A 56680-nucleotide genomic window follows, 5' to 3' on the forward strand; every position below is an offset into this window, starting at 1 on the left:
CGCAGCCATGCCCGGAGACTGCACTGCCCAGCATACGATCAACATTGCAGACAACAGCATGAATAGCCCTCGCCATTTCTTATCCCGCGTCACGGACATCCCCCCTTACCAATCATGGTATGGCAAGCTGTCCCGCCTTAGAACCGGCTTATACTCTTTTGGCCGCTCGCATGGCAATCCAACCGGCTGCTATGCTGGCTCCCGTCAATCCCACTGTAAAGACCGCCACATTGCCTACGTCGTCCCAAAGCGCCTGCGGCAGCCAAGGATAGACGCCGAACGAATAATCAATGAAATCATTAAGGAATGTCCAGGCCCCGGCTGCAAGCAGCATGACCGTGCCGTATTTGAAGAAACGGACGAAGAGCAGCGCTTCAACCGCCATGGCCAGATGGGAGGCCACCAGCATCCAATCCTGCCATACCAGTACCTCGCCCTGATAAGCACCCGCGAATATAATACTAACCGCCCATACGCCATACTTAACGCTCGTCACCACAGCTAAAGCTTCTATTAAAGTACGGATCCGGTAATGCTTCGACAAAGCGTTCGGGAACATAAGGAACAGCAGTGCCAGTGTAAAAAACAAGCTCGCCGTCGGGCTATCCGGCACAAAAGGAATCAACCAGTGCGGATAATTGGCCCACGTCTCCCGAAGCTGAGCTTCGTACCATATGTATCCATATATTGTTCCCAGCAGATTACTTATGAACAAAGCCCATAAAATGAACCGGCTCGTCAGAAATTCCCGGCTCCATAACATTGACAGCCTCAACTTTCATGCTCCTTCCATGCAGCATGTTCGCACAGCCACACTTGTCCTTGGAAACCAAAAACCTGATCGACGCTGCGATCAGGTTTTGATTTTATTTCTATTTTACTGTTCGGCTTTTTGTTTCGCAAGCCATTCGGCCAAGTGGTCGATCTCTTCATCGGACAAACCTGCCTTGGTCGCAGTTTCATACATTGGCGGCATCGTCTTATAGCCTTCGTGGATGATGGTCAGAATCTCATCCTTGCTATGCTTGTCGCCGATTCCACGCAATGACGGAGCCGCAGTTCCCTTCAAGTCAGCAGCATGGCAGTTAATGCAGGTTGCTTTCTTGTAGGTCTCCATCGCCGGATCATCTTTATCCACGATGGCCACTTCCTTCTGCCGAATGGCGTTCGAAGTAGGCAAGCCTTGTTCCCGTTTTTCCCTAGCCTCTTCTTCGCGCTGAATATGCTCAGGCTTCGCGCCCGAAGCTTCCAGCTCATTCGTGTAATGCGTCCAAGCCACGTTCGTCAAATAAACGACTGCTGCTAGCGATAGGATCATCAACGATGAAGCGATTGGACGGCGATAGAAGCGGCGCTCCTTCCCGCGATCGAGGAACGGAGCAAGCATTAAGCTGCCGAAAGCTACGCCAGGAATACCGAGCGTTCCGAGCACAACCCAGTCTCCCGATGCGTAAGGATATTTGAGGTACTGGTACAGGAATAGGAAGTACCAGTCCGGCATCGGAATGACCGACGCGCTTGGGTTAGCCGGATAACCGAGCGGAGCGGGCTCCGAAATGGTCAGTACGAGAAACCCTACAAGCACGACGACCCCGACCATCCATTCTTTTAACAAAAAGTTCGGAATAAACGCCTCCGATTTGCCCGGATATGCCGTATAATCGGGAGGAGTGATAAATCCGTTACCCTTGCGTACGCGCGAATCGCCGACAAATACGACTTTTTCTTTCGATTTGTCTACGTGAGCCATGTTAGTGCCTCCCTTCTTAATTTTATAGCGGACCGGAAATACCCTGTCTGCGGATCATAATAAAGTGTCCTACCAGAAGGATAAGCAACACGGCCGGAAGGAAGAACACGTGAATAGCGAAGAACCGAGTAAGCGTCTCAGCCCCTACAATGGTACCGCCTTGTAGCAGTTCTTTAATGACAGGTCCAAGAACCGGTACAGAGTTAGCTATTTCTAATGTAACTTTCGTTGCAAAGTACGCTTTGTTGTCCCATGGCAGCAAATAACCGGTCAGACCGAGTCCGATCATGACGAAGAAGATAAGCATGCCCACGACCCAGTTCATCTCCCGCGGCGCCTTATAGGAACCCGTGAAGAATACCCGGAGCGTGTGAAGGAACATCATCACGATAACCAAGCTCGCCCCCCAGTGGTGCATACCGCGGACGATTTGGCCGAATGCGACCTGAGTCTGCAAGTATTCCACACTGGCGTAAGCATTAATAATGTCAGGAACGTAATACATTGTAAGAAACATTCCCGACAAAATCTGGATTACAGTTATAAAGAACGTCAATCCGCCGAAGCAATACACGAAAGCGGAGAAGTGATGCGCAGGGTTAACGTGTTCGGGAACCTCGTGATCCGCAACATCTCTCCAAATCGGCGTGATATCAAGACGTTCATCAATCCAGTTGTACACATTTTTAAACATCCGAATCTACGCCTCCTTATTTCACGATCGTATTCGGGATAATATCACCCAAATAGACCCAATCATCCTTCAGCATGACCTTGTATTCGTCAAGCGGAGCGGACGCAACAGCGAGTTGCTTGCCCTCTTTCGTGTAATGCGCGCCATGACAAGGACAATGGTACTGCTCAGGAAAATTCGCATTAGTGTTCCAGCCGATCGTGCAGCCCAAATGCTTACAGATCGGTGAAAGCGCATAAATTTTGCCGCTCTCATCCTTGCGGATCCAAGCGACGAGTGATGCTGTGCTCAAATACCAGCCATCCTGCTGCTGCAGTTCAAATGTGAATTCCTGCGGCTCGTTTGTGATCTTGCTTACTTCAACAACCTTAACAAACGAACCCTCGCCTTTCTTGTGCAGAATCGGGTCTACGGCAAAACGTACCATAGGCAGCGCTGCACCCCCTACCATAAAAGCGGTAGCGCCCCCCAGCGTATATGTAAGAAACTGCCGACGGGACATTTCCTTACGTGTAGGCGGTTTATGCGATGATTCATGCTCGTCGTTATGAATGCTCATACTGTCTCCAACCCCCTTTGCAAGCCAATTCTCTCTCCCGTTTCAATGATAAATCTCACATGTTTTGGTAAGACATATTAATAATATATTAGGGTACTGAGAGCGTCAAGAATATCCGTCGTCTTTTTACACCCCCGGCGCTCAACGAACGTATAAAATGTTGATAATTTGTCACAATTGACGATTTAGCCCTGCTGCCACATTTGTTGGATTTTTCTGCCTATGGCAGCACTCGCTTCGGTACCCTCAAGTCCCTCAAATTCGCTAGCGGCAACGATTACATCAGCATTGGGAATATAATCGGCCGACAGCTGGACATCGGCAGACACGACGATGATATAAGTAAAGCCGGATAACTTGACATTATGACAAATTTCATTTACTTGCGACAAAATATTCTGCCTGCCATATTGAAAAGAAGGATATGTAACCACTCTTCCCTTGAATGGAATCTCGATCCAATCCATGACGTCTCTTAACCTCTCTAGCGCTTCGGTCACTTCATGTGGCTGCTCACTCCCAGTAAGGCCGGTGACCGGAATGAGGCAGGTATCGAGATACGGCCGCAGTTCTTCCCAGGATGCTGCCTCGATTTCACTGAATTTCATAAGTATCCCCTTCCTAATTTCCTTTAAACATTATATACAAAGGCTGCCGCCAAATAAAAGCTTCAAAAAAAAGAATGCCGTTAACGGCATTCCTTCATATCCTCCAGCGCTTTCAGCTCTTCTGTCAAAGCTCGAAAGGCTTCCTCGTCACCCTTGGCCAAAGCGGAATCTATTTCACTGTAAATTTGCTCGGAACGGTGTTTGCGCAGAGCTTCATCCCATATCATCTCCGCGGCTAGGCCAAGCATCACTTCGTAAGTAACCTTCATCTGATCCATAGGATGCACCTCCAACTAGATCCTGTATTCTTTTCCCTTCACAACATAGCTGTCGGTCGTCAGTTTCATTCGCTGCAAATCTGCTTCCGTAAGTTCGCGGACAACCCTTGCCGGTGAGCCCAAAGCAAGCGTATAAGGTGGTATGACTGTATTTTCCGTAACTAAAGAACCTGCTCCTATTAAAGCATATTCACCGATAGCTGCTCCGTTTAAGATGATAGCCCCCATGCCGATTAAAGTGCCTTTGCCTATGTGGCAGCCGTGAATGATCGCAGCATGGCCGACAGAGACTTCGTTTTCGACGATTAAGGGCTGCCCGGTATTGACATGGCCTATAACGCCATCCTGGAGATTGGTTCTTTCTCCAATTACGATTTGTGCCAAATCTCCTCGAAGCACCGCATTGAACCAAACGCTGCTCTCTTTGCCGATGGTTACGTCACCGATTAGCTTTGCGCCTTCCGCAACGAATACTGAAGTATCCACTACAGGCTGTTTTCCCTGATAATTCAGTAACAAGTTAACCACTCCTCCGCCTTGAATTGGGAGTGATTGTAACAGCATGATTTGTCATTGTCAATGTGCGGGACAGGCCATTTCATCTCAGGTGCATTTATCGCTTTAGCAGCTGCTGAACGCAGTGCTTCCCAAAAGGGGTTGTCTGAACAAGCCTTTCGCGGGCATCGTCTTCTCCGAGCCGCAGCATACCGAGATGCAGCATCATGCGCAGAATGCGCTCTTCGAAAATAGACTCGGGCGTGTCGTAATAAAATGGTTTGATCAGAAGCTTCATTTGCGCAAGCAACGAAACTGTCGTTACCCATTCGCTGGAGCAGCGCTCTATCCAATAGACCAGAGAGAGCAAGTTAGGGATAGGCCCTTTATAAAGTCTTAACCAAAAGCTAACAAACTGTATCATCGATTCCTGCTTATTCTCCGCAAGGAACGCACTGCCGTTAGCGGTGAGGACCAATAAGCCGCCTTCCTCCCTTATCCATTTCATGTGGTAGGCGTAATCATAAAGCAGCGCCAGCCGGTTCGGATAATCCTTGAACCTTCGCCCATATCCGAACCTCCAGCCCTTGCCCACCTGCGGCTCCGCCACGTGAAGCTTCTCCATGAGCTGCATCTGGTTTCTACGGTACATGACGCCCTCGGAATTCAACGGAATTTCGTGATGATACACGTAATCCAGCAGTTCTCTCAAATCTTTCGGGAGCAAATCGTATTCCTCCCTATAAACCGCCGGTTCCGTATCCGCCAGTTTGACGGCTGATTTAAACCGTGACTCCAGCGATGTTCTGAAACGCCGCTTCAAGTCCTCGGGCACCTCGTACAAGTACTTCGTGCTTGCGGTTGAACCGTTAAACAGCCATCCACGCTGCCTGAATCTAGTGATGACATCCCTGGGGCTCTCGCGGTCTTTGGCGTCCTGCGTGAAACGGGACTGCTGAGCACAGGCGATCAATTCTTCCAAGCTGAACTGGCGTCTCCCGTCAAATAGCAGCCGATTCAGAAAGCGCAAATCTTCCAAACTCAATTGATCGAGATGCTGCTCGATAAACTCTCTGCTCCCGACCGTCTGCAGAATCGACTGAATCAGATCTCGTTTGGAGTTTCCGTTGCAGTCGCATTGGTAATGATCCGCTATTCTGCTAAGCTGTCCGATATCGGCAAAAGTGAGCATATCCGCCAAGTCCATATTTTACCGCCTCGCTGTTTTACTACCATTATGGGAAAATTTGCGGCTTTTATTCCGGATTTACAAAAAAAATAACCCGCTATATCGCCGGGTTATTTCGAATCCTTCAAGTTTTCTTCTAAATGCTTCGTGCAGTTATATAGCTGCATGTCCCAATCCTGTTCCTTCTTCTCCAGGATCGTAAGCGACAGGTTGCCAATACGCTCCGTGTATTTATTATCAAATAAAGCAATATATAACTGGGCCAAAAGCGCCCCATGGGAAATGATAAGAATTCGCTTATCCGGATAACGCTCGCCTAGCTCTTCCATAAATTCGAGGGCGCGCCGCCGGATGTTGTCTTCCTTCTCCTGTCCAAGGTCCAGCACGTGCCAATCGTTCCCCCATAGCGTCTCCCTCTCCTCCGAGGTTAAGCCTTCAATTTGGCCGAAGGCCCGCTCCATTAATCTGGAATCAGGGTCGTATAACGGGATTTCCAAAATCTCAGCAATGATTGCGCCAGTCTCCTGGGCGCGCGATAATCCGCTCGTAATAATAAAGTCCCATGGCCGCTCGCCTCTCTCGCGTTTAAGCCTCTCAGCGAGCATAAGGGCCTGTCTCCGCCCCTCATCATTGAGCGGGATATCGCTTTGACCTTGAATTTTCCCAGCCGCATTCCAATCTGTTAGTCCATGACGAATTAATCCGACAATCATGTTGAACCTCCGCATACTTTGCTTCGTTTGAACAGTAATATAATATAATCTTGCCTCTAAAAACAAGCGCTTCTTCACGCTGATAGGTGAAGAAGCGCTTAAACTGCTATTGAAATTATCTCTTTACCCGGCGTATGCCACGGTAAGAGATCAACGCCAGAACCATGCCTGCCATCGATAGGACCATCCAGTACTGCGGATAGGCAGGACCCATTTGCATGACAAAGGGCTCTACGATCCCGCGCGATACGTTCGATAGGTCAAATATGGGCAGCTCCGCCGAGGAGCCCATATCCTCCGTGATTACAACAGGCTTAAGCACGCCCGTAGCCGGTTTGATCGATTCGTTGCTCTGGCCGTATCCGCCGATCAGGAATACGAGGAAGCTGCACAAGAATACTGCCAGGAAACAGGCGGACCAAATTGACACTCGTCGTCTGATCCGATTGGTAACTTTGCTATGCTCGCCGCCAGGAGCAAGCCAAGGCGACTCCGCATAGATGCGATCCATGACTTTGCGGTTCACCCGCTCTGCTTCATCTGCTGACAACTCCAGCGGCAGTTCATGGACCATTTCCATGCTCTCCTGCCATACGGAATATTCAGCCGCACAGTATTCGCAGCCCAAAATATGCCATTCCAGCATTTTACGCTGGGGATCATGATCCGGCAAGTCGGGTATTAATCCGAACAACTCTTGGGCCTCTCTACAATTCATCTGCTTTTCATCCCTTCATACGGCTCGTAAATCTGTTCATAAAAGTAGGGTTCAAGCTGACTTTTCACGCTGCTGCGTGCACGGAATAACAGAGATTTCACTGCGCTTACGCTTTGGCCCAGCACACTCGCGATCTCTTGATAATCCAATTGATCATACTCGCGAAGTATGAGCGCCGACCTCTGCTTCTCCGGAAGGTTATTAATCGCTTCGCGCACCAATTCAACCTTCTCGCTCCGCAATATCGCTTGCTCCGGTGCAAGCTCGTTAGGCGCTACCGGCACAACGCCGCTCTCTTCCAGCGGCACGCTTCCAGCACGCTGCTTGCGCAGCTCGCTAAGCACGGTATTTCTAGCGATCGTGTACAACCAGGTTGAGAATGATGCATCCACTTCACGGAAGGAGTTCAGACTCCGAAATGCTTTATAGAACGTTTCCGAGCATAAATCTTCTGCGAGCAGCTCCATATGAGCGCTCTTCAACATGTGATAGATAAAGGCCAATATTTTGCGCTGATATCTCCGCATCAATTCCGAGTACAGCTCTGTATTGCCTTCCTTAATTTCACGAATCATTTGGGAATCCGTCATTTGAGTGCGATCCTCCTCGCCCATCCATGTGCTTCTTCCCGTTCGATTCTCTCTTCATTATTACCGAACAGGATCCAAAAAGTTGCGGTTTCAAGCCATATAATTTCAAAAACCAAATTATTTCTGAATTAGCAGGCGTCTATACAATCCTTGAATATTATACCATAGATTTTTGATTTGAAAAATAACTGCTATGTAACCGCCGACTATATCCTAAACGTAATCAGCAGACAAAAGGTTGCATAAATTTAACAATCCTTTAAAAGGCAAAAAAAAAGACCACTTCGTAAAGTGGCCACTGCTCAATTTAGAGCAACAGTTATTGGATAGGAGTGGAGAGAAACCATACTGTAGTTCTATTATATTGTATACGTTTTCATTCTGTCAACACTATTTTTTAAATCGCTTTCATTTACATTTGGCAGTAGGTGCAATGCACCTACGCCCCTATACATACACCTTGTAATTTAAAGACTGCAAATGCTGCTTCGCCCGTTCCATTTCAGCTTCTTGGCGGAACGATAAGCGCATGACCCCAGGAACGTCCTCCCGGCTCTCAATAATTTGCATGTTGCTGAGGTTGATATGCTGATCGCCGAGCTGTGTCGCAATTTGCCCAATGATTCCCGGATGATCCGGCACATCGATATAAATATCATACAGAGATGTAATTGCCCCTTTGCGCCGCTCCGGAAGTTCGTTGCGGAATTGGTTGGCGGTCATGAACGCCGCCTCGATGCCCTCTCCGTCCCGCGATTCCAGCAAATGAATGAACCCTTCGACTTCGCAGTTCCAATCCTTCAGCAAAGTCAGCAGAATATCCCGGTTGCTCAAAAGGATATCACGCCAAATGACCGGATCGCTTGAAGCGATTCGCGTAATGTCCCGAAATCCGCCTGCGGCCAGCAATCGGTACAGGCCGTCTGCGTCCGCATTGTTATAAGCGCGGATTTGATTGACGAGTGCTACCGCAATAATATGCGGCAAATGACTGATCGCACCGACAATCTCATCATGCAGCACCGGGTCTACCCGCACGATTTGCGCCTTAGTATGGGAAAGCAGTTCCTCCAGTCGCTGGTAGGAATCCTCAGGGACATCCTCCGAAGGAGTCAACACATAATACGCATTCTCAAATAACAGCAAGGAAGCAGCCTCGACGCCGGAACGCTCCGATCCGGCCATCGGGTGGCCGCCGATGAAATGGATTCCCGGACGGCTAAGCATCGCCGCGCAGGCGGCTACCGAAGCTTTCGTACTGCCGACGTCCGTAATAATGCATCCCGGTTTGAGCGGAAGCTCGCTGAGCTTCCGCAGATACGGCTCTAAACTACCTACGGGAACGCACAAAAAAATGAAGTCGGCGTCGCACGCCGCTTCTTCCATAGATAAAGTCACGGCGTCGACGACGCCGCGATCCATAATTCTTCGTTGGGATTCCGGGCGATGACTGTGCCCAACGACGGTTAAGCCGGGCTTGCCTTTGAGGCAAAGCGCCAGCGAACCGCCGATCAATCCTACTCCGAATATAGCTACTTTAATTGACATGAATTCTCACTCGATTTCTACGATTAGGATTTAATACGCGCTCCTTCAGGAACTAGACCTGCACCTGACTTTTCTTCAGGACCTGCTCCAGAGCGGCGATAAACTTCACGTTCTGTTCTTTGGTTCCTACGGTGACGCGAATATAGTCCGGGTACTTGCTAAAGCCAGAGCGGATGATGATACCCAGCTTCATCATATCCTGAAACACTTCCCCTCCTGGCCTGTTGACCTGAACCAGCATGAAATTGCCATGTGCCGGAAAATAGGCCAATCCGAGCCGATCGAACTCTGCGCTCAAATAGCGAATCCCTTGGGCATTCTTATCCCGGCATTCCTTTACGAAATCAGAGTCTGCGATAGAGGCCTTGGCAGCCGCTTGACCAAAGCGGGACGTATTGAACGGCTCGCGAACGCGATTAATCAGCTGGATCACCTCCGGCTGTCCAACGCCATAACCGATCCGCAAGGAAGCAAGACCGTAAATTTTAGAAAAAGTCCGCAGGACGATTACGTTTGAATATTTACCAAGCAGGCTAATTCCGTCCGTGTAGGAAGCATCAGTTACATATTCCGCATAAGCCTCGTCAAGCACGACGAGCACATGGCCCGGAACGCGGTCAAGGAACGATCTCAAAGCATCGTCTCCGACGATGGTTCCTGTCGGATTGTTTGGATTGCAGATCCATACGATCTTGGTCTTCTCGCCCACCTTGGCCAGCATGCCTTCAAGATCATGTGTGCCATCCTGCAGCGGAACTTCGATAATCGTCGCCCCTTCGATGCGCGAGTTCGTATCGTAAACGGAGAAGGTTTGATCAGCCATTACCGTTTCGTCCCCAGGAAGCAGGAATGCGCGGCAGATCAAAGCGATAACTTCATCGGACCCACAGCCGAAAATGATCTGTTCCTTGCTTACTCCAAGACGCTCTGCAAGCACCTTGGTCAATTCCGCAGAGCTACCGTCAGGGTACTGCGTTATGTTGGCCAGCTCTGCTTCAATCGCTGCGCGAACGCGCGGGGAGCAGCCATATGGATTTTCATTGGAGGCCAGCTTAATGACTTCCTCCAGGCCTAATTCCTTCTTCACTTCCTCAGCAGGCTTGCCTGGCTGATAAACAGGAAGATTGACTATTCGGGATTTTGGCAGCATCAGAAGTTCCTCCTTCAATAACAGCTATGATTTTAATTGTGCCACAAAGTCGCGGATTTGCAATAATCCTTGCGACTTTGTTTCAGGATTTTGCAGGAGAGGAATGGATTCCTCGATTTTACGCACGATCGCGCTGCCGATGACCACCCCGTCGCAAATTTCCGAGAAACGGCGCACCTGCTCACGGCTGGAGATTCCGAAGCCGATCGCCACAGGCAATTCCGTCTGTTCCCTGACCGAATTGATAAACTGCTCGATCCCCTCGAAGAACGACGATCTTTCCCCGGTAACACCAACCGAAGATACACAGTAAATGAAACCGCGGGCCGAAGACATAATGCGCGCGATACGATCGTTAGAAGTCGGCGCAACGAGCGGCACGAGCCGAATATTGGCCGCATCCGCAAGAGCAAGCACTTCTCCCGATTCTTCAAAAGGCAAGTCAGGGATAATCAGCCCGCTGATCTCCGCCTCCTGCAGCATGGAGAAGAAGCGATCCAATCCGATTTGCAGGGCCGGATTATAGTAAGTAAACAATACGAACGGCATCGTCACGCCGCGTTCCTTGGCCTTCCGCGCCGTATCGAGGCACGTCTCAATCGTGATGCGGTGCACGAGAGCTCGCTCGGAAGCACGCTGAATGACAGGGCCGTCGGCCAGGGGATCCGAATACGGAACACCAAGCTCCACAATATCAGTCCCTGCTTCCTGCAGGGCAACAAGTATATCCACAGTCGTATCCGGATCCGGGTCGCCAACCGTAATAAAAGGCATGAGCGCCGTTTGGCCCTCGGCCCGTAGCCGCTCGAAAGTCATGTCAAGTGCGTTAGTTGCCGCAGCATTCATGATTGCTTCGCTCCTTCCGTATAAGCCATGATCGACTCGACGTCTTTATCCCCGCGCCCTGACAGGCAAATAACGATAATCTCATCTTCGCTCATCGCAGGCGCCAGCTTCACGACCTGGGCCACGGCATGGGCGGACTCCAGCGCGGGAATAATGCCTTCGGTTCGGCTTAAGAGCCCTAGTGCGTCAAGCGCCTCCGCATCGGTGATCGGTACGTACTTCGCCCGCTGGATATCTTTCAAATACGAATGCTCGGGACCGACGCCGGGATAATCAAGACCCGCCGATATGGAATGCGCGGGCAGCACTTGCCCGTGCTCATCCTGCAGCAGGTAACTCATGGAGCCTTGGAATACCCCTCTCGTTCCCTTTGTCATCGTTGCTGCATGATACTCTGTATCCACTCCACGGCCAGCCGCCTCGACGCCAATCAATTGGACGGAAGTATCCGCAACGAAAGGATAGAACATGCCGATCGCGTTACTGCCGCCGCCTACCGCAGCGACGAGCATATCCGGAAGCCGTCCTTCCGCTTCGAGGATTTGCCGGCGTGTCTCATCGCCGATAATCCGCTGAAAATTCCGCACCATCATCGGATAAGGATGCGGACCCGTAGCCGAGCCGAGGATATAGAACGTATCTGCAACGTTGGCTACCCAGTAGCGCAGCGCTTCGTTGCAGGCATCCTTCAGCGTCCGCGTACCGGACAGCACGGGCACTACCTCGGCCCCAAGCAGCTTCATGCGGAATACGTTAAGCTGCTGGCGCTTCGTATCCTCCTCTCCCATGAACACTTTGCATTCCAACCCGAGCAAGGCTGCCACCGTCGCTGTCGCTACGCCATGCTGCCCCGCGCCCGTCTCCGCGATAACCTTGTTCTTGCCCATCCGTTTGGCCAGCAAGGCTTGCCCGATCGCGTTATTGATTTTATGGGCCCCGGTATGGTTCAGGTCTTCACGTTTCAAATATATTTTGGCTCCGCCCAAATGCTCTGTTAGCCGCTGAGCATAATAAAGCGGAGTTTCCCTGCCTGAATACTGCTTTAGCAAATAACGAATATCCTCCAGAAATTCGGGATCATCCTCGTATTTGCGGTAAGATTCCTCCAGTTCGATGAGCGCGTTCATTAATGTCTCAGGCACATATCGGCCGCCAAAGGGACCAAAGCGCCCCTGTTCGTCAGGTACTTGCGTCATTTCCCTTTCACCCTCTCCACGAATGCTGTGATTTTAGTTATATCTTTTACCCCGTCTGTTTCTACGCCGCTGGAGACATCAACCCCGTCAGGTTCAAGGCAACCGATCAGTTCCTCTACATTGCCGGGATGAAGTCCGCCTGCAGCCAAAAACTCTATCCCATGCTGGTTGGCCCAAGCCTTGTATGGCTCAGCGCGCTCCCAAGCGAAGGTCTTGCCCGAGCCCCCGCCGTAGAGCGGGTCATACGTATCCAGCAACAAGCCGTCAATGACACCTTCATAGCCAGCCAAGGGCTGCTCATGATGGATCGAGCCGTCATCCTTGACGGACAGTGCTTTGAATATTTTCACCCCGAACGCCTGCTTCACTTCCCGGCAGTAGTCTGGCGTCTCCGAGCCATGAAGCTGGATTATATCGAGAGGAGCCTCCGCTAAGATTCGCGAAAGCTCCGGCAAAGTCGGATTAACGAACACGCCGACGCTGGACGGCGCCGTTCCCGTGATCCATTCCTGAAGTATGGGAATTAATTCAGCAGCCTGAGCCCCGCTGACCTGGCGCTTACTCTTGGCGAATACAAAGCCAATGTAATTTACAGGTAAGTGTACCATAGATTTTAGCACTTCAACGGATTGAAGTCCACAAATTTTTACCGCAGTACTGCCCATGTGCTTAGACTCCCTTCTATTGGCAAAGATTACCGTCCAACCCGGCTCGATGACCCCATGACGTTATTTACGGCCTGCTCCACATTCTCGTGGCGCATAAACGTCTCCCCGATGAGAACGCCCTTGGCACCGCAGCCCGCCAAAAATGAAATATCCTCCGGCGTTTGAATGCCGCTCTCGCTAATGAGTGTGATATCTGCAGGCACCTGCTTCGCCAATTCTGCGGTCACCTGCAGCGTCGTCTCGAACGTCTTCAAATTCCGGTTGTTGATCCCGATCAGCTTTGCCGTATTGAGGCTGAGAACACGCTCCAACTCGACATAGTCATGGACCTCAACCAAGGAATCCAGTCCGAGCGAAGATGCGACCTGCAAATAATCCCTGAGTTGGGCATCGTCCAAAATTGCAGCGATCAGCAGCACAGCATCCGCCCCAAGCAGCCTGGCTTCGAAAATTTGCCGTTCGTCGATAATGAAATCTTTGCGCAGCAGCGGCAGCTTCACAGCCTTCCGGATCGCCTGCAAATATTCACCGCTCCCCTGAAAGTAAGCTTCATCCGTAAGTACGGAAATGCAATCCGCTCCGGCCGCCTCATAACTGCGGGCAATTTCTACCGGATGGAAGTCCGCTCGAATCAAGCCTTTGGATGGAGATGCCTTCTTCACTTCGGCAATCAAGCCCATCTCCCTGTTCCGTCCTTCTGCCAATGCCCGGTGAAACCCTCTCGTCGGTTCCATGTCCGCAATGAGACGCTCCGCTTCATTTATTGAAAAATGCGCCGCAAGCGCAGTAACCTCCTGCCGTTTCGTTTCCACAATTTTATCAAGATACATAGCTCAGCGCCTCCGTAGTTTTAATAAGCTCCTCCAGTTTACCATACGCTTTGCCTGAATCGATCGATTCCGCGGCGATAACGACGCCCTCGCGAATGCTGTCCGCAAGGCCGGATACATAAATGCATGCACCGGCATTGGCCAACACGACATCCCGGTAAGCGCTCTTCTCTCCCTGCAGCACGCGGCGAATGATATCCGCATTTGCAGCCGGATCCCCGCCCATCATTTCGCTAAGCGGGTAAGTTCCCAGCCCTAGATCGCTCGGGTTCAAATCATAAGTCGTCACAGTCCCGTTTCTCAATTCCGATATGCGCGTCGCGGAAGAAATGCTGATCTCATCCAGGCCTTCATGGCTCGTCACGACGAGCGCGCGCTTTAGCCCAAGCTCCCTTAATACTTCTGCGACAGTCTCCGTTTTCTCCATATCATAGATACCCAGCACCTGACGATCCGCTCCAGCTGGATTCGTCAGCGGGCCAAGCATATTAAATATGGTTCGTACGCCCAGTTCCTTGCGCGGGGCCGCCGCATATTTCATCGACGGGTGATACAGCTGGGCGAAGAGGAAGCAAATGCCTATATCGTCGAGGCAATGCTTCGCCTGATCCGCGCTCAGGTGTATATTGACCCCGAGCGCTTCTAGCACGTCCGCGCTCCCGGCACGGCCCGAAGCCGAACGGTTGCCATGCTTGGCAACTCGGACGGATACCGAGGAAGCCACAATGGCGGAGGTCGTCGAAATATTGAACTTGTGTATGCCGGAGCCACCAGTACCGCATGTGTCGAGCAGTTGCTTCGTTTCCGTTTGCAGCCGGTTGGCATGGCTGCGCATCACTTCCGCAAACCCGGCGATCTCATCGACCGTCTCTCCTTTTATGCGAAGAGCCATCAGAAGCCCGCCGATCTGGGCATGCGTCATTTCACCGTTCATCAACAATTCCATGACCCCGCGGGCTTCCTCCCGCTTCAAATTCTGACCTTGTATCAAACGGTTAAGCACCGATTGCAGCATTTCCTGTCCGCTCATAGTCCCTTCCTCCTCATCCTTTGTTTAAGGGGTATACTCATACAAATAATCTTGGTTAATGACCGCTTCATCGCCCAATTCCGTCGGGAACATCACTTCAGCGGTCCGAATCGCCTTCAGCAGCGCCTTCGCCTTGTTCATCGATTCCTGATATTCATTCTCCGGCAGCGAATCCCAGACGACTCCGCCCCCGGCCTGTACATAAGCTTTGCCATGCTTAAAGACGATCGTCCGAATCGTAATGCAGGAGTCGATATTGCCGGAAAAACCGAGGTACCCGATCGCTCCGGCATAGGTGCCGCGGGCTTCCCGTTCCAACTCAGCGATGATTTCCATCGCCCGCAGCTTCGGAGCCCCCGATACCGTTCCTGCCGGAAGACAAGAAATGAAGGCATCAAAGAAATCCTTGTCACTCCGCAGCTTGCCGGACACTTTGGAAACCATGTGCATAACGTGAGAATACCGCTCGATGTCCATGTAGTTCTCGCATTTCACGGTGCCGAATTCGGATACGCGCCCGAGATCGTTTCGTCCAAGATCGACGAGCATCACATGCTCGGCACGCTCCTTCTCATCCTGCAGCAAATCCACCTCCAGCGCCGCGTCTTCCTCTGGCGTCGCTCCTCTCGGCCGCGTTCCGGCGATAGGCCGTGTCTCTACACGCTCGCCCTCGACCTTCACAAGTGCCTCCGGAGAAGTGCCGACGATGATCTCCTCGCCCATTTTCAAATAATACATATACGGGGACGGATTCATCGTACGCAGCACTCGGTAGACGTGAAGCGGATCAACCGCCGTCTCGATGTGAAAACGCTGGGACAGCACCACTTGAAAAATATCCCCGGCACGGATATACTCTTTGCCTTTCTCCACCATATCGAGGTATTGCTGCTTGGTCATATTCGACTGAATTTCTCCCAGCTCGACATCTCCGGGAACCGGCCTGCGATTTAAGCGTTCGCCCGGCCCTTCATCCAGCAGCAGATCCGCCATTTCATCCAGCGCCTGCTGCGCCTGATGATAGGTGCGGCGAATATCTTCGTCGCTATCGCCCTCTTGGACATGGACATTAGTTACGAGCAAAATGTGCTGCTTGACGTGATCGAACACGATCACCCGGTCGCAGAACATAAATTGAATGTCCTGCATGTTCATATCGTCGACTTTATGGGCCGGGAGCTTCTCGTAATACTGCAGCAAATCGTATCCGAAAAATCCGATCGCCCCGCCCGTAAACGGCGGCAGCTCCGGCAGCTCCGGGCTGCGGTATTTTCGCAGGATCGCTTTCAGCTCTTCCAGCGGCTTGCCGGGCAGCTCTGTCTGCTCGCCTGCTTGCTCAACGACCACCTTGCCCTTCTTCGCCTTGACCATCATGAAAGGATCGGTTCCGATGAAGGAATATCTGGCCCATTGAATTCCTCCCTCTACACTTTCCAGCAGAAATGCCTGATCCCGCTGGGCAACCCGGCGAAAAATACGGATCGGCGTCTCCATGTCAGCCAGCAGCGGACGTACTACGGGGATTAAATTGTATTGCTTGGCCAGTTTGATTACCTCTTCTACATGCGTGGTTATCATGTCCTTCACTTCCTTTTCCTCAACATTTATGGTGCTTCAGTGCGATGCTTCGAGCTTGCTGTTTCAAATAAAAAAACCTCTACCGAAGTAGAGGTTTGGATAGACTCGCAAGTATTATACTGCTACGCAGATAACCGAAATACAAGAAATAAAGAGTCAGCAATGGAATGCACCGCCAGCAATAATGAACCAAAGGCGCCTGCGCCTGATCATCATTATGCGGAAATCCGATTCCACGACTCATGTTCTTATACCTACACTCAGGTTACTGCTACTCAGCTCAACTCTGCTCATCTAAAACTCTACTCAGCTCAAAACACACTATCAAGACTAAATTCTGTTTTTAATATACATGATTCCATGTTCCTTGGCAACCATCCGACCCAAATAATTCTAGGAACCGGATGCCGCGAGATCCGGACGAAGGCTCTTCGCTTCATTTAAGTACACATGTTTCATTTCACGCTGGCTCTTGTTCGTATTCACTTGGATCAACAGGCGAATGCACATCGGCAAGCTGCCTTTGACCGGAATTTCCGTCGAGCACATGAGGGGCACGAGTTCCCATCCCTTCAGTACACGGATGGCACGTGCAGGGAAAGTAGCATCCAAATCTGCCGTAACCGTAATCCATACGCTGCAGATGTCCTCCGGCTCGATTTCGTTACGAGCGACAATTTCCTTCAGGAGTACAGCCGTTTCCTGCAAAATTTCCGTCTCCTCATTGTGAGCAACCGTTGTGGCTCCCCGAATCCCCCGATTATACATGCTGCCCTTCCCCTTTCAATTGTGTGATCACTTTACGCACTTCATCCAATGTCATGTCGGATACAATTTCTACCTCTCCAATGCGGACAGGCAAAATAAAAACGATTTTGTTTTCTTTGAATTTCTTGTCATGGAGCATTGCAGAAATGATATCATCGTCATTCAGATGCCCCGGAATCGTCGTCGGCAAGCCAAACTTGGCCAGCAGGGCTGATGTCTCCTCATAAATCGAACGATCCCTGCCCCTGTTGACAGCGAGCATGGCCGCAGCCGCCATCCCGATCGAGATCGCCTCGCCATGCAGAAACTCGCCATAACCGCCTATAGCCTCAAGCGCATGGCCAATCGTATGACCCAGGTTTAGAATCGCGCGCAAGCCCTGCTCCGTCTCATCGGATGACACGACCTTGGCTTTAACAGAACATCCCTCCGTCAGCCCGTAAGTGAGCGCTTCACGGTCCAGAACCAGCAGCCGCTCGGCGTTATCCCGGCACCAGTAGGCGAATTGTTCGTCCCAGATCAAACCGTGCTTGATCATTTCAGACAAACCTGAGCGGACATCACGTTCCGGCAAGGTCTGCAGTGTGTCTACATCATATAACACCATCGCCGGCTGATGAAATGCGCCGATCATATTCTTGGCTAAACGATGATTGACAGCTACTTTGCCGCCAACGCTGCTATCATGGGCCAGTATAGTCGTCGGCATCTGTACAAAGTGTACCCCGCGCATGAAGGACGCTGCCACAAAGCCTGCCAAATCCCCAACAACCCCGCCGCCTAAGGCAACAACAGTCGATTTGCGGTCGAGGCCGCCTTCGATCGCTGCGGTCATCACCTCTTCGAAGACCTCCAGCGATTTTGATTTCTCGCCAGGCTTCACGACTGAACTTACGGTGCGATATCCGCTCGCTTGCAGTGAATTCACGACTGTCTGCAAGTATTTCGGAGCAATATTCTCGTCGGAGACAATCAGCACGGGGCTCTTCGTCGTCAGTTGATGCTGCAGAAAATACTCCCCAGACTTACTCAGCAAGCCTTCACCAATATAAATAGGATACGAACGATCCCCTAAATCTACCGTTAACGTCCTCATTTATGATGCGTTCCCCCTTTAAAACTTCCAAACTGTAAAGAGCTAAAATCCGAACATATCTTTGCTAATTATAGTATACGTGCTTTCCTTTTGACAAGGCAGCGTTATACGCTTCGATACATAAAAAGACGCACCGCTGTTACTGCCTGAAGCAGCAACTACGGTGCGTCTGGATCGTTTCTACTACCCGATTAGCTCGAGGCCGGACGATTGTTCGCCGAAGCAGCGATGATTCGCAGCGAATCCGCTGGCAAATCAAGGAGCCCGTTTAATTGGCCGCGTTCCACGCCAAGTACTTGCGCGCATTCCTGCGGTGTAAGGAACCCCCTGCGATAGGCATCGATCACTTTTCTCTTATCCATGACTAACCCTCCACGACATTGGATATTCCAAGTATCGGGCAAGACTCGCATGAATATACATCAATCTTTTTTGCGGTAGAAAAAAGTTTCCGAAGCTTCCAATCCATAATTACCCGGAGAGAATATCTGCTCCGTGCTGCCCACAAACAAGATGCCGCCCGGGCGAAGCGCCTCCGCAAACCGGTGATACAGCTTCTGCTTCGCTTCTTCCGTGAAATATATCATGACGTTGCGGCAGACAATTAAGTCGAAGCCTTCCTCGAAATCATCGAGCAGCAAATTCTGCTTTTTAAAAGTAACCGCCTTCTTCAGCTTGGGTTCGATGCGGTACATCACGCCTTCGGGTGCGAAATACCGATTAGCCACATCGGGCGGTACATCCTTCAAGGATCGCTCCAGATACAATCCTTGGTTAGCCTTCCCAAGTGCGCCATCATCAATGTCAGTAGCCAGCAAATATGTATTTTGCAGAAGGCCATGGTCGTTGAGAATCATCGCCAGCGTATATGGTTCTTCTCCGGTTGAGCACGCCGCGCTCCATACCCGAAGCCGGGGCCTTCCAGCTGCCAGAGCGGGCAGCACACTATCCCGCAGCGTCTCCCAACGATTTGGATTTCTCCAGAATTCGGACACATTGATCGTCATTTTATCCAAAAATTCATAGAATAGCGTCTTATCAGCCGTCATCGCCGAGAAAAAAGACGCGAAGGTCGAATATCCGTTCTTGTTTCGCAGGGTCGTTAAGCGCCGTTTCATTTGAGCCTCTTTGTACTGCGCCAAATCGATCCCCGTCAACTGTTTGACACTACGAATAAAGCCCTCATAATCCGGGTCGGGAGCACCGTCTTGGTTCGAGCGAACCGGATCGGGAATCAACTCTTTCATATCCATGGATCAATGCTTCTGGAGTAGTTAAGTATTTCGTTAGGCTCGAAAAAGTTGGCGATTTCCCGTTCTGCGCTCTCCAAACCGTCAGAACCATGGATAAGATTAAATGGCGTGTGGGCGGCGAAATCTCCGCGTATCGTACCCGGCAATGCCTCAGTCACCTGAGTCTTCCCGATGACGATTCGGGATAATGCAATAACATCATCACCCTGCCAGACCATTGCGAACACCGGACCAGACGTAATAAAGCGCACCAAGCTCTCAAAGAAGGGCTTGCCCTCATGCTCGGCATAGTGACGCTTTGCCTGCTCTTCCGTAACTTGAACGAGCTTGCCGGCAATCAGTTTCAGTCCTTTGTCTTCAAACCGGCTAACGATTCTTCCTACCAAACCACGTTGAACCCCATCTGGCTTGACCATTAAAAATGTCCGTTCCATGGTTTACCTCCCCTAATGTTGTCACATTGAATAATACGACGATATAATGCATTCTATTAAGCTACAACTAAAGCGTATTTTACCAGAAATCAGGGAATAAGGGTACCATAAAAATCACGCTCCTCTGGAGGAGCTTCCTCCTAATAGGAGCGTTTGTTAACGAATAATGCGATCTCCTTCAAGTGGTTTCTTGCCTTACTCTCCGGAAGCTGAGCGAGCGCCGCTAGCGCCTTATCGGTAAAAGTCTCCGCCAGCCGCTCGGCCTGGGCGATGCCTGGACCCGACTTGATGATATTTATCGCTTCCGAGATATGCTCATTTCCGTTCTCCCCGCGTATTCCGTCGATTGCCTGGAGCAGCGGCTTCCTAAGCTTCGGATCCTGGAGCGTATAAATAACCGGTATAGTTATATTGCCTTGACGCATGTCGCTGCCAGGCGGCTTGCCAATACTCTTCTCCGTACCGCACAAATCAAGCAGATCGTCGCGAATCTGGAAAGCCATACCGATATTATAGCCGTAGCGGTACAATAGCGAGCTCGACCCAGCAGGGGCTCCCGCAGCCACCGCGCCGAGCTGGCAGCTGATCGCGATCAGCAAGGCGGTTTTGCGCCGGATGCGCAGCAAGTAATGGCGGACTGACTGCTCGGTATTGAAGAAATCGCGGATTTGCTCCATTTCCCCGATCGACATTTGCACCAGCGCCTTGGACAAAACACGATGCACCTCCGGGTCAGGCAGTTGGGTTGCCAGCATCAAAGCTTTGGCATAAATGTAATCACCCGTGTACATCGCGATTTTATTGTCCCACTTCGCCTTGACCGTCGGCTTGCCCCGCCGCATTCCCGCATCGTCGATTACATCGTCGTGCACGAGCGACGCCGAGTGGATCAGTTCGAGCGGTACGGCCACATACTGCAGCCGGTTCAGATCATACGTGCCGAATTTCCCGCCCAGCAGCACGAAGATCGGGCGCAGCCGCTTGCCTCCTGCCTTAAGGAGATGGAGCGAGGTTTCGTTCAGCAGTTCCTCATCGCCCTCGATGCTCCGGTACAACTGCCGTTCGATGAAGTCCATGTCTTTCTTCAATGTACCGAAAATATCCATTAGTTTCATTCTTTCACCCGTATCAACGTATTGTCGCTCCATATGTTCAATCTTACCTCGTGCTCCAGAAGGCCAAGCTCGCGAGCGTAAGTGAAATACAAAGCTAATCCAGCCTGCTGTTCTTCGTTAAAATCATAACATAAATTGTTAAAATAATGCCTCCAGTACTGGGGTGTCCCGCCGATTTGCCGACACGCCTGATCCACGAGCGGGCTTAAATCGCTCAGGCTGCGGCGCTTACTGTCTTCGAAAGCAGAGCATATTCGCGACAGGACAACAGGATGCTCCTCAGCGAAAGACTTCTGAACAGCCCAGACCGCAAAGGTCATTCCATAACCCGTCCATCTTTTCCAGACTTCCCCTAAATCCGTCACGATATAATCATGATCCAACCAGGAGGCCTCGATCGCGTGATCGCCGATCAGCAAAGCCGCATCGCTGTTCTCCATCATCGCATCCAAGTTCGGCTCGCAGTCCCAGTAGGTCGGCTTGCCGCCGTAGGCTTTCTCCATAATAATCTTCAACAGATTAACCGAGGTCGCGGAGGTATTGGTCAGTGCAATGACACCATTGCGGATCTCCTCCGGGGGTTTCCTGGAAAACAAGAGAATAGAGTTTACCGGACCGTCCGAGCTTACGGACAAGCCCGGCAGCAGCCAGAACCGTTCCCAGCCCAGACCGAAGGCAAATGAGGATACCGGCGAGATATCAAGCGATCCGCTCAGCATGCCCCTGTTCAACAGAGAAGGCACCTCCGTTACGAGGCGAGGGCTGCTGGGCAGGCGATCCGTATCGAAATAATGAAATACAGGCCAGACGTTGCTGTACTTAATCCGTCCAATCAAGATGTCATCATTGTCCCTGCTGTACACTTTGCTCCCCCCATCTGGTAAACAGATTATGTTCGATTCTCAAGCTGTCTAATACTTTACCAACCAAGAAAGAGACCAGGTCATCGATATTCTGCGGGCCGAAATAAAATGCCGGCATGGCCGGAACAATCCTTACTCCAAGCCTGGCCAGCTTCAGCATGTTCTCCAGATGAATCGCATGCAGCGGCGTTTCACGCGGAACCAGGATAAGCGGCCGTCCTTCCTTCATCATTACGTCCGCCGCGCGGGTCAGCAAATTATCCGATGCGCCGTGAGCGATATCGGAGAGGGTTCCCATCGAGCATGGCATGACGATCATACCGTCCACTAAATAAGAACCGCTCGCAATCGTTGCGCCGATATCTGCGATCGGGTGATAAATGTACTGCCCCGGGAAACCCTCAAACTGCTCACGCAGGACCGTTTCACGATCCGACGTATTCCAGCCCAGCTCCTCCTTGATAACCCTCCAGCCTGCATTCGTAATTACTAGATGTACATCAAATCCCAGCTGCAGCAGGGACTGAACTAATTTCACGCCATAAATCGAGCCGCTGGCACCCGTAATACCGACGACCATCCCTTTTCGTCTATCTGCGCTGCTGACCATCAATAGTGCCGCACCACCAAATCTATCAAGGTAAACGAGAATACCACGATGCTGAGAACGCCATTCATTAGGAAAAAGGACGTCTGCAAACGGCTAAGATCACTAGGCGATACGATATAGTGCTCATAAAATAAAATCAAATAAGCGATAATCATTCCGGCGATGTACCACCAGCCCAGGTCGCTGAGCAGTAGCAGAGCGATAAAGCCGACAGCGGTAATGATATGGAAAGCCTGGGCAATCTTTAGCGAAGTCGCCACCCCGAACCGTACCGGGATGGAGTATAATCCCTCCGTCTTATCAAACTCGACATCCTGACAAGAATATACGATATCGAAGCCAGCCACCCAAAACGTCACGGTAGCAAACAGGATCATGGCGGTTAGGTCCACCTTGCCCGTCACGGCCACCCAGCCGCCAAGCGGAGCCAGCGCAATCGTTAATCCTAGTACAACATGGCAAAGCCAGGTAAAGCGCTTCGTATAGGAGTACAGAACCAGCATGACGACGGCAATCGGCAGCAGCTTCATCGCCAGCGGATCCAGCTTGGCCGCAGCCCAGAATAGCAGGGCGAATGACACGATAATAAAAATGAGAACTTCCCCGATCTTGAGGAGTCCGGCAGGAATTGCCCGATTCGCCGTGCGGGGATTCTTCTTGTCGCTCACCCGGTCGATAAGCCGATTAAGCCCCATCGCGGCGCTTCTCGCCCCAAACATCGCCAGAAGTACCCAGCCGATCTGTCCCCATGAAGGAAAAGTCTGATGAATCATGACCGAGCCAAGTAAAGAGCCCATAAAGGCAAAAGGCAAGGCGAATACGGTATGTTCAAATTTAATCATTTGCAAAAAAACTACAGCTTTTCTAAACATATGGCGTCTCCTTTGTTCCGATATGTAAGGCGGCGACTCCACCCGTTAAAGGATACGCTTCGACCTTCTGCAGGCCGATTTCCTGGTAAATTTGCGCCAGCTCGTCCCTTCCTGGAAAAGCGGCGAGCGAATCAGGCAGCCATTTGTACTGCTCATAGCGTTTGGCGAACAGCTTGCCAAGCAGCGGCATCAGCTTTTGGAAATAGAAATAATAAATTCCCTTAAACGGCTGCCAGGTCGGCTTGGACATTTCCAGGCAGACAACCATGCCTCCTGGCTTGACCACCCGCTGCATTTCGCGAAGCACCTGATACAGGTCAGGAACGTTACGCAGGCCGAAGCCGATCGTGGCATATTGAAAGGTATTATCCTCGTACGGAAGCTCCATCGCATTGCCCTGCACGAGCGAGATGCGATCGCTTAACCCTCGTTCATTCACCTTACGGCGGCCAAACTCCAGCATGTTCTCGCTGAAATCTAGGCCGGTAATTTGTCCCCTGCTGGCCTCAGCCATGCTGATGGTCCAATCGCAGGTGCCGCAGCATAGGTCAATCGCCGTGTCCCCCGGCGACATGTTCATCTTCGCCATCGTAAATTTGCGCCAGGCCTTATGCCGCCTGAAGCTGATAATATCGTTCATGATATCGTACTTCGGAGCGATGCTCTCGAATACCGAATGGACAAACTGCTCCTTCGATCCAGAAGTAGAGTTGCTCATAGTCGTCTGTCACCTTACCCTTCCTGCATTGCACGCCGCTGCGACGTTAGCGCGGCACGAAACGGTTCGACAATCGCAGCCAGCTCGGACTGCTCCTTGTCCCCCTTCAGTTCTTGGACAAGCGCCTGAATCCGTTCCACGGATTGATGGAGCTTGTGTATGAGCTGCTCGTTCACATCGTATTTGGCCAGAAGCGAAGACCACTCCCGCCGGTCGACCTTGCGCCGTAAAACGGCTTCCTTGTCCTCGGCCGTCCCCGATTCCATAATCCGCAAATATGCGAAGCCCTGGCGTTCCTCCGGCAGCATACTGCTTGCCTTCATTTCACCGAGCACCACCTCGCAGCGGCTAAGCTCAGCCAGCAGCAATCTCCACAGATTTTGCAGCGGCTTGTCCAGCAGATGAGAGAACGATTGGAAAAGGCCCATCTTGATTTGCGTGCATTCCTTCAAATATTCCTCCGTAGGCAGAAGCTTCTTCAGCTTGTTATAGAGCCCGACTTTCAGCCGGTTTACATCGCAAATCGCCGTACTCATGGAAGACACCAGTTCGATTTGCCCCGCCTTCGCGAGCAGCTCATAGAACAGACTGCTGAAATAATCGCCCGCCAGAACCTTAAGCTGGCGGGAACGCATGCTCCGCTCCTCCTTGCAGGTCGAGTCGACATCGATCATGTCATGCGTATCGAGCCCGAGCTGAACGAGAAAGGCCGCTAGCGCTGATGTCTCATGCGCCCTAACTTTGCCGTTGTCGCGGATATTTAAAAACATATAAAGCAAACGAACACGGGCAACCGGGTGTTCCGGAAGCGCCGTGTGGTTGGTAATCATGTCGTATCCGACATATTTCTGTGCCATTTCAGTTATGCGATAAGGTTTCATCCTCTGCCTCCGAGCCGCTAATACTGACAATCTCTTCCTGGATTATTGGAAATTCAAAGAGATGTCACAATCCTGTCTATTATAGCATATGTTATTTCGCCGCGCACAAGATACGGCGCTTATTTCGCAATAAAAAATACGTCTTCGCAAGCCCGCGTGCTACTTGCGGATCATCGTCTTCCACAGACTCGTCTCTGTAACCCTGAACCAGCTTTTCAGCTCATGGCTCAATTCCCGGTTGCCCCGGGTCCGCAGCTCCCCCAGTGCGTCCTTGGGCCACTCCCCTCGGCGCACATCCGCAGCCATCAGCAAATATTTATTTCCAATCCACCTGTCCTCCGCGATGAACCTCACCAACAATCGATGCACGTTGCTCGTATCCTCAAAGGAGCGCTCAATAGCCTGGGCGAGGCCTTGGTATAGTCTGTCCGGCTGGCCGATTCCTTCCGTAACCCTGAAATCAATCGACAATACGCTTCCGCTCAGCTCGACCTTGGAAACGGGGACAAGCAGCTTCCAGGCAATCAGCTCATCGACCAAATTATCGTTATTCAGCTCCACTGGCGGCTCATGCTTGTCGAGCAGGGCTGCATTGGCCGGTGCGATCTCCCCCGTCCTTCCGCCAATCCAAGATACGGCTGACAGCAGCACGGCACAGCCCATCGTAATCAGCAGCGCCTGTACAACAATAATGGTATTACGCTTCATGAGGCATTCTCCCTTGGTTTGTGACCTGGTTATATTCTGCCCTACACGCTCTATACCCCATTGTACAATTAAAAAAAGCAGGCTATGCCTGCAAAATCAAAATCATTCTTCCGTATCGATTCTGCCGTGCTTGGTCATAACGACAGCTTTGCCTCTGATCTTTACCGCCGAAGTATGGTCGGTAAATTGGGCGATAAGCACCTCACCCTTGTCCAGCTTCTCCGTATGATGGAAGCGCGTGTCTTTGCCACGGGTTAGCCCGATGACCTGCACGCCCTGCTCCTTCGCCTTTACAACGAAATAATCGCCGTTATTTACGTTTCGCTCTTCCCCGCTTCCGGCACTCTGATTGTGCTGATCCATCCTGTGATTCCTCCCATTCGGATAAATACACTGAAGACCTACATTCTTCTGTCTCCTAAAAGAAAAGGCCGTGAACAAACGCCCACGGACTTTTTTATCAGAGAAGATATGTAGAAATCTTTATTTAATTCCGTCTTTGAGCGCTTTACCTGGTTTGAATGCAGGAATTTTGCTCGCAGGGATTTCGATTTCCTCTCCTGTTTGCGGGTTGCGTCCTTTACGGGCGGAACGTTCGCGAACTTCAAAGTTGCCAAAGCCAACCAGCTGTACTTTGTCGCCGTTTTGCAGCGCCGTGGAGATAGCCTCAAACACAGCGTCAACCGCTTTAGCCGCATCTTTCTTGGAAAGCTCCGTACTCTCGGCCACTTGGTTCACCAAATCGGATTTATTCATCAAAATTCACCTCCCCGTTCAAAAATACGTCACTCTGATATTCTGTGTTTCCGTTTTACCGCAGAATATACGTAATTCTACATTATTACTGGATATTTGCCCAGCAAAAGTTCATTTTGCCGCAGCCGTCGAAGGCGCGGAACAAACTTATAGTAATACAGCCCATCTAGAATTTCAAGTTTTTTAAGTTCTGGATCGGTTCAGCACGTAAAAAGTAATCGACAAAGCAAGCACCAGTACGGAGCCTTTTACAATATCATGGGCGAAATACTGTACGTTCATCATAGTCAGTCCGTTTACGAGCACACCGATCAGCACCGAGCCGATAAACGTGCCGATAATGTTCGGCTTGCCCGCGCCGAAGACGGAAAAACCTACGAAAGTCGCGGCAACGGCCTCCATCAGCAGAGGAGCTCCCGCATCGATTTGGCCCGAGCCGACCCGCGACGCGAAGAGCAAGCCGCCAATGGCCGCAAAGACGCCGGAAGCCATGTAAGCGAACATCCGCACTTTTTTCACCTTGATCCCCGACAGCCTTGCCGCTTCCTCGTTGCCCCCCGTAATATAAATTTGCCGGCCGTATTTCGTCCGAGTCAGAAACAGATGGACGACAATGACGAAGAAGATGAGCAGAATGACGCTGATCGGAACCCCAAGGAATTCTCCTTGTCCTAGCAGCAGAAAGGTCTTGTCCATTTTGCCCGCTGCCTTGCTGCCGTCCGGGAACTGCATATTGTTGTATATCGTATAGCCTTGGGCGTAGGTCTTCTGGATTCCCGCGACGATGTACATCATGGCCAAAGTCGCCAACAAATCGGGAATTCTCATTTTAATAATCAGGAAAGCATTCAAAAGACCGATCAAAGCCCCAATTAACAACGGAAAGATAATGACGACATAAAGCGGCATTTGATACCAGATCATCAGCGATGCCGAAACGACCGTGGTCAATGAAACTGTTGATCCTACGGATAAATCGAAGCCATCCACGGCCAGTGACAGCGTGACGCCTATGGCTACGAAAGTCACGATTGCGATCGAATTCAGGATATCGCTTAAATTGCTGTAAGTAAAAAAGTAAGGCAGCCTGATCGAAAAAAAGGCAATGACCGCCAAAACGACCGTTATCGTTCCATACCGGAACGTTACATTCATCAATCTGTCTTTCACAATTTTTCCTCCCGTCCACCGCTTGCAAAGTACAAAATCTTCTCCAGGGTAGCCTCGCTGCGCGGCAGTACGGCAGCAATGCTGCCGTCGTAAAGCACGGCGATCACGTCCCCTATCCCCAGCCCCTCGTCAAGTTCGCTCGTCAAATACAGCACGCCTTTACCCGCGGCAGCCAATTCGCCGATAATGCGAAAAATATCGCTTTTCGCCCCGATGTCGACCCCTTTGGTCGGCTCGTCAAACAGGATAATATCCGCTTCTTTCTCCAGCCATTTGCCGATGGCCACTTTCTGCTGGTTTCCGCCGCTCAAATATTTAACGGGCAGCTTGGCAGAAGCCGTCTTGATGCCCAGCGAGGAAATCGTACGCTCGGCAAGCCCCCGCTCCCGGCTGCCGGAAATGAAGCTGAAGCGGCTGATCCGATCGAGGAGCGGCAGACTGATGTTGCGCTCCACGGACTCTTGAATGACGATTCCCTGCTTGCGCCGCTCCTCAGGCACACTGACGATGCCCGCATCAATGGCATCCGCCGGCTGCTTGAACAGCATCTTGCGTCCGCGCATGTAAATCTCTCCGCCGTCCATACGCTCCGCACCCGCCAGCATCCGGGCGATTTCCGTCTTGCCGGCGCCAACAAGGCCAACGACGGCTACAATTTGCCCGCTGCGCACCGTTAGGTCGACGCCCCTGACCCTGCGGCCCTGCCGAAGCCCCTTGACGCTTAGAACGATATCACCAATCTCGGCAGAAACCTTCGGGAACTCCTCCGCGAAGGTTTTCCCCAGCATTTGCGTGACCAGCTCTTCCATGCTCAAAGCCTTAACCGGTCCGGAATGCACCTTTGTCCCGTCTCGCATCACAGTGACATAATCGGCGTGCTCTATCACCTCGGGCAATCGGTGAGTAATAAAGACGCATGCCGTCCCCCGCTGCTTGAGCTCGCTCAATATTCGGAAGAAGGTATCCGCCTCCGATCCGCTCAGCGGAGCCGTGGGCTCGTCAAAAATAATGACCTTCGCTTCCTGCCTGACGATCCGTGCGAGCAGCACCATCTGCTTCTCAGCGATGGTTAAATCGGCGACCTTTCGCTGTACCGGAATGTCCGCATGAAGCGATGCCAGAATTTGCTCCGCCTCCTGCGCCTGTCGCCTAGGACTTATCCATGCTTTGCCATCTGCAGCTCCAATCGCATCCAGCATGACGTTCTCGGCGACCGTCAATTGGGGAACAAGGCTGGCGTCGACCTCCTGATATACGCAGTGGATGCCGAGCTGCTTTGCATCCGCGGGCGACTTATGCTTTATCGGCCGCCCGTCCAGCAGCATTGTGCCTTCATCGTATTCGTAGGCTCCCGCTAAAATTTTCATCAACGTGCTCTTGCCGGCGCCGTTCGCTCCGAGCAGCGCATGTACTTCTCCGCCTCTTAAGCCGAAATCCACGCCGCAAAGAGCCGGAACTCCGGCGAACGATTTCGTGATTCCGTTCATCTTCAGCACATATTGTTCCTCCGCGTTTATTGCCGATGTTCCCACTAAGCAGCACTCCCTTATTTAAAAAGCGCGCCTCCCGGCGCGCCTTTCACATTTTACAGCCCTTGCCTTTACTCTACGCCATACTCTTTCATCCACTCTTGAATACCTTGCTTAGAGCCGCCCCAGCCCTCAACGTACTGAGACAGGTCATCCGTAGATACTTGCTGGTCAGGAAGGGCATCCCGCGCAACGAGTACCGCCTTCAGGACGACGCTATCCTCCGTCTCATCGCCATGCAGCTTCTGGTAAGCGTATCTGACCTGTACCCGGCCGATATCCTTCGGATCCACTGCCGCAGAAGCGACCCACGGACTCTCCGGATCCTGGATAATCTGCAAGTCTTCGTCGCTTAAATCAATACCGTATACTTTGATTTCATCACGGCCTGCAAGCTGAATCGCTCTCGCAGCACCTTTAGCGAACTCGTCCCAAGCGGCCCATACCGCCGTAATTTCGCCCTTCGGATATCGCTTGAGAACAGCTTCCATCTGGGTTTGCGAATCAAGCGCTGGATTGGACGCAGTTCCGAAGCTGGCGATTTCCTTGACTTCCGGGTTTTCCTCCAAGAATTTCTTGTACTCAATGTCACGGCGCTCCATAGGTGCAAATCCGGCAACCCATACCTTGACGATATTGCCCTTGCCGCCCGAATCCTGCTTCAACTGCTCCAGCGACAATGCGGCCATGCTCTGATCGTCCTGCGACAATACAGTCACACCAGGCACTTCTACCGTCGCATCGAATACGACCACCGCGATACCTTTCTCCACTGCTTTCTTGATGCCCGGCTCCAAAAACTCAGCCGCGCCGTGATCTGTCAAAATAATGTCAAAATTTTGATTTACCGCAGAATCGAGCAGCGAGGACATTTTCGCTTTATCATTTTCCGCAACGAACGTCGTCAGCTCCCCGCCGAACTTCTTCACTTCTTCCGTCACGCCCTGCACATATTGCTGCGAGAACGTACCCGTATTAAATTCCATGACCAGCGCTACCTTCTTGCCTGCGAGCTCCTTGCCGCTCACATCTGCCGCTTCGCTGCCTTGCTCTGCAGCCGGCCCAGACTGATTTCCCGAAGCAGGCACCGGCTCCTTTTTGATGCCGCATGCGCTAACGACGAGAACGAGCAGCAGGATTAACGCCGTCGTCCATGTTTTTTGCCAAAATGTGATTTTCTTCATGGTTTCTCCCCCTCTTGATATGTATCTTTAAAAACTTTATAAATTAATATATAACTTAATTCCAAGTATGTAAATCGGTTTTTACTATTTAATCAAAATAAAAAACCGCACACAGCTGAATCAGCTTAGTGCACGGTTGGGATACAATGGTTATGTTTCTATAAAATGATGGCAATCAGTCCGCCGGAGCCCTCATTGATAATGCGGCCGAGCGTCTCCTGAAGCTTGTAGCGGGCATTGTCCGGCATCATGGCGATCTTGCCCTGGATGCCTTCCCGAACGATGGAGTGCAGGGAACGGCCAAAAATATCGGATTCCCAAATTTTAATCGGGTCATTCTCGAAATCCTGCATCAGGTAGCGTACCAGTTCTTCACTTTGCTTCTCCGTGCCGATGATCGGCGCAAATTCGGACTCGACGTCGACCCGGATCATATGAATCGACGGCGCCGTCGCTTTCAGGCGCACCCCGAATCTGGAACCTTGGCGAATGAGCTCCGGCTCATCCAGCGCCATTTCGGCCAAAGAAGGAGCGGCGATGCCATATCCAGTCGTCTTGACCATTTCCAGCGCTTCCGCGAAGCGGTCATATTCCTTCTTCGCATGCGTGAACTCCTGCATCAGCTGCAGCAGATGATCCTTGCCCCTGATTTCAACGCCGACGACCTCCATTAGGATTTGATCATACAGATCGTCAGGCGCATATAAATCTATTTCCGCCACACCCTGCCCCATGTTCAGGCCGCTGAGGCCGGCGCGGTCGATGAATTCATATTCGAGGAAGTTACTGACGACACGGTCGACGTCGCGCAGACGGCGGATATCCTTAACCGTATCACGGACGGAATTTTCGTAATTGCTGCGCAGCCAGTGGTTCTCGTTCAGCACCATAACCCAGCTCGGCAAATTCACATTGACCTCGTGTACAGGAAACTCGTACAGTACTTCGCGCAGCACCCCGGTAACGTCCTCTTCTGTCATTGTAGCTGCACTTAAAGCGATGACGGGAATATCATATTTCTCCGCGAGCTCCCCGCGAAGCTGCTGCGCTTCCTCGCTCAGCGGGCGCGTAGAATTGATGACGAGGACAAACGGCTTGCCAACCTCCTTCAATTCGGCGATGACGCGCTCTTCGGACTCAACGTAGGAGTAGCGCGGAATGTCAGCGATCGTGCCATCCGTCGTCACCACGACGCCAAGCGTGGAATGCTCTTGGATGACCTTGCGCGTTCCAATCTCCGCCGCTTCCTGGAACGGAATCGGCTCTTCGAACCACGGCGTGGAAATCATGCGCGGGCCGTTCTCATCCTCATAGCCTTTTGCTCCTTCGACGGCGTAGCCGACGCAATCCACGAGCCTGACGTTCACTTCCAGCCCTTCTGCCACTTTGATTTGCACGGCATTGTTTGGCACGAACTTAGGCTCGGTCGTCATGATCGTCTTGCCAGCTGCGCTTTGCGGAAGTTCATCCACTGCACGGATCCGATCGGCTTCGCTGGAAATGTTCGGCAGAACGACCGTTTCCATGAAGCGTTTAATAAAGGTCGATTTTCCGGTTCGGACGGCTCCAACCACACCGAGATAAATATCTCCTCCGGTGCGTTCGGCAATGTCCTTGTAAATGTCCACTTTCTCCAATACCAATGATATCCCCTCCTCAAAATTCGCCGAAGGAAAAATGCTTTGAGAGCATCCGCTTCGTTATTTGCAACAACTCGTACATTCGTTTGGACTAGTAACATCATATGTAGCAAATGCACTATTATGACGGATTATACCGTCCGTACCTACTTTTTTTTGCTATACCGCCTCGTCGGGCGGCACCAAGGTTCCGCCATATAACCATTGTATGATCGATGCCTGCTTCCTATGACATACGAAAAATGCCCCCTACGAAGAAATCATAGGAAGGCATTTATATACGCTTGATCACTCAATTGATTCAATTTTCGACTTGCGCAACCGGGATGCCGTCTGCCCATGCATAAGGCAGAGATTTTACAGGAACGAAATAAGACTCCTTCGTCAGCAGCACCCTGAGATCACCTTGCTCGCTGCTAACCTCCGTACCGGATTTATCGATGGCCTGCATAATATCCCAGGCGTAGTCGACATATACCCGTCCCGATTCATTGATCAAATAGGGAAGCGGCTGTCCGGAGTAGACGCTCAGCAGTTCATGCTCCTCCCCGCGGATTTTCTTCAAATCAACCTGCTGCAGCCCCGGGTAGATTTCCTCTTCTTGAGTCACTGGCCATTGTCCCGGGTGGGTTCTCTCGTATTGATCGACAAGCCTTTGAACGTCATTTACTTTCTGCACTGTGATCAGATCCATCACTTTGACCGTAGGATCACTCTCTTCATCGATGACTAGGAAATAAGCACTGCCCCCCTGCTCGAAAGCCGTAGCCGGGATTTGGTCCATGTATCCTTGCTTGTTCAACTTGTCAAGATTGATCCGGAACTTTTCATAGCGGGGCACCTCTTCCCCGGCCGTAATGATCGGAAGAAGGCCTGTATCCTGCTGGTAAGCATCTATCGCACTTTGGACTCGCTCCACGCTTTCACGATAAGATACTCTTTGCTCCTGCCGCTTTGCTCCAGGATACATGCAGCCGGACAATAACGTAATTCCCGCCGCAATAACGATCACGCATGTAAGGTACCTAATATAAGTCTTATTCAAAGCTCTTCATCCTTTGCAAATATCATACGTTGATTGATCAGCCCTTACCACAAATCCTCCTCTTGCTGGCGTTCCAACTGCTTGCGGATCGCTGCCTTCAGCGGATCCTCCGGCAGCCGAACCTCGGCAGGCCCGATGATTTTGGCTTGGCATGCCAACCGGACTCCCCGCTCCAGAAGTGGACCCAGCTTGCGCTGCTCTGCGGCCGTAGGCGGGCTTAATGCCAGGCTATGCCCAGCGTCCACCTCCACTTTGCACATCAAGCAGGCTGCGTTTCCTCCGCAGCGCGTCGCGACATGAACCCTAGCATTCCGCGCCGCCTGAAGAACGTTCGTCCCCGGACGGACTTTTGCCGACTTGTCCTGTGGCATAAATCTGATTGTATAATCCACTCCGAGACCCTCCTATAGCTCCTGCCTTGCCTTCAGCAGCCATTCTTCATATACTTCGGGGGCTTCCAGCAAATCCGCTACGGCCATTACCGTTTCCGCTTCCCATTCATTCCGGGCAAGAAGCAGCTTCAGCAGACCCATTTGCCGCTCCGGAGACTTCCGGATCGCCTCGGCGACCGCACGATAACGGTCTGAACGTTCCCGCAGCACATTGAAGAGCAGTTCATGGGCAAGAGGCATTAACCGGATCGGCACGTCTTCCAGCATGATTTGCTCTGCATATCCAGCCAGAACACCGCTTACCTCTGTACGGTACATGGAGCGGCCGTTCCTTATTTCGAAGCCGCCGACCAATTCCATCGTCAACTCCCCCATCCGGTAGTGGCTTAGGAGGGAAGAGTAGCGGCCGCTTTCATCCCATACAGGCTCATCCAAGGCCAGACCCGTTAAGCGGTCATGCAGCTTCTTCGCTTCAGCTTTATCATAATATACGTCAATGTCACGAGGGGGGCGTTCCAGCGGTACTCCCTGCAGCCACAGGCTGCAGCTCCCTCCCAGCAGCCAGACGGCATCAGCCTGACCCAACCGGCTCCCTAAATCCTTCAAGGCGGCTACCAGGGAGGCCCGTCCCTCCTCGGCGATGTCTATGCTCATTCCATACCTCTTCCCTTGACTCCGTTATACTTAGGCTTCCTGCTGCAATACTGCCATGAATCTACGTGATCGATACAAGCCCCATCAGGAAACCGGTTAGCATCACAATAAAAGCGAGCAAGGATAAAATCCCTTTGAGGATGCCTTTCGTTTTAGTACGGGCAAAAGTGACCAAAAAGACGGACACGCCCATCACGAGAATCGCTGCAATTGATAACCACATCTTCGTCATTGCATCCATGAACGTAACTCTCCCATTTCCCATAATCAATATGATGAATATTATAGCATTTTGAATACGAACAGGCTATGCAGCGTGCACAGGATTGTTCCAAAATCAAGGAGTGAAACAGAAAAAGCACCTTTCGGTGCCTTTCCATCAAAATCACAGTCTATTTACTTCTTAATCATTAATTTCATCAATGCTTCCATATTGTTCGGATTCATGCCGCTCTTCTTCACAGCTCCGATAATTTCCGAAATCGTACTTTCCGTAACAGGCACCTTGGCCATCGCGGATACCTGCTTAATCAACTTCCGCAGCTCCGCCTCGCTCTGCAAAGTAGACGGTTTCACTGTGCTTGCCAGTTTTTTGACGGAGCTCTCGGAAATATTCTTGCCAGTCTTCTTGTTGATCGCGTTCAGGGCATCTTTGGAAATTTTGCTCATATTCTCCCCCCTTCGCATTGCTCTCCCACAGTTTATGAGAAGCAAACGAAAAAGGTGTAAGGATACAGGAGCTTCCTATGAATGCCCAAGCCCAAAGTTAGGCATGCCACTGCTCCCAGGTTTCCAGCGACATGACCTCCATCTCGGTCTTTCGATCACGTCCCATCAGGGCTTCCACAGCTACCCTTGGCTCGACTCCATCGAACAGCACATGATACAGCTGCTGTGCGATCGGCATTTGCACATGGTATTTCTCAGAAATGGTGCGTGCTGCCTTCGTTGTCCGAATGCCTTCAACGACCATTCCCATCGAGCTAAGAACCGTATCCACTGACTTGCCTTCGCCAAGCATATAGCCTGCGCGCCAATTCCGGCTGTGACGGCTAGTTGCGGTCACAACCAGGTCTCCTACGCCAGCAAGACCAGCAAAGGTGAGCGGGTTCGCGCCCATTTCCACTCCGATTCGGGTAATCTCTGCCAACCCACGCGTCAGCAGCGCGGCCTTGGCATTGTCGCCGTAACCCAGCCCATCCGACATGCCTGCTCCGAGGGCAATAATGTTCTTTAAGGCACCAGCCAGCTCCACACCCAGCATATCGCGGTTCGTATAAACCCGGAAATAGGAATTCATGAATAAATCCTGTGCCAACTGTGCCTGTTTGTCCTCCAGCGAAGCAACGACAACTGTCGTTGGACAGCGCTTCACGACCTCCTCCGCATGGCTGGGGCCGGACAACACTACAATCCGTCCTTCCTCACAGCCCAGCTCTTCGGCAATAACGACGGACATGCGCTTTAAGCTCTCCGTCTCAAAGCCCTTGGTCGCATGCACTACGGTCATATCCTCTTTCCAATAGGGCTTAAGCGCACGGGCTACGTCCCGCATCGCAGAGGACGGCGCAACGATCACAACCGCCTTTGCTCCAGCGACAGCCTCCCCCATATCGCCCGTGGCAACAATCCGGGGCGATAAATCGACTCCCGGCAAATATTTTTCATTGCGGTGCTTCCCGTTAATTTCATCTCTTTGCGCCTCGTTACGAGTCCAGATCATCACATCCATCTTATCGGCCAGAACGCTGGCTAATGCCGTCCCCCAGCTTCCTGCCACTAATACGGCCGCTTTCTCAGACAACTCGTTTACCTCCCTTGGAGCCAAGTTTGTTCTCTTTGCCTTGAACCAATTTTACGATATTCGTACGATGCCGCCAAAATGCAAAGACGAAAATTATAAGACTCGTCCACAAATATGGACCAATTTGTCCAGAGAACACCAGGAATAACGGAGTCAGCAGGACAAACAGCAAAGAACCGAGAGAGACGTATCTTGTAAAAACGATCGATAAAATAGCGATGATGCCCGCGTAAAGCGCCGGAAAGAAGAACAAGGAAGCCATGACGCCAATGGTCGTGGCAATCCCCTTCCCCCCGCGAAACCGGAAGTATACCGGCCAGTTGTGGCCGACAATGGCAGCGAGTCCACATAAGAGAGGTATCCATACTTGCTCCCCGCCAAGCCATCTGCCTATCCAGACAGCAGCTATTCCCTTTAGTACATCAAGAGCTAGCACCATGATCGCCGGTCCCTTGCCGAGCACTCTCAGTGTGTTGGTTGCTCCAGCATTGCCGCTACCATGCTGACGGATATCAATTCCTTTCAAGGATTTCGCCAGCAGGACACTGAAGCTGACAGATCCCAACAAATAACTGAAAATTACTGCAATCACGGGTAAAATCACATTTTTCCTCTCCTAACCTTCATCAGACTTACGGCGCGTAAACAACCGAATTGGAGTACCTTCAAAATCAAATGCCGCCCGAATCTTATTCTCCAAATAACGCTCATAGGAAAAATGCATCAGCTCCGGATCGTTGACGAACACAACGATCGTTGGCGGCTTGACGGTTACTTGGGTCACGTAGTTGATCCGCAGTCTTCTTCCTTTATCCGTCGGCGGCGGATTGATCGCAATCGCATCGGATACGACATCGTTCAACAAATGCGTTTGCACCCTTTTCGCATGCTGATCCGCCACATGCTGCACGACCGGCAGCAGTTTATGCAGACGCTGCTTCGTCTTCGCGGACAGGAAAACGACGGGCGCATAGGTCATGAACAGGAAATGATCGCGGATTTTCTGCTCAAATTGATGCATGGTCTTATCATCCTTCTCGACGACATCCCATTTGTTCACGACGAAGATAGAGGCCTTGCCCGCTTCAAAAGCATAACCGGCAATATGCTTGTCCTGCTCAATGATGCCTTCTTCCCCATTGATCAGCACAAGGACGACATCAGCCCGCTCTATCGCTTTCATTGCGCGCATGACGCTGTATTTCTCCGTCGTCTCGTAGACCTTGCCGCGCTTGCGCATGCCTGCCGTATCAATCAGCACATAACGCTGGCCATCCTTCTCGAAAGGCGTATCGATTGCATCGCGGGTCGTACCGGCAATATCGCTGACGATGACCCGTTCTTCCCCGAGAATCGCGTTGATTAGGGACGATTTACCTACGTTCGGCCGGCCGATCAGAGCGACGCGGATAACATCCTCGTCATATTCGTCGTCCGTAAGATCCGGTAAATTCTCGGCAATTGCATCCAACAGATCGCCGATCCCGGTGCCGTGACTACCTGAAATGCCGATCGGCTCCCCAAAACCCAAGTTGTAAAATTCATAAATATGGTCGGATCGGCCGATGTTATCCACCTTGTTAACGGCTACGATAACAGGCTTGCCACAGCGATACAGCAAATTGGCAACTTCCTCGTCCGAGCTCGTTACTCCGGCTTTGGCATCGCACATGAAGACAATGACATCCGCTTCCTCGATCGCGAGCTCAGCCTGCGCGCGAATCGACTTCAAAATCGGCTCCTCATCGCCTAGCTCGATCCCTCCCGTGTCGATAATGCTGAACGGCTTGCCGTTCCATTCCCCTACACCGTAAATACGGTCGCGGGTAATACCGGGCTTGTCTTCCACGATCGCGAGCCGGTCACCGATAATCCGGTTAAAAATCGTCGATTTGCCTACATTCGGCCTTCCTACGATAGCCACAACGGGTCTTGCCATACGGATACCTCCTAATTATTGTTCCTATATTTAAACGGAATGCTTACTACGTCCATGATTCACGATTATCATCATAGCAAAAAAAGCACTAATTGGCTAACGTTTCATTGCTTATTTTCAACGCTACGTTTTGCCCATATTACGGCAAAGTAAACGTTTTTATTATAGCCGCCTTGTATTTCTTTACTCCCGATGAACCATGCCTGGACAAAAATAAAAATCGGCGAACCCGTGTTAGGGGGCCGCCGATCCTTATGCCTGCTAAATCCCGTCTATTTCCACTTGCTCAATTTGTCACCAAACCGCTCGCCAAGGGTAACGCTCAGGCCTTGATTGTTCAGCGAAACGTTAGGATTGTCGTTCAAGTCTTCTTTTCTTACGCTGCTGCCTCTGGACGGCTTCTCACTCTTCGGTGCCGGAGCTGGAGCCTCTTCCGTCTCCTTAATGCTCAGGCTGATCCGCTGCTCGGCCGTATTCACATCCAGAACTTTGACTTGAACCGTCTCTCCTTCTTTCAATACCTCATGCGGTGTACCGATATGTTTGTGGGAAATTTGCGAAATATGAACTAGTCCTTCTACTCCAGGTGCAATTTCGACAAAAGCACCGAAGTTGACAAGGCGCTTCACTTCACCGCTTACGATATCTCCCGACTTGAATTGCTCTGCCGCTGTATCCCAAGGGCCAGGCGTTGCAGCCTTGATGCTCAGGCTGATTTTGCCTTTCTCAGGATCAACTTTCAGAACCTTAACCTTCACTTGTTGTCCCTCGGAAAGTACATCCGCTGGTTTATCAACATGGTTCCAAGCAATTTCAGATACGTGAACAAGTCCGTCTACGCCGCCTACGTCCACGAACGCCCCGAACTGAGTCAGGCGCTGAACTGTTCCTTCGATGACTTGGCCTTCTTGCAGCTCGCCCATCACTTTGAGCTTATTCGCTTCGAATTCCTCATCCAGAACGTCTTTTTGCGACAGGATCACTTTGTTGTTCTCAGGATCGATTTCCTTCACTTTTACGCGAAGCGTGCGACCTTTGTAATCGCTGAAATCTTCCACGAAATGACGCTCAACCATCGATGCAGGGATAAATCCGCGTACACCAACGTCCGCTACGATACCACCTTTAACGACATCGGCAACGGTTACTTCGAAAGTCTCTTGGCTTTCAAAGCGCTTCTGCAGCTCTTCCCATGCATTTTCGCTGTCGATCGCCCGTTTGGATAGCACGAGACGCTCTTTCTCGTCGTCAATGCTAACGACTTTGGTCTCTACTTCTTGGCCAACTTGAACGGCATCCGAAGCGCTGTCCAAATGAACAGAGGACAATTCACGAATAGGAATAACGCCGTCATATTTATATCCAATGCTCACATAAGCCTGGTTGTCCTCGATTTTGACGATCGTTCCTTTAACGGTGTCCCCTTTTTTCAAGGATACGATTTGATCCAGTTCATCCTGGTTCGCTGCTTCAACAGCTTCTTGGTTCTTAATTTCTTCCGACATGTCAATACCCTCCTCAATTCAGCAACCCATTTATTTAAACCCGCTTGAAGCGAAGTTCAAAACAACTTAATGTTGATAGCTTTCCAAAAGTCTCCTGCCTTCATGCATGATAAACTCTTGTCCAGCAATCAATCCAATCATCCCTGAGCCTTTAGTTCCGCAATCCGGGACATAATTATTTCCGTTACGCGTTCTGCGGCATCAGGATTAGAGCTATCTTTGAACTCCGAAATATCAATCGGAGCTCCGTAAACGACTTTCATTTTCTTGAATAACTTATAATTTCCAATAATGGCTACGGGAATGATGACAGCATCGCTTCGAAGCGCGAAGGTCGCTGCTCCCCTTTTGCCCATTCCGCCGGAACGGGAGCCTTCCGGAAAAATCCCCATTACTTTACCCGTACGCAGAATGGTTAATGCAGTTTTAATCGACTCCTTGCTCACGCCGCCTCTCTTGACAGGAAATGCACCAAGCTGCGTAATCAGCCAGCCAAAACCGAAGATGTCGAATAATTCCTTCTTGGCCATGAAGTGTACTTTCCGCTTCAAGAGTATGCCGGTCGTCGGCGGATCCAGCAAGCTGATATGGTTGGAACAGAGTAGCACGCCGCCCTCCTCAGGGATATGCTCGAGTCCCTTCCCCTCCAAACGGAATAGCGCTTTATAAATAAGTAGTAATGCACCACGGCAAAAGCTATAAATCATTCCTGTTCTCTCTCCCATAAGATTGGCTAAATGAAACGATGCGCTCTGCCACTTCACGAGGCGTTAAATCCGTCGTATCCAGCAGAATGGCATCCTCAGCCTGCCGAAGGGGGGATATTTCCCTCTCTTGGTCCAGCCGATCCCGCTCTGCGATATCGCGGGCGATCATTTCCAACGTAATTCCTTGCTGATCCTGCATTTCCTTGAATCTGCGGCGGGCGCGTTCTTCTACGGTTGCTGTCATGAACACCTTCACTTCAGCATCCGGCAGCACCGTCGTACCGATGTCGCGTCCATCCATGACGACGCCTTTGCGCAGAGCCATTTGACGCTGAAGAGACACAAGCCAGGTTCGCAGTCCTTCGATTTGCGCGTATCGGGACACTTGGGAGCTTACCGTTAAAGAGCGGATCTCGGCGGTCACGTCTTGACCGTTTACGAATACTTTCTGTCCGTCTTCTCCTGGCATTAATTCTATACCCAAGTTTTGCACCGAATGAAGCACATTATCGACTTCTTCCGGTCCGATTCCGATTTTTTGCAAATACCAAGTTGCTGCTCGGTACATTGCACCGGTATCCACATAGACGTATGACAGCATGCTTGCAACCATCCGGGCAATGGTACTCTTCCCCGCACCGGCAGGTCCGTCGATCGCGATGTTGATCTTGCCGTTATGTGATGACGTTGTCCTTGCCAACGCGGACGCCTCCTCAAAACACGGTCTCAATAAAAAAGCAGGCATTGCCTGCGACGTGAAAATTATACCACACAACATGGTCGGATGCAAAAGCGGGCAACGCCGTCCGTCTGCAAGCCTGCTTTGTTATCGTTCCCCGGGACGGTCGAGGGCAACGCCTTCATAACGGTCAGCCGAAGCGATATAAGCTCTCAAAGCCGGAATTCTAAGGACAATCTGGCAGACGCAAAGCCCGGCCAGGGCAACGATCACAGCTTTTTTCAGGAAAGACTCCATCCCGTTGCTGAATGTCAAAAACAGCTCCGTATAATCCTCTGCCTCTTGGTCTCTCTGCAATTCGCTCACCTCGTTCACATGGATATTTTTAGCATATCCAAAGCAAGCGGATGCCAATCTTGACGGTACCTTGAAATCGCAGAGGGAAAGAGTTTTTAACGGTTTGCAAAATCGAACTGGCGCTCGAAGCAATAACGGATCAGTTTCTGCCTCTCCATGTCGGATATGCTGACGAATTTCAGCATCGCCATCGTTCGCCCAGTCTCGAGTTTATTGGTGCGTACGATTTCGGCCTCAAAGGGAACATGGTCAATGCTTCCGTTCTTATATGACAACAGCAGCCAGCAATAGATCTGCTCGCCTTCGGTCAAACGGTATTGGTTATCGGCAATCAAGGATACGCCTCCGCCTCCCACGTCCTCCGTCAATGCCACGAAGCGGGTATCGTCTTTAAGCTTCACCGCGATGTCCAGTTTGGACACAACCCGCAGGAAATGGCGCCGCTGCACCTTGGTAATCGTCTCTGGTTCGGGCTTTCTGATCCTCACCAGCTGGACGACGTCATCCGCGAAGCCGAGAACGTATGTATTGAAATAACTTTTGACTCCTTGATCGGACAAGTAATATACGGACAACTCATCCCCCATATACAGCCGCTTCATATGCCCGCTGCCGCTTTCGATCGGAACCTCGATCAGAAGCGTATCGTCTTCGACATCGGCGATCCGTGACTTGTATTCCTTATCCATATTTTTGCCGTCAGCCGATGCGACCTGGATATACAACAGGTCATTTACACTAGGAAACAAGTCCCTCCACCACCTTGTTATTTATAGGTTATCATTACCATCTGATTATACCACGGGCTAGTTCAAATAAATATTCCGCCTAAAAATAAAAAGACGGACCAGTTCATTTCATACTGGTCCGTCTTTCGATATTACCGAGAGGCCTGCTTTGCATGGCCGTCGCGGATTTGCTCGACGACTTCCTCGTTGCCGTTATCGGCATTGAGATAAATACGATATTTCGAGCCGTTAATTGCACCGCCGAATTCGTATGTCATCACTTTCTCCGACATATCGTTCTCAATCAATGCAAGGCGATGATACTGTTCTTTGTATTCGGGATTCAATTTTTTGCGAGCCTGATCAAGCGTAAGTTTGGGTTTTGAGAGCTTGCGCTCCTTCCCGTCCTGCTGCTCATAAACGTAATCACTCGCCTGCATGCCGATCACATGCCCATTGTCCAAAGCGACCCGCACCGAAACCTTCTCCGGATAAATTAGCACGTCTTTATCCTTTTTGACAAACGTGAAGCTGCCGATATTGTCGTATTCGTCATAAGTTACCGGCGTCAAGTCGTTGTAACCCTTGTTCTTCAAGAAATGATCCGCCGACTCCCTGGCTTTTTCGTGAGAGATAGCCTTAGGTCCGATATGGCGGTCGCTCCAGTAATTGATCAGATGGCCGCCCTGCCGAGTGAAATCGAGTGTAACGGATTCGGATGGATCTCCTCCTTGAACCTTGGCCGTATATGAAGCCCATTCCGTCCCCTTGCCATTTTCGGTAACCTTGATATTATGCGGAGACTGAACTCCTGCAAAATGGGCGGCTTTCGTCTTGATCTCATTTACACTGACGGGATGCCCTCCAAGCTTCTTTACAGAGCGTTTGTTATAGATGCTTGACACGGAAGGGCCCCATTCTAGCTCCGGATATTCGCCGACTCGCTTGTCTACCGTCTTAAAACCGTCGATAATCGAGTTGTCCTGCTGACTATTCGGATTGGCCAGTGCAGTCTCCACGTCCATCCAGCGAAGACGTTTGGAGATGACATTGTCCTGAACGTCCTGCAACTGCTTGGAAATGTGCGCGGAGCTCTTGTACAGCTCCTTCAAGTTTTTCAACTCGTTGTCGTTCAGCGGCTGCTTAGCTAAATCGCGAACCCCCGCCTGGTAGGAAAATTTCGAAATTCTGGACAGGAATTCCTCCGTTTTGTTAAAAGGAAGCATCGTCAAGGGCAGCTGATTAATTTCATTTTGCGCTTCGCTCGTAATCCTCCAAACGTTCACCAAGCCCTTACGCTGCGACCCGGTCGAGGCGCTATGCACGGCTAGAGTATTTCCCAGCTCTCCGTGAAGTTTGTCGACATGAAACGACAAATTATGGAATGCCCGCTGATACTGATTTTCCGCTTTGATGAGAATCGCGTTTTTTTCTTGGTTTTCTTGATAGCCCCACATTATAGCACCGATTAACATAAGCGTAGCGATCGGAAATAATATGGCACTCAAACGTTTATACATATCATGTCACTCCTTCTTTCAACGAACTGAAGTTAGTTTGACTAGAAGGAAGGAAGATTATTCACTTTTCACTGCTCCGCGGAAAACTTCTTTCTTGTCCCTTGGCTCCCCATTATTAATGGGCGTTAAGGCATATCTTCTTCAATGAAGAAATCATGGCGGTTATCGCACAGACATTGCTTGAAACCCGTCTCAATCTGGCCGCGCTCCTTTTTACCGCGCAGAACGAATCGTTCACCGCATGTTTTACAAGTGATTTTCACTTTTACGCGCACTAAAAAAAGGCACCCCTTTCAGCTTCACGACATGGATTGCATTGCCGCGAATACGCTGTAATTAGGATGCCCTATTTTCACTATTGTTAACCCTATCCTCGAGCATTCTTCGGAAAGGGGATCTCTTGTTGGCCCTGTACATTTTCCCGATGCCTCCATACCACAGATATGCCATGAGTGGAATAATATACCAAATCCAGTATTGAGTAATATTATCCAGTATCCAATCATAAACACCATGATAAAACAAAGGCAGCAGCAATGAATATGCCAAAAACCTTCGGCTATCCTTGCCTGTAGAGAATTTGGCCCGGCCCATGTAATAACCCATCATGACACCGAACATAGCATGCCCCGAGACAGGCAGCAAAGCCCGCAACAGCAATGTTCCGACAGTAGCCTGCTGCGCAAAGGAGTATATGACGTTCTCTACCGTTGCGAAGCCGAGCGATATAGCCGTGGCGTATATAATCCCGTCGTAAGGTTCATCAAATTCCGTATGGTTATATATCATATGGAACAGCACGAACCATTTCAACGACTCCTCGACGCCTGCTGAAATGACAAAAGCGTTGACAAGAGAGCTTTCACCAAGCCAGAGCATCAAGCCGCTCTGCAGGATCATTACCGGGAGAATAATTATAAATCCAAGCAAAAAAACCTTAATGACCATATGCAGCGGTTCGGCTTCATACTTGTCCTTAAGGTAAACATAAGTCAACAAGGCGATTCCGGGGGCTACCGCTGCGGTCGCAATCGAGAAAAAAATCAACGGTATTCCCCCCTCATCGACCATTTGGAACTATTCAAGCTTTCGTTGATCCGATACAAAAAGCACCGAATCATGGTCTAGTCCTGCCGCTTAAAGTTACTGCAAATAACCCCGATCGCGTTCTCGGACATGACCTGGTTTCCGTACTCCTCCAGCATCGCCGGAGTAACGGAGGTCGCCTCGCCGAATTCAGCGAGAACCGCAATGACTGCCGGATGCTTGCCTTCTTCTAAATCTTCCGGCTCTAAATGAAGAACCCATTTCCCGTTATATTTAAAAAGTCTGCCAGCTTCGGTAAGCATAGGCCGCAGAACGTGAGCCGCTTCGATCAATACTTCAAAATCATCAAAGGAATATAGAATCGTGTCGCTCTGCTCCAGCGTTACTTCCATCTCATAGACTTCATCCGGTAAATCATCCTCGTAGTGCGGCCCAACCCCATGATGATGGTCGAATTTGCCGCGCGTCACTATGACGACCATTCCTTGAGCAGGAAGCGCAAATACCTCAACGGCCAAAGGGCCTGTAGCGTCAAACCCCACTTCATTGTAAGCCTGATCCATCATTTCTGTGAACAGGTCATGAACCTTGGGAATTTCCTGCCACATGTCCTCTTTCTGGATGCCGCGTTCGCTAAGGTCGTCAAACGTGAGGAAAATCCGTATCTTATCTTGGCCTAGTCTTTCAATTTTCATACAGGATCCTCCTCCCAAAGCCTTGTAATAACAGATTATGAAACCTGCTGTAATATGTGCTGGAAATGGTTCTTTGTAAGTATGTTATCATTTATCTTACTTAAATGCACGTAATAAAATAGACAAAAAAAGAATCATTTTCTGCTCAACCTCGAAGGAGCTGAAAATGATTCATGAATCGGCAATTTTTAGAGCCCGGGAATGACCGAGTTGGTCTCTTTCAAAATCTGCTCCACCTCGCGGCGGACATCCGCGTTCCCCTTAATGAAGTCCGTAATTTGCCTTACACTGTATTCCTTCGAATGACCCGCATCGGACGAGGATGAAGCGGAACTGGGATGCACCTTCGAGTCGCCGAAAGCGGTTGAATTGTGCTTATGCTCGCTTTCGGACGTATGCCCTTGTCCGCTCCCTTTGCCTGCAGGATTCATGCCCATTCCGGCCAGCTTCATAATGCCATTACTCCCCGCGAGCTTGCCTCCGTTTCTTTTAGCTGACCAAATAACCGCCGCCGCTCCGACCAATGCACCACATAAGAATGAGACAGATTTCACCCAAAAAACCTCCTTGATTGTGTTAAAATCATTTGTAGTGTTCACGTATTGGTTCAAACTCATGCGCAATAAATACAGGAAGAAACATGGAAAGGGAGTTGAATTCATTTGCTCAACAAGAAGCTTCTGCTCATCGCAGCCTGCTGCATCATTCTCACCTCATGCGGCTCCATTCGTCCAGCCGGCAATCCTGATGCTGCCAATGCAGGACAAAACATGTCAACTGAAACGAATTCCCCCGGCACTCCGGATAGTAGCGAAGCCCAAGATAATGCTGCTGACGACAGCAGCGATGATCCAACGGGAGCGGAAGAGGCGAATTCGCAAACCAGTACCACCAATGCTGAGGCTCTGCCCGAGTACAAGTACCACATCAACAAAGCTTACAACGTCGTCCCGAATGAGGATGGTACCGAGAAGAAGGTCGTTCTGCTCACCTTCGACGACGGTCCGAAAGAGAAAGAAATGCTGGAAGGACTCCTTAATACGCTCGACAAGCATGATGCTAAGGCGATATTTTTCGTGAATGGCTACCGTGTAAAGAAAAATCCGGATTTGCTGAAGCTTATCCATGACCGCGGGCAAATTATCGGCAATCACAGCTGGGATCACATCGATTTGAAGAAAGAGAGTGAGGACAGCGCACGCAAGCAAGTTGAGGACGTACAGAACATTGTCGAAGAATACATCGGGGAGCGCCCGCGATTCTTCCGCCCTCCCTTCGGCTCAGGCAACGAAACGCTTCACGGCATCGTCAAGGATAACGAAATGATTTACATGACCTGGTCCAACGGATCGCTGGATTGGGATGCCAAGTTTAAGAATAAACCAGAAGGTGTTATCAAGAACGTCATGGATCAGCTGCATCCCGGCAGTAATATTCTGATGCACGAGCTGCCCTGGACAGAAGAAGCGCTGGATGACCTCCTGACGGAAATTAAGGCGAAAGGCTATGGATTCGTTGATCCGAGAACGATATCCGCTCCGCCCGAGGGCTCTACTGAATCGTAAATGCATCTGAAGGCACGTCATATATGAACAGGGAAAAGGGGCACCCTAGGTCTACGATCGACCAAGGGTGCCCCTTATATTTAGGTTTTTACGCTTCCACACCAGCATTCCGGATCCTTAAGCCGCATACCCAATCCGCGTTGTCATAACATCCAGAATCACATATTCGGACTGAACCATTCCTTGCCTCCTACATATTTGCGAAGCGCTTTTGGAATATAAATGGAACCGTCCTCCGCTTGATGATTCTCCAGAAGTGGAATAAGAATCCGCGGAGAAGCAACCGCCGTGTTGTTCAAGGTATGACAGTGCACAGGATGACCTTGTTTGCTAAGGCAGCGAATATTGGCACGACGTGATTGAAAGCCATGCAGATTAGACGAAGAATGCGTCTCTCCGTAGCTGCCACGACTAGGCATCCAAGTTTCTATATCGTACTGCTTATACGTCCTGGCCGACATGTCCCCTGTACATACCGACATTACGCGATAGGGAAGCTCAAGAAGTGTAAGCATCTCCTCGGCATGGCTCGTGATTTCCTGCAGCATTTGTTCGGACAATTCCGGATCGGGCTGACAGAGCACGACCATTTCCACCTTGGCAAACTGATGCACGCGGTACAAGCCTTTCACGTCCCGGCCGGCAGACCCCACCTCGCTGCGAAAGCAGTTTGATACAGACACTAGCCTTAGCGGTTCACTTAGATCCAGCACATCTCCTCCATAATAGGAGACGAGGGGAACCTCCGATGTACCGGCAAGCCACTTCTCTTCATCCTTAATATAAAAGGATTGATTCTGTCCGGCGGGGAAATATCCGCTATGAACAAAAGACTGTTCCTTAAGCAGCAATGGAACCTCCATAGGGGTAAAGCCGCGCTTTATTAACAGATCGAAAGCAAGCTGTTGTACGGCTCGATGCAGCAATACCCCCGTTCCCTTCAGATAATAACTGCGTCTTCCGCCTGCCTTGACTCCCCTTGGGATATCAAGCATATCATGCATCTTGCCCAATTCTACATGATCCCTTGGCATAAAGCTCCACTCCGGAGTTCTGCCCATGCGCCTAATTTCCACGTTATCTTCCTCCGAGCTTCCAATCGGAGTGTCTTCAGATATAACGTTAGGGGCTAGAAGAGCCAGTTTAGCAACCTCTTCAACTGCTTCCTCCCACCGTTTGCTCGATTCCTTCAGCGCCTTGTTGACACGCTTTGAGGTCGTCTTCAGCTCAGCGGCTTCGGCATCTTTCCCTGCAGCAAGCAGCACGCTTGCTTTTGCTGCTCCTTCATTTCGCAGCCTTCGAAGCTCCTCACATTCCAGCTGATATTTTTTTCTGCGATCGTCCCATTCCAAAAGCTCACGAACCGAAAATTCAATCCCTTTATGATCCGCTGCCTGTTGGATCTGCTCGGCATGATCCCGAATCCATTTCATATCCATCATACCAACACCGCTCCTTCCCCCGGATGGGGTTATTTTGGGGTAAGCTTGCAAAAAACACAAAGAGCGCCCTCATCCTTTGGGACGAGGAGCGCTCTGCTCGCGGTGCCACCCAACTTATTGAACTGTGTGGACAGTCCAATCGCTTTGGTTCCGCGATAACGGGCGGTGCCGGTTAACTTAGGAAAGCAGCGCAGCACTTGCAAGCTCCCTTGGCGAAAACGCCTCCGAGTTGGATTCTCTTCATCGGCAAATTCCGGATTTGAAATTATTCTACACAGTATATGATAAAAAGATGCCACCTGACAAGGTTGTAAATTACATGCCGTTATTTTGTCCCCATGGCGATTCGCTGATCCCCCACCAGAACAAGACCACCATTACGGCCACAAAAATGAACAACAAAGTATTCACAAAATATTTCGTCAGCTTCACCCGCTGAGAAGGATAAATTTCCCGCCTTGAGGGAAGCTCTTGAGCGGCTAACTCATGCTGATCTTCTCCACTGCCCTTCGGGGGCAGCGTTTTTATTTTAAAATGCTCTCCCGCCGGGCTGGATTCCGCAATTTCCTGAGTATCCGCATAATCAGCTTTGTTTCGTTTTCGTTTAAGCGAATGATGAGGTCCCATAGCCAACCTTTCTTGATTGGCTGCTTTCCTTCCAGAATATCCGGAAATGGCTTCGCTCGATTTTTGTTGCTCCTGCTGCTTCCGGGCTGAAGTCCCGGATCGTTGTTGTTTGTCTTTCGGATGGCGGCGCTGTCCGTACCGCTCCATCCTGCTCAAGCGTTCACTCATGTTCCCCTCCGAAATTTAATGACGAGTCCCGATATGAAATCAATGAGAAAATGGCACACGATCGGAGCCCATAACGTACCCGCCTGTATATAAATGTAACCTAGCGCATAGCTGCTTAGAAATACCCAGCCCGTCGGAATCCAGTGCTTGAGGTAGCGGACATGGATCAAGGCAAAAATGATACTTGTCCAATACGGCCCGAGCCCGTGCTGAATCGCCCCGCGAAACAGCAGTTCTTCGCAAATGGACACGATGACGCAAATGATTGCAATGTGCCAAATTGGACGATTGCGGAAAAGCATCTCGTTGATACCCCCATCATCCAGGCTCTCCTCATTCACGAACCTCGACAATAGAAAGTCGATGCCAAACATCGCTGCGGCCAGTCCGCAACCCCATAACAGAAATCGATAATTTTCCGGGAATTGGAGCAACGAGAACGCGCTTCGCTTCTGAAAAAACAGGATGATGATTCCGATAAATAAAGTAAGTCCTTGAGTAATGTATAAATTAATCAGCAATAAACGCTCATTAAGTTGACCGGGATCGACTCTTTGAATTTTTATTTTTCCAAACTTGTCTTTTCTCATAGTATTCGTCAAACCCTGTCCTTTAATATAGTTCTATACACACAACCAGTACCAGGCATTGTAAGCTTTATAAGCTTTCTTAGTGCTCACGGACTCAAAACAAAATACTTGTAAGAGGAGCGTTTTAACGATGCAAAAAAAATCTTACCGGTTCGAATTACTCTTCATGCTCGGGTTTCTGTTTACCCTGATTGCGGCCTTCGGAACTTTTTTCCTCGGCTTCAAAATGGGAATCTCCCAAGCTGAAGAGAAATACGCCCATCTCACGAACCAAACGGGATTTGAAACAACGGTTTCCTATGAGCAGCAGGATCTTGTCGCTTACTACTACGTCGTCTTCCAGCCTTACGAGCAATTCAAAAATGAGTATTTCGGGCTGGTCGACCAACTGAGCCGCAGCGACTCCCGGGTAAAATCAATCGGCATCATGAAGGATATCCGCGATACATCACGCAAACAGTATGAGCAAATTCAAGCTCAGACGATTACGGTGTCTTCACCTTTGTTAAAAGATGCACAAACTGAAATTATGAAAAGCTTAAAGCTCTTTGATGAAAGCACGAACCGGGTTGAAATCGGCAGCAAAAACGGAGCTCAGCTTGCCAAATTGCTCTCCGAGGACGATTTTACGAAAAATGCCGAAAAATACGGTCTTAAAGCCCAGCAAAAATATTACACGGCCATGATGAAATGGGCCGCTAAAAGCAACAAGTCGATCCCTTCGGACATAGCGTTCCAGGACAACACATCCGTCAAAGAATGGACAAGCTACCCGCTTGCGGTAAAAAATAAAATTGTCAGCGACCTGATGGCGAGCAGCAATCTCTATGTATCGTATCTCCCGCAGGATATGACGGCCAAAATCGACCAGATGATCGACAGCGGCAAAGCTGGCTCCATGAAGCTCAATTCGGTAACGTCGATCGTCAACGTCCTCATAGATACCGAAGCTGTGCAAGGCAAAGAGTTCCTGAAATGGAAATCGACGTACTATGCAACGGAATTCCTTCCGGAGGTACCGTTCTTCTCCGAGCAGTAGGCATCTGCCTTCATTACGGGGACCAACACATTTCGACAACACTAAAATCATAACCAAAATACCAAGCTTATTCAAGGTTCCTCCGGCCCTATGATTTACGGGTATTGACACTTTCCTTCAGGTCATGATACATTATGAAAAATTGCATTTGTAAAACACGATGAAGGAAACGAGTTGTCGCGAAGCTTACAGAGAGCCGGTGGTGCTGCAAACCGGTAGCGGAATGGGAACTCCAGCGATCCTGAGTAATTGTGCTGAAACGAAATGAGTAGGCACAATCGGAGGAACTCCGTTATCAACATGTCATTACGACAACTGAGGCTGTATCTGTGAGGAGCAGCGAATTAGGGTGGTACCACGAACAACTCTCGTCCCTTACTACGGAAGTAGTATGCGGATTGAGAGTTTTTTTATGCTTGTCGGCAGCCTGTCCATAGCCGTCATCTACTGGTTGAACCTCGATGCTTCGCTCCTCTAACGCATTGGAACGGTATCGGGACATAGTGTTTCCTTGTTTAAGCGAATGCTTCCGAAGAGAGTTTTGTATCGATGACTTTCCGAAGAAGCAATGCTATATACAAAACTTAAGCGAATGCTTCCGAAGAGAGTTTTGTATCGATGACTTTCCGAAGAAGCAATGCTATATACAAAACTTTTAGGAGGAAAAGAAATCATGTACAAAGTATTAGTATCCGATCCCATCAGCGACCTTGGTATCCAACAGTTGATGGACGCAAGCGACGTTGTAGTAGAGAAAAAGACGGGACTTTCGGAGGATGAGCTCATCCAAATCATTCCCAATTACGACGCTCTGCTCGTACGCAGCCAAACGAAAGTCACCGAGAAAATTATGGAAGCTGGAACCAATCTGAAAGTGATCGGCCGCGCAGGCGTCGGTGTCGATAACATCAACCTGGATGCAGCGACCAAACGCGGTATCATCGTTATCAACGCTCCGGACGGCAACACGATTACGACATGCGAGCACGCATTTGCAATGATGATGGCTCTTGCCCGTCATATTCCGCAAGCTTACGCCAAAACGATCCAAGGAACTTGGGACCGCAAATTCCTCGGCGTGGAACTGCGCAACAAGACGCTGGGCGTTCTCGGCATGGGCCGCATCGGCAGTGAAGTTGCTAAACGCGCTAAGGTATTTGGCATGGACATCCTCGGATACGACCCATTCATGACGGAGGAGCGCGCTGAGAAACTGGGCGTAAAGCTAGCTACTGTCGATGATATCGTACGCAACGCCGACTTCATCACGGTCCATACGCCGCTTACTCCTGAAACGAAGCACATGATTTCCCGTCCTCAATTCGAGGTTATGAAAAAAGGGATGCGCATCATTAACTGTGCCCGCGGCGGCGTAGTGGATGAGCAGGCATTGGTTGAAGCGATCGATCAAGGCATCGTTGCTGGTGCAGCCTTCGACGTATTCGAGCAGGAGCCGCCAGCAGCGGATCATCCCTTCCTGAACAATCCGAAAATCATCGTTACTCCGCATCTGGGCGCATCAACCGTAGAAGCTCAGGAGAACGTAGCGATCGACGTATCGGAGCAAGTGCTGCACATTCTGCGCAACGAACCGTTCAAGAACGCAGTTAACATGCCTCCAGTCGCGGCTAGCGTTATGAACAAGCTGCAGCCGTTTTTCGAGCTTGGCGAAAAAATCGGTGCATTTGCTGCCCAGTTGAACAACCAGGCTGTGCATGAAATTCATGTCGAATACGCCGGCGAATTGGCAGAGGTGGATACTCAACCACTAACGCGCTACATCATCAAGGGTGTATTATCCCGCCACTTTGGCAACGACGTGAACATCGTCAACTCAGTGCACCTGGCCAAGGTACGCGATATCGATGTGGTTGTATCGCAATCCTCAGCTAGCAAAGGCTTTACGAACCGTATCAGCGTTACGCTGAAAACAGAAGACGGCAAGGATCGCCGCATCGCAGGCACTTTACTGAAAGAATACGGCGCGCGGATCGTACGGATCGACAAGTTCCCGGTCGATATCGCTCCGGAAGGCAACTTGATCTTTATCTCTCATAATGATAAGCCTGGCATTGTCGGAAGCGTAGGCACTCTGCTCGGCAAAAATGATGTAAATATCGCTTCGATGCAAGTTGGACGTAAAATTGTTGGCGGCGAGGCGATCATGGTGCTGACCGTAGATAAGACAGTTTCCAAAAATGTGCTCGATGAATTAATGAGCCTGCAAGAGCTGAACACCGCACTGCAAATCGAATTTAATTAATATTGCCTGCAGATTAAGCAAGGGGCCTCAGATCGGTGGAATACCACGTCTGAAGCCCCTCTTTCGTTGTTCCACGAAGAACAAGATTTATCTTCGAGATCAGAAAATTTTCAACAAAAACATCCTTACAATGTAAGGATGTTTTACGTTTATTGTTCCTTTTCGACAGGAAGGACAATATGGAAATGCGCCCCTTTCCCGCCCCCGCTTTGAACCTGAATTGAGCCGTGATGGGCATCAATGATATTTTTTACGATAGCAAGGCCAAGCCCCGTTCCAGCAGCCGTCCCCCGAACCCGGGCTTTGTCGGCTTTATAGAACCTCTCGAATACGAACGGTAAATCCTCCGTCGGTATCCCTGAGCCTTCGTCACGAATGGAGATGTGCAGTTCACGGCTTTGCTTGCCCTCCTTGGCATCCGCAGCGATGTAGACGCTCCGCCCCTCTGGCGTATGCCTGAAAGCATTGTCTAGCAAGTTCGTGAGAACCTGCTCCAATCGATCTTCATTGGCAGCATCGGAAATCATCGGTCCGCTACCCAATTCCAGCTCCAATTGAACATTATGCTCCTTGGCCCGTACCGCAAACTTGCGATATACTCGCTCAACAAGCTCCTTCACGTCAACCCGGTGCATCGCGATATCGGTATGACCCGCTTCCATCCGGGCCAGATCAAGCAAGTCGCGCACCAGCCGCCCCATACGCAGCGACTCGTCGTGGATCACTTGTACAAGCTCCTGGCTCTCTTCCGGAGAAGTTGCCATTCCATCTAGAAGCGCTTCGCTGTACCCCTGCATCATCGACAGCGGAGTCCGGATTTCATGTGATACATTGGCAACGAAATCCCGGCGCATCTTCTCCAAGCGCACCTCTTCAGTCACATCCCGCAGAACCGCTACCGCGCCTCTAATTTCACCATCCGAGGAAAGCGGGGCCATGTGCACGGACCACACGCTTTGCTTGACGTGTATATTGGCGCTTTGATCCCCTTCCTGATTCAGCACCTTCTGAAACATCGGAAGAAGCGGTTTGGGAATCTCGATCGCCCGTTCGCCATGCATTTTGAACTGGAGAACGTCATTCTCTTCATCCAGCAGATCACCCCATAATTGGAGAAGCTGATCGCCCGGAGGATTGGTCAGAATGACGGCTCCCCCCCAATCTAACGTAATCACTGCATCATTCATGCTTCTTAAAACGCTGGACAGGTGTTCCTTCTCATGATTCAAGCTGCGGATCGTATTCTCCAGTTCCTCAGCCATATGATTAAACGTGTTAGCCAGTTCACCGATCTCATCGCTCGTTTGCAGCGAGAGCCTCGTATCATACTTCCCCTTGCGGATCGCGTCGGCAGCGCTGATCAGCTGCTGCATCGGCTGAGTAATCTTCGTGAAGAGGAATAAGGCAAAGAAAGTCGTCAATGAGAAGCCGATGATCGAAACGATGACGAACAGCTTCTTGACCGCTACGGGATCGGTGAAATTCGTATCGATATATGGCAGCAGAAACAATCCCATGCTCATGAGCACAAAGGCCACGAGGCCGATGATCGTAATCCACAGTTTACCTACAAGCGTTCTCCAGAAGCTCACTTATTTCGCGACCTCCAGCTTATAGCCTACGCCCCACACGGTAGTGATCATGGCTGCCGATTCCGGCGATACCTTGTTCAGCTTCTCGCGCAGCCGCTTCACGTGGGTATCCACGGTCCGCAAATCGCCGAAGAACTCGTAATTCCATACATCCTTCAGCAGCTCCTCACGGGAGAATACTTTATCGGGCGAAGTGGCCAAATAGTGGAGCAGCTCATACTCCTTCGGCGTAAGGCTCACCTCTTGCCCGCTTGCGGTTACCCGATGGGCATCGTGTTCAATGACAAGATGAGGGAATACGATATTGTTGCTGGTTCCGCTCTCTTTGGTCAAATAGGCTGTAGCCGACGCGCGCCGCATGATCGCTTTGACACGATATATTACTTCACGGGGACTAAACGGCTTAACGACATAGTCGTCTGCCCCGACTTCAAATCCCTGTACCCGGTTAATTTCTTCCCCTTTGGCCGTGAGCATCAGCACCGGTGTCGACTTGATCTGCCGCAAACGGCTGCATACCTCTACCCCGTCGATTCCCGGAAGCATGACGTCGAGAAGAATCAAGCCATAATCATTGGAAGTTGCTTTTTTGAGAGCGGTCTCGCCATCTTCCGCTTCATCAATTTCGTAACCCTCTTTTTCCAAATACATTTTTAGCAGACGGCGAATGCGTTCCTCATCGTCCACTACGAGAATGCGGTTTTCTTGATCTGACATGAACAACAACCCCTTCATCATCTTCCCATTCGCTTTAAATGGTTACATTATATCATTAGTCCGTTCCCGCGTAGGAATGCAAACCGGCGATGATCAGATTAACGCCTACGAGCGTGAACATGACAACCAGAAATCCTAGTACGGCAAGCCATGAGGCTTTGCGGCCATGGAATCCCCGGGATAACCGAAGATGGAGATACACGCTGTAGAATAACCAGGTAATGAGCGCCCATACTTCCTTCGGGTCCCAACCCCAGAATCTGCCCCAAGCCTGCTGAGCCCAAATCATCGCGAAGACGAGCGCGCCCAGCGTAAACACCGGAAATCCGATGGCAATCGAACGGTAGCTGATTTCATCGAGAAGATCGGCGTCCAACCCTTTCACGGCCGGTGATACCGCTTCGCTTAGCGGCTTGCGGATAATAAGCCTTAACAGACCGTATAGGATCGTTCCAGTAATGAGCGCCCATACAATCGTATTGGATTTGCGGCCCGAGCTCTCCCCTTTGAACCAAGACGGAACCTCAATCCAAGGCTTGCTCATGCCAAGGAAAGAATCGGAGCTAACCAACTGGCTATTATGCGGCGCTACAATCGGCGGCAAGTTGTATACCATTTCAACCGACGTAGACTGCCCGGCCTCCGTAGGTTTAGGCGTAAACACTGCTTCGTACCCGGCGGCACGGAAAGCAAATACCGAAACGATAAATCCCACTACTATAATAATAGAATAAAACGTAAATTCAAGCCATAGTCTCTGGCGGCGCGCCGATTTATCGGTACCCTTGAAATCGACCGTACGCAATAGATACATCAGACCGGCGACACAAGCGATAGCAAAAAATGATTCCCCTGCTGCGGCCAGTGTAACGTGAATGTACAGCCAAATCGAGCGCAAGGACGGAATCAAGGGCTGCACGTCCTTCGGGAATACCGCCGCATAAGCCATGACGACGATGCCCAGCGGTGTCGCGAACAAACCGAGCAAGGCTTTGCGGTAAATCAAAAACAAGACAGTAAATGCCATGATGATCATTAGGGACAGGAAGGACATGAATTCATACATATTGCTGACCGGAATGTGTCCTGACCAGGCCCATCTCGTTGCTACGTATACCAAATGAGTGATAAGTCCCAGCGTGGAAGTGATAAATGAAATTTTTCCCCATTTGCGCTCATGCGCCTGTGGGTCACGATTCTTCCATGTCTTCCCGGTAATCGTTACCACATAAAAACAAAATGCCACACAATAAAGCAAAAATGCAATGACAAATGCCTGTTTACTGATCTCCAATAAATTCATGACCGGTTCCCTCCGTTATCCAAAGACTTCTCATCCACTTCAATTTCCATCGTTTCCAAGAACGATGACACTTCGCACCTCATCCCAAACCAATTCTTGGTCGTATGCCCGCCCAAGGTCAGGATGCCGTCATCGATGCGCAGCCATATTCTGCGATGCTGCCAATAGAAGCCCATAATAAGCCCCAGCATGACGATCCCGAGTCCGGTCCATACAAAAGGCATGGCGCGGTCGACGCGGATGTTCAAAAAACTGTTGAAATGAA

The 56680-nt window shown here is 50.5% G+C and carries 67 protein-coding genes and 1 other annotated feature (2 of these 68 running past the window's edge); of the genes, 4 read left to right on the forward strand and 63 right to left on the reverse strand.

Features of this window, described 5'->3' with window-relative positions:
• From ACYUJT_RS11775 to ACYUJT_RS12050, 56 genes are all read right to left on the reverse strand, one after another.
• A protein-coding gene (locus tag ACYUJT_RS11775) for a sporulation protein YpjB (protein ID WP_460322088.1) crosses the window boundary here: on the reverse strand, positions 1-93 show its 5' end (the start). Its footprint begins 807 nt before the window's first position; only the first 93 of its 900 coding nucleotides appear in the window; its start codon is at positions 91-93; the stop codon falls past the left edge of the window.
• Positions 94-148: 55 nt separating this feature from the next.
• Positions 149-775, reverse strand: coding sequence for a DUF1405 domain-containing protein (locus ACYUJT_RS11780; protein WP_460322090.1), 627 nt, complete (start codon positions 773-775; stop codon positions 149-151).
• 102 nt (positions 776-877) lie between these two features.
• A complete protein-coding gene (locus ACYUJT_RS11785) occupies positions 878-1750 on the reverse strand; it encodes a c-type cytochrome (RefSeq protein ID WP_460322092.1) in 873 nt (290 codons plus the stop codon).
• 22 nt (positions 1751-1772) lie between these two features.
• Positions 1773-2444 carry a menaquinol-cytochrome c reductase cytochrome b subunit gene (qcrB, locus tag ACYUJT_RS11790; RefSeq protein ID WP_016311825.1) on the reverse strand — a complete coding sequence of 224 codons (672 nt, stop codon included), beginning with the start codon at positions 2442-2444 and terminating at the stop codon, positions 1773-1775.
• Between the two features lie 16 nt (positions 2445-2460).
• Positions 2461-3003, reverse strand: a complete 543-nt coding sequence (locus ACYUJT_RS11795; RefSeq protein ID WP_460322096.1) for a Rieske 2Fe-2S domain-containing protein — start codon at positions 3001-3003, stop codon at positions 2461-2463.
• 185 nt (positions 3004-3188) lie between these two features.
• Entirely contained in the window at positions 3189-3611 is a 423-nt protein-coding gene (locus tag ACYUJT_RS11800) for a DUF2487 family protein (RefSeq protein ID WP_460322098.1), read from the reverse strand.
• A gap of 80 nt (positions 3612-3691) precedes the next feature.
• Entirely contained in the window at positions 3692-3889 is a 198-nt protein-coding gene (locus ACYUJT_RS11805; protein ID WP_460322100.1) for an IDEAL domain-containing protein, read from the reverse strand.
• A gap of 15 nt (positions 3890-3904) precedes the next feature.
• On the reverse strand, positions 3905-4408 hold the full coding sequence (locus tag ACYUJT_RS11810) for a gamma carbonic anhydrase family protein (protein ID WP_460322102.1): 504 nt from the start codon (positions 4406-4408) through the stop codon (positions 3905-3907).
• A gap of 94 nt (positions 4409-4502) precedes the next feature.
• The gene (locus ACYUJT_RS11815; protein WP_460322104.1) at positions 4503-5591 is read right to left on the reverse strand and encodes a hypothetical protein; all 1089 of its coding nucleotides are present in this window, start codon (positions 5589-5591) and stop codon (positions 4503-4505) included.
• A gap of 92 nt (positions 5592-5683) precedes the next feature.
• Positions 5684-6286 carry a histidine phosphatase family protein gene (locus ACYUJT_RS11820; RefSeq protein WP_460322106.1) on the reverse strand — a complete coding sequence of 201 codons (603 nt, stop codon included), beginning with the start codon at positions 6284-6286 and terminating at the stop codon, positions 5684-5686.
• Positions 6287-6401: 115 nt separating this feature from the next.
• The gene (locus tag ACYUJT_RS11825) at positions 6402-7004 is read right to left on the reverse strand and encodes an anti-sigma factor (RefSeq protein ID WP_460322109.1); all 603 of its coding nucleotides are present in this window, start codon (positions 7002-7004) and stop codon (positions 6402-6404) included.
• Complete coding sequence (locus tag ACYUJT_RS11830) at positions 7001-7594, reverse strand: RNA polymerase sigma factor (protein WP_460322111.1); 594 nt, start codon at positions 7592-7594, stop codon at positions 7001-7003. Before ACYUJT_RS11830 ends, ACYUJT_RS11825 begins: the two co-directional genes overlap by 4 nt.
• Before the next feature lie 447 nt (positions 7595-8041).
• Positions 8042-9142: a prephenate dehydrogenase gene (locus ACYUJT_RS11835; RefSeq protein ID WP_460322114.1), complete on the reverse strand. Its 1101-nt coding sequence runs from the start codon at positions 9140-9142 to the stop codon at positions 8042-8044.
• 52 nt (positions 9143-9194) lie between these two features.
• A complete protein-coding gene (gene hisC / locus ACYUJT_RS11840) occupies positions 9195-10292 on the reverse strand; it encodes a histidinol-phosphate transaminase (protein ID WP_460322116.1) in 1098 nt (365 codons plus the stop codon).
• A gap of 24 nt (positions 10293-10316) precedes the next feature.
• Entirely contained in the window at positions 10317-11138 is an 822-nt protein-coding gene (gene trpA, locus ACYUJT_RS11845) for a tryptophan synthase subunit alpha (protein ID WP_460322119.1), read from the reverse strand.
• A complete protein-coding gene (gene trpB / locus ACYUJT_RS11850) occupies positions 11135-12334 on the reverse strand; it encodes a tryptophan synthase subunit beta (RefSeq protein WP_460322121.1) in 1200 nt (399 codons plus the stop codon). Before trpB ends, trpA begins: the two co-directional genes overlap by 4 nt.
• Positions 12331-12999 (reverse strand): phosphoribosylanthranilate isomerase, encoded by a 669-nt coding sequence (locus ACYUJT_RS11855; protein WP_460322123.1) that lies wholly within the window; start codon positions 12997-12999, stop codon positions 12331-12333. Before ACYUJT_RS11855 ends, trpB begins: the two co-directional genes overlap by 4 nt.
• Positions 13000-13028: 29 nt before the next feature.
• Positions 13029-13832, reverse strand: a complete 804-nt coding sequence (trpC, locus tag ACYUJT_RS11860; RefSeq protein WP_460322125.1) for an indole-3-glycerol phosphate synthase TrpC — start codon at positions 13830-13832, stop codon at positions 13029-13031.
• Complete coding sequence (gene trpD / locus ACYUJT_RS11865; RefSeq protein WP_460322127.1) at positions 13822-14862, reverse strand: anthranilate phosphoribosyltransferase; 1041 nt, start codon at positions 14860-14862, stop codon at positions 13822-13824. The genes trpC and trpD overlap by 11 nt, the downstream gene beginning before the upstream one ends.
• 24 nt (positions 14863-14886) lie before the next feature.
• Complete coding sequence (gene trpE / locus ACYUJT_RS11870) at positions 14887-16440, reverse strand: anthranilate synthase component I (protein ID WP_460322129.1); 1554 nt, start codon at positions 16438-16440, stop codon at positions 14887-14889.
• A gap of 393 nt (positions 16441-16833) precedes the next feature.
• Positions 16834-17208, reverse strand: coding sequence for a chorismate mutase (gene aroH / locus ACYUJT_RS11875; RefSeq protein WP_460322131.1), 375 nt, complete (start codon positions 17206-17208; stop codon positions 16834-16836).
• On the reverse strand, positions 17201-18304 hold the full coding sequence (gene aroB / locus ACYUJT_RS11880; protein ID WP_460322134.1) for a 3-dehydroquinate synthase: 1104 nt from the start codon (positions 18302-18304) through the stop codon (positions 17201-17203). The genes aroH and aroB overlap by 8 nt, the downstream gene beginning before the upstream one ends.
• 191 nt (positions 18305-18495) lie before the next feature.
• On the reverse strand, positions 18496-18666 hold the full coding sequence (locus ACYUJT_RS11885; protein WP_196427103.1) for a hypothetical protein: 171 nt from the start codon (positions 18664-18666) through the stop codon (positions 18496-18498).
• A 60-nt stretch (positions 18667-18726) separates the two neighbouring features.
• The gene (locus ACYUJT_RS11890; protein WP_460322137.1) at positions 18727-19557 is read right to left on the reverse strand and encodes a CheR family methyltransferase; all 831 of its coding nucleotides are present in this window, start codon (positions 19555-19557) and stop codon (positions 18727-18729) included.
• Positions 19548-19991: a nucleoside-diphosphate kinase gene (gene ndk / locus ACYUJT_RS11895; RefSeq protein ID WP_460322140.1), complete on the reverse strand. Its 444-nt coding sequence runs from the start codon at positions 19989-19991 to the stop codon at positions 19548-19550. Before ndk ends, ACYUJT_RS11890 begins: the two co-directional genes overlap by 10 nt.
• Before the next feature lie 140 nt (positions 19992-20131).
• Positions 20132-21106 (reverse strand): polyprenyl synthetase family protein, encoded by a 975-nt coding sequence (locus ACYUJT_RS11900; protein WP_460322141.1) that lies wholly within the window; start codon positions 21104-21106, stop codon positions 20132-20134.
• Entirely contained in the window at positions 21103-21969 is an 867-nt protein-coding gene (locus ACYUJT_RS11905; RefSeq protein ID WP_460322143.1) for a menaquinone biosynthetic enzyme MqnA/MqnD family protein, read from the reverse strand. Before ACYUJT_RS11905 ends, ACYUJT_RS11900 begins: the two co-directional genes overlap by 4 nt.
• Entirely contained in the window at positions 21950-22579 is a 630-nt protein-coding gene (locus ACYUJT_RS11910; RefSeq protein WP_460323278.1) for a UbiX family flavin prenyltransferase, read from the reverse strand. The genes ACYUJT_RS11905 and ACYUJT_RS11910 overlap by 20 nt, the downstream gene beginning before the upstream one ends.
• A complete protein-coding gene (locus ACYUJT_RS11915; protein ID WP_460322145.1) occupies positions 22579-23451 on the reverse strand; it encodes a UbiA-like polyprenyltransferase in 873 nt (290 codons plus the stop codon). The genes ACYUJT_RS11910 and ACYUJT_RS11915 overlap by 1 nt, the downstream gene beginning before the upstream one ends.
• Positions 23444-24169: a demethylmenaquinone methyltransferase gene (locus ACYUJT_RS11920; protein WP_460322147.1), complete on the reverse strand. Its 726-nt coding sequence runs from the start codon at positions 24167-24169 to the stop codon at positions 23444-23446. Before ACYUJT_RS11920 ends, ACYUJT_RS11915 begins: the two co-directional genes overlap by 8 nt.
• 14 nt (positions 24170-24183) lie before the next feature.
• Positions 24184-25026, reverse strand: a complete 843-nt coding sequence (locus ACYUJT_RS11925) for a heptaprenyl diphosphate synthase component 1 (RefSeq protein ID WP_460322149.1) — start codon at positions 25024-25026, stop codon at positions 24184-24186.
• A gap of 183 nt (positions 25027-25209) precedes the next feature.
• Positions 25210-25758: a hypothetical protein gene (locus ACYUJT_RS11930; RefSeq protein ID WP_460322151.1), complete on the reverse strand. Its 549-nt coding sequence runs from the start codon at positions 25756-25758 to the stop codon at positions 25210-25212.
• A 102-nt stretch (positions 25759-25860) separates the two neighbouring features.
• On the reverse strand, positions 25861-26121 hold the full coding sequence (gene mtrB, locus ACYUJT_RS11935) for a trp RNA-binding attenuation protein MtrB (protein WP_155610131.1): 261 nt from the start codon (positions 26119-26121) through the stop codon (positions 25861-25863).
• 120 nt (positions 26122-26241) lie between these two features.
• On the reverse strand, positions 26242-26514 hold the full coding sequence (locus ACYUJT_RS11940) for an HU family DNA-binding protein (protein WP_055107762.1): 273 nt from the start codon (positions 26512-26514) through the stop codon (positions 26242-26244).
• A gap of 183 nt (positions 26515-26697) precedes the next feature.
• Positions 26698-27669, reverse strand: a complete 972-nt coding sequence (locus ACYUJT_RS11945; RefSeq protein ID WP_460323280.1) for an ABC transporter permease — start codon at positions 27667-27669, stop codon at positions 26698-26700.
• 11 nt (positions 27670-27680) lie between these two features.
• Positions 27681-29171 (reverse strand): sugar ABC transporter ATP-binding protein, encoded by a 1491-nt coding sequence (locus ACYUJT_RS11950; RefSeq protein ID WP_460323283.1) that lies wholly within the window; start codon positions 29169-29171, stop codon positions 27681-27683.
• Between the two features lie 113 nt (positions 29172-29284).
• A complete protein-coding gene (locus ACYUJT_RS11955) occupies positions 29285-30397 on the reverse strand; it encodes a sugar ABC transporter substrate-binding protein (RefSeq protein ID WP_460322156.1) in 1113 nt (370 codons plus the stop codon).
• Between the two features lie 158 nt (positions 30398-30555).
• Positions 30556-32034 (reverse strand): stage IV sporulation protein A, encoded by a 1479-nt coding sequence (gene spoIVA / locus ACYUJT_RS11960; RefSeq protein WP_460323286.1) that lies wholly within the window; start codon positions 32032-32034, stop codon positions 30556-30558.
• Positions 32035-32338: 304 nt separating this feature from the next.
• Positions 32339-33082, reverse strand: coding sequence for a hypothetical protein (locus ACYUJT_RS11965; protein WP_460322158.1), 744 nt, complete (start codon positions 33080-33082; stop codon positions 32339-32341).
• Between the two features lie 44 nt (positions 33083-33126).
• The gene (locus tag ACYUJT_RS11970; RefSeq protein ID WP_460322161.1) at positions 33127-33474 is read right to left on the reverse strand and encodes a 2Fe-2S iron-sulfur cluster-binding protein; all 348 of its coding nucleotides are present in this window, start codon (positions 33472-33474) and stop codon (positions 33127-33129) included.
• Between the two features lie 12 nt (positions 33475-33486).
• A complete protein-coding gene (locus ACYUJT_RS11975; protein WP_460322164.1) occupies positions 33487-34128 on the reverse strand; it encodes a nucleotidyltransferase family protein in 642 nt (213 codons plus the stop codon).
• Positions 34129-34189: 61 nt separating this feature from the next.
• Entirely contained in the window at positions 34190-34369 is a 180-nt protein-coding gene (locus ACYUJT_RS11980) for a DUF2768 family protein (protein WP_430216413.1), read from the reverse strand.
• 155 nt (positions 34370-34524) lie between these two features.
• Positions 34525-34797 (reverse strand): stage VI sporulation protein F, encoded by a 273-nt coding sequence (locus ACYUJT_RS11985; RefSeq protein WP_460322167.1) that lies wholly within the window; start codon positions 34795-34797, stop codon positions 34525-34527.
• Positions 34798-34894: 97 nt separating this feature from the next.
• Positions 34895-35932, reverse strand: a complete 1038-nt coding sequence (locus ACYUJT_RS11990) for an NAD(P)H-dependent glycerol-3-phosphate dehydrogenase (RefSeq protein ID WP_460322169.1) — start codon at positions 35930-35932, stop codon at positions 34895-34897.
• Positions 35925-36536: a glycerol-3-phosphate 1-O-acyltransferase PlsY gene (plsY, locus tag ACYUJT_RS11995; protein WP_460322172.1), complete on the reverse strand. Its 612-nt coding sequence runs from the start codon at positions 36534-36536 to the stop codon at positions 35925-35927. Before plsY ends, ACYUJT_RS11990 begins: the two co-directional genes overlap by 8 nt.
• A 12-nt stretch (positions 36537-36548) precedes the next feature.
• Positions 36549-37871 carry a ribosome biogenesis GTPase Der gene (gene der / locus ACYUJT_RS12000; RefSeq protein WP_460322175.1) on the reverse strand — a complete coding sequence of 441 codons (1323 nt, stop codon included), beginning with the start codon at positions 37869-37871 and terminating at the stop codon, positions 36549-36551.
• Positions 37872-38143: 272 nt separating this feature from the next.
• On the reverse strand, positions 38144-39376 hold the full coding sequence (rpsA, locus tag ACYUJT_RS12005) for a 30S ribosomal protein S1 (protein ID WP_460322177.1): 1233 nt from the start codon (positions 39374-39376) through the stop codon (positions 38144-38146).
• Between the two features lie 137 nt (positions 39377-39513).
• Positions 39514-40083, reverse strand: coding sequence for a lysophospholipid acyltransferase family protein (locus tag ACYUJT_RS12010; RefSeq protein ID WP_460322180.1), 570 nt, complete (start codon positions 40081-40083; stop codon positions 39514-39516).
• Entirely contained in the window at positions 40073-40783 is a 711-nt protein-coding gene (cmk, locus tag ACYUJT_RS12015; RefSeq protein ID WP_460322183.1) for a (d)CMP kinase, read from the reverse strand. Before cmk ends, ACYUJT_RS12010 begins: the two co-directional genes overlap by 11 nt.
• A 126-nt stretch (positions 40784-40909) precedes the next feature.
• Positions 40910-41119 (reverse strand): hypothetical protein, encoded by a 210-nt coding sequence (locus ACYUJT_RS12020; RefSeq protein WP_460322186.1) that lies wholly within the window; start codon positions 41117-41119, stop codon positions 40910-40912.
• A gap of 95 nt (positions 41120-41214) precedes the next feature.
• The gene (locus tag ACYUJT_RS12025) at positions 41215-41868 is read right to left on the reverse strand and encodes a flagellar brake protein (protein ID WP_460322189.1); all 654 of its coding nucleotides are present in this window, start codon (positions 41866-41868) and stop codon (positions 41215-41217) included.
• A 131-nt stretch (positions 41869-41999) separates the two neighbouring features.
• A complete protein-coding gene (gene ypeB, locus ACYUJT_RS12030; RefSeq protein WP_460322191.1) occupies positions 42000-43367 on the reverse strand; it encodes a germination protein YpeB in 1368 nt (455 codons plus the stop codon).
• 125 nt (positions 43368-43492) lie between these two features.
• On the reverse strand, positions 43493-43642 hold the full coding sequence (locus ACYUJT_RS12035; RefSeq protein WP_460322193.1) for a hypothetical protein: 150 nt from the start codon (positions 43640-43642) through the stop codon (positions 43493-43495).
• A gap of 61 nt (positions 43643-43703) precedes the next feature.
• Positions 43704-44414 carry a glutamic-type intramembrane protease PrsW gene (gene prsW / locus ACYUJT_RS12040; RefSeq protein WP_460322196.1) on the reverse strand — a complete coding sequence of 237 codons (711 nt, stop codon included), beginning with the start codon at positions 44412-44414 and terminating at the stop codon, positions 43704-43706.
• Between the two features lie 77 nt (positions 44415-44491).
• Complete coding sequence (locus tag ACYUJT_RS12045) at positions 44492-45109, reverse strand: genetic competence negative regulator (protein ID WP_213590599.1); 618 nt, start codon at positions 45107-45109, stop codon at positions 44492-44494.
• Positions 45110-45297: 188 nt separating this feature from the next.
• A complete protein-coding gene (locus ACYUJT_RS12050) occupies positions 45298-45663 on the reverse strand; it encodes a hypothetical protein (protein WP_460322199.1) in 366 nt (121 codons plus the stop codon).
• Between the two features lie 108 nt (positions 45664-45771).
• Here ACYUJT_RS12050 and ACYUJT_RS12055 point away from each other — a divergent pair, with 108 nt between their 5' ends.
• On the forward strand, positions 45772-46674 hold the full coding sequence (locus tag ACYUJT_RS12055; protein ID WP_460322202.1) for a polysaccharide deacetylase family protein: 903 nt from the start codon (positions 45772-45774) through the stop codon (positions 46672-46674).
• 158 nt (positions 46675-46832) lie between these two features.
• Here ACYUJT_RS12055 and serS read toward each other — a convergent pair whose 3' ends face one another.
• From serS to ACYUJT_RS12070, 3 genes are all read right to left on the reverse strand, one after another.
• Positions 46833-48116, reverse strand: coding sequence for a serine--tRNA ligase (gene serS, locus ACYUJT_RS12060; protein WP_460322204.1), 1284 nt, complete (start codon positions 48114-48116; stop codon positions 46833-46835).
• Positions 48117-48431: 315 nt separating this feature from the next.
• On the reverse strand, positions 48432-48911 hold the full coding sequence (locus tag ACYUJT_RS12065) for a hypothetical protein (RefSeq protein WP_460322206.1): 480 nt from the start codon (positions 48909-48911) through the stop codon (positions 48432-48434).
• On the reverse strand, positions 48908-49501 hold the full coding sequence (locus ACYUJT_RS12070) for a lysostaphin resistance A-like protein (RefSeq protein ID WP_460322208.1): 594 nt from the start codon (positions 49499-49501) through the stop codon (positions 48908-48910). The genes ACYUJT_RS12065 and ACYUJT_RS12070 overlap by 4 nt, the downstream gene beginning before the upstream one ends.
• Positions 49502-49631: 130 nt before the next feature.
• Between ACYUJT_RS12070 and ACYUJT_RS12075 the strand changes: the two genes are divergently transcribed.
• The 3 genes from ACYUJT_RS12075 to serA all read left to right on the forward strand — a co-directional run bounded on the left by ACYUJT_RS12075 (position 49632) and on the right by serA (position 52803).
• Complete coding sequence (locus tag ACYUJT_RS12075; RefSeq protein WP_460322211.1) at positions 49632-50540, forward strand: hypothetical protein; 909 nt, start codon at positions 49632-49634, stop codon at positions 50538-50540.
• A 151-nt stretch (positions 50541-50691) separates the two neighbouring features.
• Positions 50692-50919: a binding site (T-box leader), on the forward strand.
• On the forward strand, positions 50890-51018 hold the full coding sequence (locus ACYUJT_RS12080; RefSeq protein ID WP_460322214.1) for a hypothetical protein: 129 nt from the start codon (positions 50890-50892) through the stop codon (positions 51016-51018). It overlaps the preceding feature by 30 nt.
• A gap of 195 nt (positions 51019-51213) precedes the next feature.
• Positions 51214-52803: a phosphoglycerate dehydrogenase gene (gene serA / locus ACYUJT_RS12085; RefSeq protein ID WP_460322217.1), complete on the forward strand. Its 1590-nt coding sequence runs from the start codon at positions 51214-51216 to the stop codon at positions 52801-52803.
• A gap of 149 nt (positions 52804-52952) precedes the next feature.
• On the opposite strand, the gene ACYUJT_RS12090 is transcribed toward serA, so the two are convergent.
• The 4 genes in view from ACYUJT_RS12090 to resB are tightly spaced (at most 55 nt apart) and all read right to left on the reverse strand, a layout consistent with a single transcriptional unit that may run on beyond the window.
• A complete protein-coding gene (locus ACYUJT_RS12090) occupies positions 52953-54395 on the reverse strand; it encodes an ATP-binding protein (RefSeq protein ID WP_460322219.1) in 1443 nt (480 codons plus the stop codon).
• On the reverse strand, positions 54396-55112 hold the full coding sequence (locus ACYUJT_RS12095; protein ID WP_055107737.1) for a response regulator transcription factor: 717 nt from the start codon (positions 55110-55112) through the stop codon (positions 54396-54398).
• 55 nt (positions 55113-55167) lie between these two features.
• Positions 55168-56415 (reverse strand): c-type cytochrome biogenesis protein CcsB, encoded by a 1248-nt coding sequence (ccsB, locus tag ACYUJT_RS12100; protein ID WP_460322222.1) that lies wholly within the window; start codon positions 56413-56415, stop codon positions 55168-55170.
• Positions 56412-56680, reverse strand: partial view of a cytochrome c biogenesis protein ResB gene (resB, locus tag ACYUJT_RS12105; protein WP_460322224.1) — the 3' end only. 1411 nt of this gene lie beyond the right edge of the window; only the last 269 of its 1680 coding nucleotides appear in the window; its start codon lies off the right edge, out of view; it ends in the stop codon at positions 56412-56414. The genes ccsB and resB overlap by 4 nt, the downstream gene beginning before the upstream one ends.

Source organism: Paenibacillus sp. YSY-4.3 (assembly GCF_054767475.1).

What these genes read in the sequence shown, in the direction of transcription:
- ACYUJT_RS11785 (WP_460322092.1), bottom strand. Translation starts at nt 1,750, where the DNA reads ATGGCTCACGTAGACAAATCGAAAGAAAAAGTCGTATTTGTCGGCGAT.
- qcrB (WP_016311825.1), bottom strand. Translation starts at nt 2,444, where the DNA reads ATGTTTAAAAATGTGTACAACTGGATTGATGAACGTCTTGATATCACG.
- ACYUJT_RS11795 (WP_460322096.1), bottom strand. Translation starts at nt 3,003, where the DNA reads ATGAGCATTCATAACGACGAGCATGAATCATCGCATAAACCGCCTACA.
- ACYUJT_RS11800 (WP_460322098.1), bottom strand. Translation starts at nt 3,611, where the DNA reads ATGAAATTCAGTGAAATCGAGGCAGCATCCTGGGAAGAACTGCGGCCG.
- ACYUJT_RS11805 (WP_460322100.1), bottom strand. Translation starts at nt 3,889, where the DNA reads ATGGATCAGATGAAGGTTACTTACGAAGTGATGCTTGGCCTAGCCGCG.
- ACYUJT_RS11815 (WP_460322104.1), bottom strand. Translation starts at nt 5,591, where the DNA reads ATGGACTTGGCGGATATGCTCACTTTTGCCGATATCGGACAGCTTAGC.
- ACYUJT_RS11820 (WP_460322106.1), bottom strand. Translation starts at nt 6,286, where the DNA reads ATGATTGTCGGATTAATTCGTCATGGACTAACAGATTGGAATGCGGCT.
- ACYUJT_RS11825 (WP_460322109.1), bottom strand. Translation starts at nt 7,004, where the DNA reads ATGAATTGTAGAGAGGCCCAAGAGTTGTTCGGATTAATACCCGACTTG.
- ACYUJT_RS11830 (WP_460322111.1), bottom strand. Translation starts at nt 7,594, where the DNA reads ATGACGGATTCCCAAATGATTCGTGAAATTAAGGAAGGCAATACAGAG.
- ACYUJT_RS11835 (WP_460322114.1), bottom strand. Translation starts at nt 9,142, where the DNA reads ATGTCAATTAAAGTAGCTATATTCGGAGTAGGATTGATCGGCGGTTCG.
- hisC (WP_460322116.1), bottom strand. Translation starts at nt 10,292, where the DNA reads ATGCTGCCAAAATCCCGAATAGTCAATCTTCCTGTTTATCAGCCAGGC.
- trpA (WP_460322119.1), bottom strand. Translation starts at nt 11,138, where the DNA reads ATGAATGCTGCGGCAACTAACGCACTTGACATGACTTTCGAGCGGCTA.
- trpB (WP_460322121.1), bottom strand. Translation starts at nt 12,334, where the DNA reads ATGACGCAAGTACCTGACGAACAGGGGCGCTTTGGTCCCTTTGGCGGC.
- ACYUJT_RS11855 (WP_460322123.1), bottom strand. Translation starts at nt 12,999, where the DNA reads ATGGGCAGTACTGCGGTAAAAATTTGTGGACTTCAATCCGTTGAAGTG.
- trpC (WP_460322125.1), bottom strand. Translation starts at nt 13,832, where the DNA reads ATGTATCTTGATAAAATTGTGGAAACGAAACGGCAGGAGGTTACTGCG.
- trpD (WP_460322127.1), bottom strand. Translation starts at nt 14,862, where the DNA reads ATGAGCGGACAGGAAATGCTGCAATCGGTGCTTAACCGTTTGATACAA.
- trpE (WP_460322129.1), bottom strand. Translation starts at nt 16,440, where the DNA reads ATGATAACCACGCATGTAGAAGAGGTAATCAAACTGGCCAAGCAATAC.
- aroH (WP_460322131.1), bottom strand. Translation starts at nt 17,208, where the DNA reads ATGTATAATCGGGGGATTCGGGGAGCCACAACGGTTGCTCACAATGAG.
- aroB (WP_460322134.1), bottom strand. Translation starts at nt 18,304, where the DNA reads ATGAGGACGTTAACGGTAGATTTAGGGGATCGTTCGTATCCTATTTAT.
- ACYUJT_RS11885 (WP_196427103.1), bottom strand. Translation starts at nt 18,666, where the DNA reads ATGGATAAGAGAAAAGTGATCGATGCCTATCGCAGGGGGTTCCTTACA.
- ACYUJT_RS11890 (WP_460322137.1), bottom strand. Translation starts at nt 19,557, where the DNA reads ATGGATATGAAAGAGTTGATTCCCGATCCGGTTCGCTCGAACCAAGAC.
- ndk (WP_460322140.1), bottom strand. Translation starts at nt 19,991, where the DNA reads ATGGAACGGACATTTTTAATGGTCAAGCCAGATGGGGTTCAACGTGGT.
- ACYUJT_RS11900 (WP_460322141.1), bottom strand. Translation starts at nt 21,106, where the DNA reads ATGAAACTAATGGATATTTTCGGTACATTGAAGAAAGACATGGACTTC.
- ACYUJT_RS11910 (WP_460323278.1), bottom strand. Translation starts at nt 22,579, where the DNA reads ATGGTCAGCAGCGCAGATAGACGAAAAGGGATGGTCGTCGGTATTACG.
- ACYUJT_RS11915 (WP_460322145.1), bottom strand. Translation starts at nt 23,451, where the DNA reads ATGTTTAGAAAAGCTGTAGTTTTTTTGCAAATGATTAAATTTGAACAT.
- ACYUJT_RS11920 (WP_460322147.1), bottom strand. Translation starts at nt 24,169, where the DNA reads ATGAGCAACTCTACTTCTGGATCGAAGGAGCAGTTTGTCCATTCGGTA.
- ACYUJT_RS11925 (WP_460322149.1), bottom strand. Translation starts at nt 25,026, where the DNA reads ATGGCACAGAAATATGTCGGATACGACATGATTACCAACCACACGGCG.
- ACYUJT_RS11930 (WP_460322151.1), bottom strand. Translation starts at nt 25,758, where the DNA reads ATGAAGCGTAATACCATTATTGTTGTACAGGCGCTGCTGATTACGATG.
- mtrB (WP_155610131.1), bottom strand. Translation starts at nt 26,121, where the DNA reads ATGGATCAGCACAATCAGAGTGCCGGAAGCGGGGAAGAGCGAAACGTA.
- ACYUJT_RS11940 (WP_055107762.1), bottom strand. Translation starts at nt 26,514, where the DNA reads ATGAATAAATCCGATTTGGTGAACCAAGTGGCCGAGAGTACGGAGCTT.
- ACYUJT_RS11945 (WP_460323280.1), bottom strand. Translation starts at nt 27,669, where the DNA reads ATGAATGTAACGTTCCGGTATGGAACGATAACGGTCGTTTTGGCGGTC.
- ACYUJT_RS11950 (WP_460323283.1), bottom strand. Translation starts at nt 29,171, where the DNA reads ATGAACGGAATCACGAAATCGTTCGCCGGAGTTCCGGCTCTTTGCGGC.
- ACYUJT_RS11955 (WP_460322156.1), bottom strand. Translation starts at nt 30,397, where the DNA reads ATGAAGAAAATCACATTTTGGCAAAAAACATGGACGACGGCGTTAATC.
- ACYUJT_RS11975 (WP_460322164.1), bottom strand. Translation starts at nt 34,128, where the DNA reads ATGAGCATAGACATCGCCGAGGAGGGACGGGCCTCCCTGGTAGCCGCC.
- ACYUJT_RS11980 (WP_430216413.1), bottom strand. Translation starts at nt 34,369, where the DNA reads ATGGATGCAATGACGAAGATGTGGTTATCAATTGCAGCGATTCTCGTG.
- ACYUJT_RS11985 (WP_460322167.1), bottom strand. Translation starts at nt 34,797, where the DNA reads ATGAGCAAAATTTCCAAAGATGCCCTGAACGCGATCAACAAGAAGACT.
- der (WP_460322175.1), bottom strand. Translation starts at nt 37,871, where the DNA reads ATGGCAAGACCCGTTGTGGCTATCGTAGGAAGGCCGAATGTAGGCAAA.
- rpsA (WP_460322177.1), bottom strand. Translation starts at nt 39,376, where the DNA reads ATGTCGGAAGAAATTAAGAACCAAGAAGCTGTTGAAGCAGCGAACCAG.
- ACYUJT_RS12010 (WP_460322180.1), bottom strand. Translation starts at nt 40,083, where the DNA reads ATGATTTATAGCTTTTGCCGTGGTGCATTACTACTTATTTATAAAGCG.
- ypeB (WP_460322191.1), bottom strand. Translation starts at nt 43,367, where the DNA reads ATGTATAAACGTTTGAGTGCCATATTATTTCCGATCGCTACGCTTATG.
- ACYUJT_RS12045 (WP_213590599.1), bottom strand. Translation starts at nt 45,109, where the DNA reads ATGAAAATTGAAAGACTAGGCCAAGATAAGATACGGATTTTCCTCACG.
- serS (WP_460322204.1), bottom strand. Translation starts at nt 48,116, where the DNA reads ATGATGGATATGAAATGGATTCGGGATCATGCCGAGCAGATCCAACAG.
- ACYUJT_RS12065 (WP_460322206.1), bottom strand. Translation starts at nt 48,911, where the DNA reads ATGAGTGAACGCTTGAGCAGGATGGAGCGGTACGGACAGCGCCGCCAT.
- ACYUJT_RS12070 (WP_460322208.1), bottom strand. Translation starts at nt 49,501, where the DNA reads ATGAGAAAAGACAAGTTTGGAAAAATAAAAATTCAAAGAGTCGATCCC.
- ACYUJT_RS12075 (WP_460322211.1), top strand. Translation starts at nt 49,632, where the DNA reads ATGCAAAAAAAATCTTACCGGTTCGAATTACTCTTCATGCTCGGGTTT.
- serA (WP_460322217.1), top strand. Translation starts at nt 51,214, where the DNA reads ATGTACAAAGTATTAGTATCCGATCCCATCAGCGACCTTGGTATCCAA.
- ACYUJT_RS12095 (WP_055107737.1), bottom strand. Translation starts at nt 55,112, where the DNA reads ATGTCAGATCAAGAAAACCGCATTCTCGTAGTGGACGATGAGGAACGC.
- ccsB (WP_460322222.1), bottom strand. Translation starts at nt 56,415, where the DNA reads ATGAATTTATTGGAGATCAGTAAACAGGCATTTGTCATTGCATTTTTG.